This window comes from Chlorobium sp. (assembly GCF_049593655.1).
GTDB lineage: Bacteria > Bacteroidota > Chlorobiia > Chlorobiales > Chlorobiaceae > Chlorobium.
This window is the reverse complement of record NZ_JBAWHG010000023.1, coordinates 1-54091: the sequence shown is the minus strand read 5'-3', so window position 1 is coordinate 54091 and position 54091 is coordinate 1. Positions and strand designations below refer to the sequence as shown.

Sequence of the window (54091 nt, the reverse complement as noted above, 5' to 3'; positions counted from 1 at the left end):
TCCTCCGGATTGGCTTCGAGCGCAATTTCAATGCCGGGAGCGAAGGTGCAGAGTGAAGCCGCAAGTTCGAGCCATCCGGCAACCAGATGCACCGGCACAAGCGAAGGGGTTCCTCCGCCGAAATGTATCGACTTGACGGTGCGGTCACGAAGCAGCGGGCCGGCTGCGCGAGTTTCGACGGCAAGCGCCCGAAAAAAAGCCTCGATGTGATCGAGGCGGGTGACAAGAAAAAAATCGCAGTAGCTGCACCGTGCGCTGCAGAAAGGAACGTGAATATAGAGACTGAGCGGCCGCTCTTCATCCTGCCGAAGTTCCCCGGCGGCGGGAGGATCAGGAGGCAAGGATATGACCGGTTACGGCCCGGTAGAGGTCATCGGCGACAAATTCAGGCCTGATGCCCCTCTCCAGGCAGAGGCGCTCCTCGTTATGACCGGTCCGCACCAGTATCGGACGCAGCCCGGCGCGAAGTCCGCATTCGACATCGACGGTTTTGTCGCCGATGAAGAACGAGGCGCTCCGGTCTACGGCAAGCCCTTCGGCAAGAAAGTCCGCGATGGCCCGCTCCACCATCCCTGTAGCGGGCTTGCGGCACTCCTCGAAACGGTCGTAGCCTGGATCGGGATAGTCCGGGTGGGAAGGGCAGTAGTAACAGCGGTCGTAGGCCGTATTCCAGCGGGCGAGCAGTTCGTTCAGATAGCGGTTGATATCCTCGACCTGCTCGATGGTGGTGATGCCCCGGGCAATTCCTGCCTGGTTGGTGACGACGACAATCCGGTATCCTGCCGCCCTGGCAAGTGAAACCGCCTCGCCGGAGCCGGCTATAAGCCGGAACTGCTCCCGTGAGGTGATGTATGAACCGGCATCCTCGTTGATCGTACCGTCGCGATCGAGAAAAAGCACCCTGATGGTTTCAGCCATGCCCTTTACTCTCCAAGCAGTTTGCGGTAAAGCTGATCGTACTCCTCGGCGGAACTCTTCCAGGCGAAATCCCGGCCCATGGCTTCCAGGACAAGCGGTTGCCAGCGTTCGTCATCGTCAAAGCAGGCGACAGCCTCCAGAAGTTTGCCGATAAACGCATCGGCACTGTAGTCGCGGAAAAGAAAGCCCGAACCGCTCTCGCCTGAAACCTCGTCGATGGTTTCAACTATGCCGCCTCCGGCATAGGCAACCGGAATCGTTCCATAGCTCATGGCAAACAGCTGCAGCATGCCGCACGCTTCGATCCGCCCCGGCATCAGAAGAATGTCCAGACCCGCGATCATCAGATGCAGGAGAGTATCGGCGTAATCGGTAAGCACCGCAACATGGTCGGGATGAGCGGCGGCGAACTCCTGAAAATACTTTTCATACTCCCTGTCGCCCGAACCGCAGATAATGAGCTGCAGATCGAGTTCGACAAGACGCTCGAGACTCTCCCTGATCAGTTCGGCGCCCTGGAAGCGGTCGAATCCCATGATGACTCCCACAAGCGGGCGTCCTTCATTGAACGGCAGTCCCGCCTCTTCGAGCAGCGCCTTCTTGTTGTCCAGCTTGCCGTCCATCCTGTCGCTGCCATACCGCTTCTTGATCAGCTTGTCGGTCGAAGGGTTCCACTGACGGGTATCGATGCCGTTGAGAATCCCGTGGAACGTCTCCTTGCGATCCTCGACAACGCGTCCCAGCCCGTAGGCCTCCTCTCCGTTCCTGACAATCTCGTCGGCGTAACTCCTGGAGGTCGTTGTCAGCAGATCGGCGTTCTCTACCCCCGTGTAGAGCATGTTCACATCGTCTCCGCTGCGGTGCAGCGCACTGCTGACCTCTTCGGGCAGAAGCTTCTGAAACACCTTGAACGGCAGAACCCCCTGACGATAGACATTGTGAATGGTGAGCACGGTTTTTATATCGCTGAAAAAACCGTTCGACGCATACACCGTCTTCAGAAGAAGAGGAATCATGCAGGCGTACCAGTCGTGACAGTGAATGATGTCCGGTTTCCAGCCCAGGCGCTGCAGGGTCTCGAGCACACCGACATTGAAAAAAATGACTTTTTCGGTATTGCTCTTCTGGTCACCGCCATTCTGCATATCGGTGAAAAGACCGTTGCGCTTGAAATACTTCTCGTTATAGAGAAAGTAGGTCTGGATCTTGCTTGAAGGCAGAGCCGTAACCTTGACATGCAACAGTTCGGTTTTATCTCTCAGGTTCACCTCGATATCAGACAGCCGCAGCACATCATGCAACCGGAATTTCCGGTCGTTGATGGTGCCGTATTTCGGCATCATGATACGGGCCTCAAAACCTTCCTCTTCAAGTGCCTGGGGGAACGATGCCATGAAGTCAGCGAGTGCGCTGATTCTTACAAAAGGGGAAACTTCACCAGAGACATAAAGAACCTTGAAATTTCTTCTGGCCATCTATATATCAATCGATCTATAATTTTTCATCAAAAACTTTCATAGAACTACATTAGTTTTTAATTTACGAATTTTTAAAGACAGATACAATCCGGGCAAAGGCAACCGGCTAAGGGAGAAAAACACTGAAACGCAGCAAGTACTACATAACCCTTTTTCTGGCGCTGCTGTTGTGGGGCGTCGCAGGTGGCTGCGCATCCGACCGTCCGCCCTCCGGAGGCCCTGCAGACAACACTCCGCTCCGGATACTCTCCTCGGAAACCCGGCATTCGAAGTCAGGACTGCCTGCGTGCACCGTCCATGTCACCTTCAGCCACCCCGTCAGCGGACGCGAACTGCTCAAATCTCTGGTTTTTGCTCCGGCAATCGGCAATTACGATGTATCCGTCACGGGCAGAACCGCGGAAATCAGAATATATGAACCCCTGAAACCGGCCGTCACCTACAGGGTCATCCTCAACAAGTACATGCGCGACGGCAGAGGCAGAAACCTCGACAATACCGGTTCGATAGCCTTCTCGACCGGTACGGTACTCGATCAGGGGGTGATTGCCGGAACGGTGTACCACCACAATCTGACGCCTGCTCCTGAAGCTCTGCTGCTGGCATATGCAACGAGCCGGGGAACCGAACCCGACTATCTGGTTCAGGCTGGAGCTGACGGTTCTTTCAGACTCGAAAATCTCGCCGAAGGACGCTACCTCGTTTATGCCGTCAACGACCTGAACCAGAACCTGCGCTTCGACCGGGCCTCGGAATCCGTCGCCTTGGCCGACAGGCAGGAAGTCGCCGTCGGCACCACATCGCTCATGCTCCGTTTTGCTCCCGGCGAAACAACCGCGCCCGTTCCGGCGGCGCCGGCTGAAAAAACGGAACAGGAACAGACGGGAACCCTTTCGGGCAGCTGCAGGGCCAATGCGAAGGCGCTCACCGTCGAGGCCCGTCGCCACAAGGACAATGCCTCGTTCCTGACGGCAGCTATCGGCGCAGCAAAAGGGGTGTTCCGTTACAACTTCTCCGCTCTGCCTCCGGGAACCTACACCGTCAGCGCCTCCATACCCACGGTTCCGACAAAGCGAAACCGGGAGCCGCAGGCATGGAAACCCGGAAGCCTCGACCCCTTCACCCCGTCGGAAGCTTTCGGTGTCTATCCGGATACCGTGAGAATCCGCCCCGGCTGGGTTACCGACGCCATCGATTTCAACCTCAGGCCATGACCGCTGCAAGCCTGCCCTCTTTCATTCCTCTCTTCAGCCGGAAAGCGATCGACTGAAGAGAAACAACCGATATAACTCCCGAACATGAACGCTCCGTCGAAAATAGGCCCCAATTCCATCATACAAACCGTAGCCGCCCTTGAAGAGAGTTTCGGAAAAAGCGAAGCCGAAACCATACTCCGCCGCATAGGACAGGGGCACTGGATCGGCAATCTGCCGAGTGAAATGACCGAGGAATCGAAATTTCACAGCCTGGTGAGTGCTGTCGAAAAAGAGATCGGCGAAAGAAAAACCTCGGCAATCCTCGAGGAAGCGGGCCGCAGAACCGCCGCCTACCTGCTCAGGGTGCGCATTCCGGGACTTTTCCAGAAAATCCTCAAACCGCTCCCTCCGGGACTCGCATTCAGACTCTTTCTTTTCGCCATCAGCAAGAACGCCTGGACCTTCGCCGGCAGCGGCGAGTTCAGCTACACCACCGGCAAAAACCCGGAGATCAGGGTGCGGGTGACGCACCCGAGCAAACCCGTTGTGGGCAACTTCTACCTCGGAACCTTCGAAGCCCTGCTCGAAGAGCTGGTGAACCCGAACACCAGAATCAAGGCCACGATCAAAGAGCAGAACAAAAGCATACTCTGCAGCTACAGCTGCATGATCTGAGAGCACCCCGTTCAAGGGACTTATGGGACTTATGGGACTTATGGGACTTATGGGACTTATGGGACTTATGGGACTTATGGAATGAATTAAGACAGTGTTTTCGGGAATTGCAAAAACTATTCGTCCCGTTTGTCGCATTCGTCCCGTAGAACCCACACTCCGCTCTTTCCATAAACGCAAAAGCGGGCATTTTTCGCCCGCTTTTGTACTGTTGAAATCCGACAGAGCGGCGTCTTACTGCCAGCCGCCTACCATGCTGAATATCTCGCGGTCGCCGATCGGTACGGGAACGGTTGCCTGCGGATTTTCCTGCATGAGGAAATCGGCGATTTCGTTGTAAGGCACAAGGCAGTCGTCCTTTCCCGGCTGATCTTCCATGGCGAAAAGGGTTTTTCCGGCAAACCGGCTCTTGCGGATCAGTTCGTGATAGGGCACTTTGGCCAGCAGACGGGTGCCTACTTTTTCGGCAAACTGATCGAGCATATTGGTGCCTCCTCCGGTGGTGTAATCGACCCTGTTGGCTACAATGCCGGCAAGCTTGACCTTGTAGCGGACGCTTTTCTGCTGGATGGCCATGCAGAGGCGGTTCGCGGCGAAAATGCTGTCGAAGTCGTTGGTCGCGATGATGATGGCGTAGTCGGCATAGTTCAGCGGCGCGCTGAAACCGCCGCAGACCACGTCGCCGAGCACGTCGAAAAGAATGACGTCGTACTTGTCGTAGAGGCCGAGCTCCTGCAGAAGGGTAACCGATTCGCCGACAACGTAACCACCGCAGCCGCTTCCCGCCGGCGGACCGCCGGCTTCGAGACCGTCGATACCGGCAAAACCGGTTTCGATGACATCCTCAGCCGTCAGCTCCTCGTGATGAAAATCAACCTCTTCAAGAGCTTCGATAACGGTTTTCTGCAGCTTCCCCGTGATGGGAAAGGTGCTGTCGTGCTTGGGATCGCAGCCGATCTGCAGGACTTTGGCGCCCTTCAGGGCCAGAGCTGCCGAAATGTTGGCGCTTGTGGTGCTTTTTCCGATGCCGCCCTTGCCGTATACCGCTAAGACTAGACTCATAATGAAAGAGGAAAAAATGTGGTTGAATAAAATCCTTATCCGCCAAGCGACTCTTTCGCCTGCCTGAAAACATCCGCCGTAACAGAGACCTCGCCCTGCTCGCGGGCAAAGTTTTCGGTGTTCTTTCTCACCTTTTTGCGCACGAAGAACGGAACCTTTTTCAGCATGTTCTCAGCCTCGTCGGTCCAGATCATGCCATCCCCTTCCGTCGCGGCATGCGCCGGAGACGACGGGGCGGAACTTCCTGCTGCAGCGCTGTCGCGACCGTTCGAAGCGTGCGGCGCACCTTCGGACGAGGAAGCTTCGTCCTCATATTCAAGACCGGCATCGCCGAAAAAGTCGATAAGATGTTTTTCAAGACCGAGTTTGCATGAAAGGTAAACCCTGTCGGCAATGACATCGGCGCCGTCAAACCCGAAAAAGGGGTAGTAGCCGAGCAGATGGTTTTCGATATGGGTCGGCGGACAGATAACCATGCAGGGCACGTCGAGCTTGCGGCAGCTGTGGCGCTCCATCTGGGTGCCGCAGACGAGGTCCGGCATTTCATCCTCGATGACTTTCGAAACGTCCTGAAACTTGTCGGTAACCATAAGCTCACCGGGAAGATATCCTTCGAGCTCCTTGCGAACCGAGTCCGCATGGCGGTGCATGTAGGTTCCGGCTCCGATAATCTTCATGCCGAGTTCGTCGCGAAGAAACTTCACGATGCTGATGGTGTGGGTGGCGTCACCGAATACGAAGGCCCGTTTGTTGCTGAAGCTCTCCATATCGGCGGTTCTGGCAAACCAGGGCACGCCGCTTGGCGCGCTCATGCCGTCAAGCGAAAAGGCGTTGAGCTTCGGCATGCTGACTGGGGGAACACCCCGTTCAGCACCGACGGCATTGATCTGTTCGATGACGGAACGAAGCCATGCAAGGGTGGGCTCCACGCCTATCGGAGCTTCATAGATTGCCGGCATGCCGAACGTTTCGCCGAGGTATCCGGCGGCTGTCGCCCCGATCTCCCGGTAGGGAGCGATATTGAGCCAGGCGGCCGGCAGTTTCCGAAGATCCTCGATGCCTGCGCCCCAGGGAGCGACGACATTGACGGAAATTCCGAGCGTCTGCAGCATGCGCCGCAGGCTTGTAAGGTTGGCGCGAAGATGAAAACCCAGAGAGGTGAAACCGAGAAGGTTTACCGAAGGGCCGGACGTTTTTTCCTGTGCGACGGCAAACCGCTTCACCAGTTCGACGAAAAGGCCGTCGGCAGCCTCATTTTCCGACACCCTGAAAGGGTTGAGCGCATAGACCAGGAGCTTCTCTTCCGGAACGCCGGAATGGGCGGCAAGCTGATGAAGGTCTTCCTGAAGCAGCGCAGTGCTGCAGCTCGGAGCGATAACGGTAAGATCCGGGCTGTAGTGGTGGGCAACCTGCTGCAGGGTTCCGGGAAGCCTCGATACGCCCTGCGCAAGGTCTCTTCCCCGAACCACGCTGATGGAGAGGCCTGGAAAATCGGGAGTTCGTTCAAGCATGCTGTAGGTCGCCGTAATGTAATCGTCGCCCTGCGGGGCATGATAGACGGTGTGAACCCCTTTCATGCTGTTGGTGATTCGGCTGATACCATGAAGGGCTGTGCCTTCATAGAGCCAGAAAGCTAAGCGCATACTCTAATGACGTTTGTTATTGCATTTCTTTTCAGAGAATTACTCAGCGCTCGGCATGACCCCTTCAAGCCATACCTCCTTGTCGAACGCAGGCAGGTTGCTGCGGCGCTGGAGCGGTGAAACAAACAGATTGGCCAGAGATATTATTCCCGACCAGCTGTGGATGGGCACAAGCATGAACTCCATGCTCCACTTGACGATAAAGCCGTGACCGGCAAACGGATTGGCCGTCATCAGGGAGGTAACGATCAGATCCGGCTGTATGCGCTCGACATCCTCGAGCTGGCGGTGGAAATTGGGCTGCTCGACGACGCGCACGCCGGCAAGAGCCTCGAGTTCGCGCCCGAGAAATTTCTTGTTGATATAGGCGCTGCTGCATTCAACCACATCGGCTCCGGCGCTTTTGAGAAAACGTGCGAGAGGCAGTTCCATCATGGTATCGGCAGTCAGAAAAACCTTTTTGCCGCCAAGCAGCTCCGTCTGCTTCCTGATCTTCTCCCATGCGGCTTTTTCGCGGTCGCGAAGATCGACGGTAATGCCGAATTCCCTGGCAAGATCTTCCCAGAACACTCTGGTGCCGTCGGGACCGAAGGGAAAGAGTGAGTGCAGCGTGCGGGCTCCCCGTTCACGCTCCAGCTTGACGGCAACCCTTGAAAGATAGGGCTGGATAGGAGCGAGCACGGTATCGGGACCGATTGCGGGCATCCTGTCGAAACGGGATTCGGGAAGGAAACCGCCTACCGGTATGCCGAGCGCTTCCGCCTCCGCCCTGAGGTCGTCGGCCGTGGAATCGTTAACCGATCCGAGAAAAACCACGTTTTTCAGGCCGGCGGGAGCTTCGGGGCAGAAAGGCACCAGTGCGTGCAGCACCGAGTCCTCTGCCTGCGTGAAATTATAGACCAGACCGCTTGCCGGCACGAAAAGCACCGGGACGTCCGGAGTGCTGAGATGGTGGGAAAGGCCCTTGAAATCGACCTTCATGACCTCGGGTGTACATGAAGAGAGAAGAAAGATCACCGAGGGATTGTGATCGGCCTTGATTTCACGGATAATCTCTTCGAGAGTCGGCTCCTGCTTTGCAAGATCGCCCTCCTCGATCAGGGCGATGCCGAAACGGGGTTTGGCAAAAATCATCATGCCGAGCGCGTTCTGCAGGAAATGCGCGCAGGTATGGGTACCGAGAATCAGAAAAAAGCTGTCCTTGATTTTCTGATACATCCAGCCGACACAGGCAAGGCCGCAAAAACTGTGCGTAACGTTATCTTCCTTGATTATCGGAAATTCGCCGGGAACCTGCATCATGAAGTTTTTCCTCCTGAAATCGTTACCGACCGCTCCCGCTCCCAGAGGGGAACGACGCGAAAACTGCGCCTGATACGGTCAAACTTTTAGAAACTGAAGATAAAATATTTTTCGTTAATCCTGTACTCTCAGGAGTCGGCTATTTTCGTCTGAACCGAGGCGATCTTGTCGCCGAGATGCACCTGCCGGTCACGCCGGTCGTCGATTTTCATGACCGTATAGACCCGCTCCGCTCCCGTCCCGAATGCCTGCTCGTGCAGGCGTGCGGCAAGCGCAAAAAGTTCGGAGACAGGCCCCTCTACCGTGGTGCCCATGTCGTTCAGCCGGTAGCTGCAGCCGCTGCCGGCAAGCAGTTCCTGAAGGCTGGCGACAAAGGAGCTGAAACCGGAAATCCTGCCGTCGAGAGGAATTACGGTGATGTCGAGAAGTGCCATTACGGTAGCCGGAAACCCTTAACGGAAAACCGTCTCTTCGCGGCCCGGCCCGACTGAAACGAAGGTGACCGGAACATCGAGAGCGTCCTCGAGGAAGGAGACATAGTTCCGCGCCTCCGGATGCATCTCCCCGAAAGTCCTGGCATGAGCGTTCGAAGACATCCACCCTTTCAGTGTCTTGTAGACGGGCGTCACCCTGGAGAGGGTTTCGTGATCGGTCGGAAAATCGTGAATCTCCCTGCCGTCGAGCAGGTAGGAGGTGCAGACCTTTACCTCTTCGAAGGTATCGAGCACGTCGAGTTTGGTCAGCGCAATTTCGGTGACGCCGTTCAGCGTCAGTGAGTAGCGGAGCGCCACGAGATCGATCCAGCCGCAGCGGCGTTTCCGGCCTGTGGTTGCGCCGTATTCATGACCGATCCGGCCGAGACGCTCACCGGTTTCATCGAGCAGTTCCGAAGGAAATGCGCCGTTGCCGACACGGGTCATGTAGGCCTTGACGACACCGATCACCTTGCCGACATAGTTCGGTGCGATACCCGATCCCGTACAGGCTCCGCCGGATGTGGGATTTGACGAGGTCACATAGGGATAGGTGCCGTGATCGACGTCGAGCAGGCAGCCCTGGGCGCCTTCGAGCAGAACGGTTTTTCCCGCCTTGAGCTGGCGGTTGAGATAGAGCTGGGTATTGGTGATGTAGGGATCGATGATCTTGTCGAATTCGGAGTGTTCGCGCACCATATCCTCGACGTCGAACTCCTCTTTTTCGTAGATGCTTTTGAACAGCTTGTTCTTGGCGGCCAGATTCTCCCTGAGCTTCTCCTGAAGCACTTCGGGATTCAGGAGATCGACAACCCGGATGCCTTTGCGGGCAAACTTGTCTTCATAGCTCGGACCGATGCCTCTGCCTGTCGTACCGATTTTATTATCTCCCTGTGCATCTTCATGCAGCGAATCGAGCCGTTTGTGGTAAGGCATGATGAGGTGGGCGTTATGGCTGATGAACAGCCGCCCCTTTACGTCGTAGCCAAGCTCCTCTACCTTCTTGATCTCTTCGAGCAGGGCGACGGGGTCGATGACGACACCATTGCCGATAACGCAGACGCAACCCTCGTGAAAAATACCGGAAGGAATGAGATGGAGCACGACCGATTTGTTGTCGAAACAGATGGTATGGCCGGCATTGGCGCCACCCTGATACCGGACAACAATGTCATATTTTTCGGAAAGGTAGTCAACAAGCTTTCCCTTTCCTTCATCGCCGAACTGTGTTCCGACAATGACGGTAGCATTACGAGCCGGCTTAGTGAATGTTTTTGATTCCACGTCGTTTATTTTATACCGATATAGTGTTCGAAATGAGCAAGAAGCTCGTTTTTCCCCTTCCCGGAAAAAGATGAATAATTTACAATAAATTCGGCTTTAGCCGAGAAACTTTCCACAGCTCTTCTTGCCAGATGGCGTTCTTTCTGGGACAGCTTGTCGTCCTTGGTCATGATGATGCCGTATGTCCTCTGGTGGTAGTCGAGAAAGTCCATCATCTCGCGGTCGGAAGGCATGGCGGGATGACGCGCATCGACCAGCAGCAGCACGAGCGCCACCGAACGGCGTCTTTCGATGTAGGCCGAGAGCAGCTTTCCCCAGTGGGCTTTCTCCTCGTGGCCTACAGCCGCATAGCCGTAGCCGGGCAGATCGACGAAATGGATCCGGTCGTTGATCGTGAAAAAATTGATCAGTCTGGTTTTGCCGGGAGTCGAGCTGGTTTTGGCAAGCCCTTTGACTCCGGTAAGGGAGTTCAGAAGTGATGATTTTCCGACATTGGAGCGTCCGACAAAAACGATTTCCGGAAACGTCTCCTCCGGAAGACCGGAGGGTTCTGCAATACTTTTATAAAAAACCGCGCTTGTAATGTTCATGCAATGATAGGACAAAAACGATCAGTCACAGCCTTTCCCCGGCCTGAAAGGCTGCATAAAAAAGGAAGCTAAAAAACCTTGCGTTAAAAACCCAAATGTTTAACTTTCGTGAGGTTTTCCGGAAACATCAGCATATCACTTGAGGGCCGCCAATGGCATTACAGATATACAACTCTCTCTCCCGGCAGAAGGAAACGTTTGTGCCGGTTCATCCTGGAATGGCAGGCATGTATGTTTGTGGCCCGACAGTTTACGGACACGCCCATCTCGGCCATGCCAAAAGCTACGTCTCGTTCGATGTCGTGGCCCGCTGGCTTCGCCACAGCGGATACCGGGTACGGTATGTGCAGAACATTACCGATGTCGGTCACCTCACTGACGATGCCGATCAGGGAGAGGATAAAATCGCACGCCAGGCGCTCCTCGAGAAAACCGACCCGATGGAGATAGCTCAGTACTATACCCGAAGCTTTTACGACGACATGGACCGTCTTGGAGTAGAGCGGCCCAATATAGCACCCACAGCTACCGGACATATTCCCGAACAGATCGCCCTGATCGAGCGGCTGGTTGCATCGGGCCATGCCTACGAGGTGCAGGGGAACGTCTATTTCTCGGTTCACTCTTTTCCCGAATATGGCCGTCTTTCCGGCAGAACCGACCAGGATGCCCTGCAGTCGGGAACAAGGGTCGAAGTGCGAAGCGAAAAACGACACCCTTCCGATTTCGCTCTCTGGAAAAAGGCGGGTGATGAGCATCTCATGAAATGGCAATCGCCATGGGGAACGGGCTTTCCCGGCTGGCATGTGGAGTGCTCCGCCATGTCGATGAAATACCTTGGGGAAACCGTCGATATCCACGGCGGCGGCATGGAAAACAAGTTCCCCCACCACGACTGTGAAATTGCCCAGTCGGAAGCCGTCACCGGCAAGCCTTATGTGCGCTACTGGATGCACAACAACATGGTGACCGTCGGCGGTATCAAAATGGGGAAGTCCCTGAAGAACTCGGTCAACCTGAAGGATCTGTTCCGGGAAACCCCGCCGATGGTTATCCGCTTTTTCATCCTGCAGTCGCACTACCGTTCGCCTCTCGATTTTTCCGAAACGGCAATCAGGGCCTCCTCTTCAGGACTCGAAAAACTCCAGGATACCCGGAAAAGGCTGCTTGAAACCGCACCGGGAAGCGGAAGCCTCGATATTGCCGCATTCGCCGGAAGGTTTACCGAGGCCATGGACGACGATTTCAACACCCCCCTGGCGATTGCGGTGCTTTTTGATTTTTCGAAAACCATCAATGCAGCACTCGACAGGCCCGAGGGACTCTCAGCGGCAGCGATAGCCGATGCGACGGCTTTTCTGGACACCTTTGCAGGCACTGTTCTGGGCATCATGGATTCCGGCGCCGAAAAGGGCTCTCCGGCATCGGAAGAGAGCCGGCTGGCGCTTGAAAAAACGGTTGCCATTCTGCTCGACATGCGGCTCGAAGCCAGAAAAAACAAGGATTTCGCTCTGAGCGACCGTATCAGGGACCAGCTGCTCGAAGCCGGCATCGAGGTGAAAGACACCAGGGAAGGCTCCTCCTGGCTGCTTAAATCCTGAGGGAAGGTCTGTCTTCCCTACAGATACTCCTCGCCGTTCTCCCTTCTCAGCCGGTCGACAGCCGGGGGAACCTTGTGCGACTCCCCTTTGGCGCAGATCAGAAGGGCATCGCCGGTATCGACGACGATCAGGTCGCTGACTCCTATCAGGCAAACCGCTTTTCCCTTCGGCGCTCTGAGAAACACTCCGGAGCTCTCCCCGCGCACCACGTCAAGCTCGCAGGCATCCCTGACGCTCTCGATGCCGGAAGCGACCTTCGCCACCTCGTCCCAGTTTACGAGATCCGTCCATCCGAAATCTCCGGGAATCATGAAAACCGGATCGGCTTTTTCCATAATCCCGTAATCGATCGAGACGGGATGAACCCAGCTGTAGACATCCTCGATAACCTCGTTCTCGCTGGCGGAGCCCAGTGCGCCATAAATGGCGAGCAGGTCCCTGTAGAGCTCGGGCATCGAGCGCCGGAACTCCCGGCAGATCGCATCGATATGCCAGATGAAAATCCCGCTGTTCCAGAAAAAGTCCCTGCTTTCAAGAAAGCGGACGGCTGTGGGATAATCGGGTTTTTCCGCAAAGGTTTTCACCCGGAAAAGCGTGATGCCGGAACTTCCCCCGGCACAGTCGTCAGCATCAAGGCGCTCGGCAGTCTGAATGTAGCCGTAATCGGTTTCCGGAGAGGCGGGAACCACACCAATGGTGACAAGCCCCGTTTTCAAGGCGGCCACGCGGATGGCCGCACAGAGAATACGCGAAAAAGCCCCGGCATCCCCCACATGATGGTCAGACGGAAGCACCACGATTACCGCATCGGGGTCCCTCTTTTTGATATGTGCCGTAGCCAGCGCGATACAGAGTGCCGTATTGCGGGCGGATGGCTCGGCAATGATGTTGTCCGGACTGATTTCAAGGCCGGAGGCGACAAGGCACTCCCTGCCCTCCCTGCCGGTAACAATCAGGGTTCGTTCGGGAGGGACAATCCCGGCTATCCTCTCGAGGGTACTGGCGATCATGCTTCCCTCACCGAACAGATCAAGGCATGCTGCAGGTTTTTTCCGTCTGAAAGCCGGCCAGAGCGCCTTGGCCGGTCCTCCGGCCATGATAACGGCGTAAACGGAGTTGCTGGATGCAATGTTCATGGCTGTAAGACTCAGGGTATCGGAAGTATGGTTCCCTTTTTACCGATAACGCCCGGCGAGACCTTCATCGTTCAGCCTCCGGCTGAATTGCATGGAGGGGCAACGGGTATTTGTCATTGAGCTTAAAAAGTCTTTTTTTCCAGTTACCAATCCCGGTAATCAATAAACCGTTACGATGAAACGTCACCCGGAGGAACTCGATGCGCTGAAGGAACTCTGCCATCAGGAGAAGATGGAGTTAAGCGACCTGCAGTACGAACTGCTTGCGGGCTATGCTGTGCTTCTCGAGCAGTGGAACAAAAAAATCAACCTTATCAGCCGGAAGGAGGACGCTCCGGTTGTCGTCAAGCATATTTTTCACTCCCTGCTTATGGGGCTTTTTCATCCCTTCGGTGCGGGTGAAAAGGTACTCGATCTGGGCACGGGCGGTGGATTGCCGGGAATTCCCCTGGCCATCGCATGGCCTGAAACCCGGTTTCTGCTCGTCGACTCCACAGGAAAAAAAATAGCCGCATGCCAGGCCATGCTCAAAGAGCTCGGCATCAGCAACGCGGTAGCCGTACATTCGAGGGTGGAGGAGCTGAAAGGACTTTCTTTCGATACGGTGCTCAGCCGTCAGGTTGCGCAACTGGAACAGCTTTGCGCCTATGCCTGCCGTTTTCTGAAGCCCGATGGTGTGCTGATATGCCTGAAAGGAGGAAACCTCGAGGAGGAAATACGGACAGCACTCGAAGCCAGGCTTGTCCATCATGGATTTCCTGCCCGTATCGAACACTTCCCGATAAGCGGGTTCAGCCCGTTTTTTGCTGAAAAAGAGATAGTCATTGCCCGGAGGTAAGAAAACCGTCCGGGCAATGACTATCAACTTTTCTATTGAGCGAAAGACCTGGGTCTCCCGATTACTCTCCGGCTGAGGCCGTTGCTGCCGCTGCTTCGGTTTTCTTCGAACCCTTGACGCGCTTTGCACGGTCCTGCTTGCCCGACTGCGGCTGCTTCGAAGGAGCTTCGGCATAATCCACCAGCTCGATAACCGCCATCTTGGCAGCATCGCCGAAACGCGGAGCGAGTTTGATGATACGGGTATATCCGCCGTTGCGGTCACCGATCTTGGAAACGATCTCTTCGAAAAGCATTTTCACGGCGTCCTTGTCGCGGATGCTTTTGAAAATCTCCCGCTGTGCATGAACGGTTCCCTTGCGGGCTTTCGTGATAATCTTCTCTATGACCTTTCTGGTCTCCTTGGCTTTCGCTTCCGTTGTTTCGATACGTTTGTAAACCAGCAGCTGGGTAGACAGATTGGACAGGGTTGCCTTTCTATGAGCTGCGGTTCTTCCGAGTTTTCTTGCCGGCTTGACTTTACGCATGACTGATTCCTGATCTCAAAAATTCAAAAATAATCCAGTTAATTAGTTACCCTTTCATCTGATACTTGGTAATATCCATACCAAATTTCAGATCGAACTTCTCGAGCTGCTCCTTGAGCTCCGTCAGAGACTTCTTGCCGAAGTTCTTGTAGTTGAGCAGTTCATCCTCCTTGCGGGAGACAAGGTCACCGATGGTATCGATCTCGGCAAGACGGAGGCAGTTGTGCGAACGTACCGAAAGATCGAGATCCTCGATCTTGGTGTTGAGCAGCTTGCGCATGTTCTCGAACTCGTCGTCCTGCTGCTTGTATTCCTCTTCGGTGAATTCCTCCTCGGTCGGCGAGAAGTTGGCGAAAAAGGTGACATGTTCGTTGATGATCTTGCCGGCAAGACTGATGGAGTCGTCAGGCGTGATCGACCCGTCGGTTTCGACATCGAGAATCATCTTCTCGTAATCGGTACGCTGACCGACGCGGGTATTCTCTACCGTGAACTTCACGTTCCTGATAGGAGTGAAAATGGCATCAATGGCAATAAAGCCTATAGGCATGCCGTCGGGGCGGTTCTCTTCGGAAGGAAGATAACCCCGGCCTCTGCCGACGAAAATATCTATTTTCAGGGTCGAACCCTCATTGACGGTGGCAATATGGAGGTCCTTGTTGAGTACCTCGAATTCACCCTCCTGGGCAACAATGTCTCCGGCAGTAAACTCTCTGGGGCCGACAAGCACAAGCGATGTCTTGCAGTTCCTCTTGCAGCTTGAGCGAAACCTTACTTTTTTCAGATTCAGCACGATCTCCGGAACATCCTCCCTGACACCATCTATGGTAGAGAACTCGTGAAAAACACCATCCACCTTCAGACCCGTAATTGCAGTTCCGGGAAGAGAAGCAAGCAACACCCGACGCATCACGTTACCAAGCGTCACCCCGTATCCTCTCTCGAGAGGCTGCGCAATGAACCGTCCGTAGCTGTCCGTATGTGTAGCTTCGTCAACCTCTATTTTAGCAGGCATCTGCATCTGGTATATCATAGTCATTTATACCTTGGGGTTCATTAAAATCACTTGGAGTATAACTCAACAACAAGCTGCTCGTTAAACGGCTCCTGAATATCTTCACGTTCGGGAACACTCAGAAAAACGGCTTTCTGGTTAGCCTTGTCCACCTGGACCCACGAAGGAAAACGCGATTCCGGAGCCTTGCTCAGGGAATCGGTAACCGCACCCATATTGCGGCTTTTCTGGCGGAATTCGATCAGATCGCCAGGAGCGACCAGATAGGAAGGAATATTGACTTTCTTCCCGTTGATGAGCAGATGACCATGGGAAACAAGCTGACGTGCAGCTGCTCGTGAGGCGGCAAAACCGGAACGGTAAACCACATTATCGAAACGTCTTTCAAGAAGCTTGACAAGGTTGTCGCCGGTAACGCCTCTCTGGGCTACAGCTTTCTTGTAGTAGTTTCTGAACTGCTTCTCGAGAATACCGTAGAGATACTTCATCTTCTGCTTTTCTCTGAGCTGCAGCGCATACTCCGAAACCTTTCCTTTTCTGGACTGTCCGTGCTGACCCGGAGCGAAAGGCCTTCTTTCAAGATATTTTTCAGCTTTCGGCGAAAGCGCAATACCTAACCTGCGGGATACTTTTGTTATTGAGCCTCTAAATCTTGCCATATCAATTGCTTCATTGAAATTCTATGAATAAATAAAATCAGACCCTTCTGCGTTTTGGAGGTCTGCAGCCGTTGTGAGGCAACGGAGTGATATCCTTGATGGAACGGACCTCGAGGCCTGCTCCCTGCAGCGCCCTGATTGCCGCATCTCTTCCGGCGCCCGGCCCCTTGATGAAGACCTGGACATTTCTCATGCCGAGATCGAATGCCTCTTTTGCAGCGGCTTCGGAGGTCACCTGGGACGCGTAGGGGGTATTCTTTTTAGAACCCCTGAAACCGTTCTTGCCGGCGCTTGACCAGGAGACCGTATTGCCCAGCACGTCTGTAATCGTCACCATGATATTGTTGAACGATGCCTTGATATGGACGACGCCTTCCGGGGTAACCTTTACTTTTTTCTTTTTCCTGCTTACTGTTGCCATGAGCTTACACTCTTATAGTATCAATGTTGATGTATTGCTGCTACTACTTCTTCGTCGCCTTCTTCTTGCCTGCGACAGTCTTGCGCTTGCCTTTTCTGGTTCTGGCATTGGTCTGCGTCCGCTGTCCGCGAACGGGAAGCGATCTCCGGTGGCGAAGCCCCCTGTAGCAGCCGATGTCCATCAACCGCTTGATGGCAAGCTGCTGCTCGCCTCGGGCCTGACCCTCAACCTTGTAATCCTCGGCAATAATCTCTCTTATTGCATGCGCCTCTTCGTCGTTCAGCTCGGAAATCTTCCTTTCGGGAGCAATACCCGCCCTCTGCAGAATACTTTCGGCAGAAGTTCTTCCGATACCATAAACATGCGTTAAAGCAATGACCGCGTGTTTGTTCAGCGGCAAATTTACCCCAGCTATCCTCATATGCTCTTTGTAGTTCTATTGATTATTTCTGAAGATCAACCCTGGCGCTGCTTGTGGCTCGGATTAACTTTGCAGATCACGAAACGCTTTCCTTTACGTTTGATGATACGGCAGTGCTCACAACGCTTTTTGATGGAAGAATATATTTTCATATTTGACCCCGCATGCAATAATTAACTCGTCTGTCTATCGAAAAATCTGAAAGGCTTGTAATGTAAAAAAAATAGTCCAAAGTATCAACAGATGATTGTTGATTTTTCATCAGTTATTTGTACCGGTAGGTAATGCGGCCTTTGGAGATGTCGTAGGGTGATATCTGTACTTTGACCTTGTCGCCCGGCAGGATCCTGATGTAGTGCATCCTTATCTTTCCCGATACATGCGCAAGCACCTCAAGCCCGTTTTCAAGCTTTACCTTGAACTGGGCATTGGGCAGCGCATCCACGATCACGCCTTCAATCTCGATTGCTTCTTCTTTGGCCAACAGTATACTCCTTTGAATTCAATGATTTGTTCGAGAACCGTCAGGACAGTTTCTTTTCAAGTAACGAGCGTGTCAGCACTTCTGCTTTCCCCGCCCTGACGATGACCGTATGCTCGAAATGCGCCGACGGTTTCCCGTCCTCGGTGACGGCAACCCATCCGCCTCGCTTGCTGACCGCCCTGCGGGAACGCCCCATGGCGATCATCGGTTCGATGGCAAGCGCCATTCCCGTTCTCAGCCTCACTCCGGTATTGCGTTTTCCGTAATTGGGAACGGCCGGGTCCTCATGAAGTTCGCTGCCGATTCCATGGCCGACCATATTTTCGATGACGCTGAAACCGAAAGAACGGGCATGCGTCTCAACTGCCGCCGAAATATCGTGCAGTCTGTTTCCTTCTATGGCCTGCGCTATGCCCAGTTCGAGAGACTCCCGGGTAACATCGACAAGAAGCTGCACTTTTTCGTCAATGGCGCCGAGCACGAATGTCCTGGCCGCGTCGCCGTGATAACCTCCCTTGTACACACCGCAATCCACCGAAACGATGTCCCCTTCGCGAACGATGCGTTTTGCGCTCGGTACGCCGTGCACAACCTCTTCATTGATGGAAACGCAGAGCGTTGCCGGATAGGGCGTGACATCGGGGTCCCCCTCCGGGGCATAATTCAGAAAACTCGGTACTGCCTGATGATCCCTTATGAACTCTTCGGCCATGCGGTCGAGCTGCATGGTCGTCATGCCCGGTCTGATCTCCTGTTCGAGCAGATCGAGAACCATTGCCGTCAGGGACCCGGACTCCCGCATAAGCTCGATTTCACGCTCGCTTTTTATGGTGATCATAAGGCGTGTCCCTTAGGGCCTCTGACGGCCCCTTGTTTTACCCGACTTCATGAATCCGTCGTAGTGCCGCATGAGCAGGTGACTTTCGACCTGCTGGAGGGTATCGAGCCCTACACCGACAATGATAAGCAGGCTGGTACCGCCGAAAAACTGCGCAAAACCCGGTGTCACATTGGCGAACTTGGTAAGAAAAGTCGGCAGTACGGCGATGATCGCCAGCGAAATGGCCCCCGGAAGGGTTATGCGTGTAAGAATATTGTCGATGAAATCCGCCGTGCTTTTGCCTGGGCGCACACCGGGTATGAACCCGCCCTGGCGTCGCATGGTATCGGCAACCTCTTTGGGATTGAACGCGATAGCGGTATAGAAATAGGTGAAGAAAACGATCATGGTGCCGAATATCAGCGCATGCAGCCATGAGTCATACGACAGTGCCTTGGCAACACCCTGCATCACCTCGTTTTCAGGAAAAAAGGAGAGAAATGTTCCGGGAAGGAACATGATGGACTGCGCGAAAATGATGGGCATGACGCCTGCGGTGTTGATGCGCATGGGTATGTACTGGGTGCTTCCGCCATACACTTTCCTGCCGACGACACGCTTGGCATGCTGAACGGGAATCCTGCGGGTACCGACGGTCAGGACAACCACAAAGGCCACAATGGCTGCCATCATGGCAAGGATGATGATCTCGACGATCCAGTTCTTGCTGCCCAGCGAAACCGAACGGAACTCGGCCACCAGCGCCTGGGGAAAGCGGGCGAGAATACCGATCATGATGATAAGCGAAATGCCGTTGCCTATGCCTCTTTCGGTAATGCGCTCACCGAGCCACATGACGAACACCGTCGAAGCGGTAAGCATGACAACCGCAGTAAAGGTGAAAAACCACCCGGGATCGGGAACGACAGCCGTCCCGAACGAAGCCGGACTGGACAGGCTCACGCTCACCCCCCATGCCTGAAGAGCGGCGATAAGCACGGTTCCATACCTGGTCATCTGGTTGATCCGCTGACGTCCCTCCTCACCCTCTTTCTGCAGCTTCTGCACATAGGGCGTGACGGCACCGAGGAGCTGAACGATGATGGAGGCGGAAATGTAGGGCATGATGCCGAGAGAGAAAATCGAAGCCCTTGCAAATGCACCGCCGACAAACAGATCGAAAAGCCCGAAAAGGTCATTGGAGTGAGCCGGAGATGCGCCCGCTACGGCAGACGCATCGACACCCGGTATCGTAATGTGGGAACCAAGCCTGTAGATAAACAGGAGAAGTAGGGTATAGAGTATCCGCTGCCGAAGCTCAGGGATTTTATTGATGTTGCGTATACTTTCGGTAAGCTTCATAACGGCTCAGGCGATATTCAGGACTTTGCTGATTTCTTGACTCTCTTGACAAGCGGAGCTTTCTGTTTCAGGAGAGCTTCCTCAACCGTGAGATCCACAATTTTCGAAGCCTCTTCAAGGGTGCGGTATGCTTTGGTAACCGAGCCGCCGGCCTTGACGATCTTTTCCTCTGCGCTCTTGCTGAAGAAGTGCGCGGTTATCTTGACCGGCCTGGTAAGCTCGCCATTGCCGAGAATCTTGAAATAATCAGCATAACTCGCATTGCACAGGGCCTTCAGATCCAGTACGGAGATTTCCGTCCCGTCAATCAGACCTTCCTCGATCCACGCTTCGATCTGGGAGACATTGAGCGTCCTGACCGATTTTCTGTCCGGCGGCGTAAAGCCGAACTTCGGAAGTCTGCGGTAAACCGGAATCTGACCGCCTTCGTTGATCGGCCTCTGGTAGCCGCTTCTCGCCTGCTGGCCTTTGTTACCCTTGCCGGCAGTGGTACCGTTACCGGAACCCTGTCCGCGACCAACACGTTTTCTGTTTTTTACCGCGCCTTTTGCAGGACGGAGTGAACTTAAATCCATGATCTCAATTCCCTACTTGCTATTAGTAAAATCTTAAAGCTCTTCGACCTTGACAAGATGCTGTACAACCCTGATCTGACCGCGCAGGCAAGGATTGTCCTGCCGTTCAACGGTGTAGTTCGGACGGCCGAGACCGAGCGCCTTGATCGTCTCTTTCTGTTTTTTCGTACACCCGATCACGCTGCGAACCTGGGTTATCCGTAATGTTTTATCACTCATGTCTCTACTTTCTTCTTTTTAGCTTTCAAAAACCTCTTTAAGGCTCTTCGACCTTCTTTCGGCTACATCCATGGCATCCGACATGCTCTGCAAACCCTTGATCGCGGCTTTGACGACATTGTGCGGATTCGAAGAACCGAGCGACTTGGTAAGCACGTCGTGAACGCCGGCCATCTCGAGTACCGCTCTTACGGCGCCACCTGCAATCAGCCCGGTACCGGGAGTTGCGGGCTTCATCAGCACTTTTGCCGAACCGTATTTGGCAATCACCTGATGCGGAATGGTCCCCTTGATGATCGGAACCTTGATGACGTTTTTCTTGCCGTCCTCGACACCCTTGGCTATAGCGTCCTGAACCTCGTTGGCCTTGCCGAGACCGTAGCCGACATGGCCTTCCTTGTCTCCGACAACGACGATCGCGTTGAACCCGAACCGTTTACCGCCTTTTACAACCTTTGCCGTCCTGTTGATGTGAACCAGCTTTTCCTTCAGATTCAATTCTCCGGGCCTGATATTCTTATTAGCAGATATTTTCGACATGTAACTTTCTCTATTGAAAGGTTTTTAAAAGACCAGACCAGCTTCCCGCGCACCATCGGCCAAAGCCTTGACCCTGCCGTGGTAGCGGAATCCGTTTCTGTCGAAGACGACGTTCGTTATCCCCTTGGCCCCTGCCTTTTCGCCAATCTGCATTCCAACAAGACGGCAAACCTCGGTTTTTGTGCCTTCAAGAGCCTTGTTTTCCTTTGACATGCTCGATACGGACAAAATGGTCTTGCCGTTATCGTCGTCAATCAGCTGCGCATAGACCTGCGACAGGCTGCGGTAAACGCAAAGTCTCGGTTTCGACTCGGTGCCATGGACCTGCGCCCTGCTTCTGTCCTTGATTTTCTGCCTGCGAGAGGCCTTATCGATTTGACTCATTCTCTTCAACCCTAAAAATGTTATTGCCTGACTGTTATAGCTTTCTTTCCGGCTATTACTTACCGGCCGCCTTGCCTTCCTTGCGGCGGATTACCTCACCTTCGTATTTGATGCCTTTTCCACGGTACGGTTCAGGCTTCCTGAACGAACGGATCTTGGCGGCGACCTGTCCGACAAGAGCCTTGTCTATGCCGCTGATAAGAATGGTCGTCTGATCGGGAACCTCGATCTGGATACCTTCGGGAGCCTTGAAATAGATCATGTGCGAATAGCCGAGCGTAAGGGCCAGCAGATCGTTTTTCAGCTCGGCGCGGTAACCGACACCGGCAATTTCGAGTTTTCTGGTAAATCCTTTCGTGACGCCCTCGACCATGTTGCTGATAAGCATGCGGTAAAGGCCGTGCATCGCCCTTGATTTTTTGGTGTCATCGACTCTCTGCACCGTAACAACGCCGTTCTCTTCCTGCACGTTGACCTGCGGAGTCAGTTCCTGCTCAAGCGCGCCTTTGGGTCCGGTCACCTTGATGTTGGCATCACTGATCTCTATCCTGGCCTGACCAGCCAGGGGAATCGGCATTTTTCCTATTCTTGACATGATATTCTTGTACGCTTTGGCTTATGAATTAATAGATGCGGAAGAGGATTTCACCGCCTACGCCCTTCTCACGGGCCTCTTTATCGGTAATGATACCCTTCGACGACGAAAGGATATAGAGTCCGAGGCCGCCAAGGTATTTCCTGATATCCTTTCCCTGATACACCCTTCTTCCCGGCTTGCTTACCCTGGTGATCTCACGGATAGCCGGCTCGCCTGCCGTCGAATATTTCAGCTCGACGCGAATAAACGGAAACTGCTCGGTAGTGATGACCGTAAAGTTTTTTATATATCCTTTTTCCACAAGCAGTTGAGAGATATTCTCCCTGAGCTTGGAATACGGAATATCGGTAGTCTTGTTTTTTGCTCTCCCCGCGTTTCTGATGCGGGTGATATAATCTGCAATAGAATCCGTTACAGGCATAGCTAACGTTGGTTACTTTCAAAAATGAACAAATCTCTCTCTCTTGTCTGTAATACTGAACAACTTACCAGCTTGCCTTCCTGACTCCCGGAATCTTCCCTTCAAGGGCAAGCTTGCGGAACATCTGGCGGCAAAGCCCGAATTTCTCATAAACACCTCTTCCACGGCCTGTAAGGACACAGCGGGTTCTCACCCTTGTTGCAGAACTGTCTCTCGGCAGCTTGCGGAGCGCTTCGTAATCACCGGCTTTAAGCAGCTCCTCACGCTTGGCAGCATATTTCTCTACAAGCTTTTTCCTTTTTTCATTCCGTGCAATAACGCTTTTCTTGGCCATCTCGGGTTTCCTGAATAAGTTAGTTGTTCTTCTTTTTGAACGGCATACCAAGCTCGGAAAGCAGTACATACGCCTCTTCGTCGGTTGCTGCCGACGTCACGAACGTGACGTCCATACCTGAAATCCTCGGTACCTTGTCGATATCGATTTCCGGGAAAATGATCTGCTCCCTGATACCGGTGGTATAGTTGCCGCGTCCATCAAAACTGGTATCGTTCAGTCCGCGGAAGTCACGGATTCTCGGAACGGCAAGACTGACAAAACGGTCTAAAAACTCGTACATGGTCTTTCTGCGGAGCGTCACCCGGCAACCGATGGCCTGGTTCTCGCGCAGTTTGAAGTTCGAAATGGCTTTTCTCGACTTGCGGATCTGCGGCCTCTGACCGGTGATCTGGGCAAGTTCCGCCATGGCGGTCTCGAGCAGCTTCGGCTCGGCTGCAGCCTCTCCGATACCGATATTGATGGCGATCTTCTGCAGCTTCGGCACCATCATGATATTCTTGTACTGGAACCGCTCCATGAGCTTGGGAACAACATTTTCCCTGTAGAAGGTTTCAAGGCGGGCTTCGACGGTTTCGACGGGTGCGTTTTCTTTGTTTTTCGTCATTATTTTCTTTCAGTTACCGGGATGGTCTTGGTCATCCTTTCTTATAAAATACAGATACTTTCTAGCTCTTCTTCACATTGGAAGCATGAATCGGGAATTCTCTCTCGATAATCGAACCCTGCGGGTGGCTCTGGGTCGGCTTCATGTGGCGTTTTCTGATGTTGACGCCCTCCACGATCACCCTGCATTTCTGCGGATACACCTTCAGTATCTTTCCAGCCTTGCCCTTATCGTTCCCGCTGATGACAACGACGTTGTCGTCTTTCCTGACATGCAGCTTGACGTTATGCAGCTTTGCCTTTTTATTAATCCCTGTTTTCATTTTTCACTGATATGATAGTATTCATAAAATCCTGAGCGGGAGACGAGACTCGAACTCGCGACCAACAGCTTGGAAGGCTGTGACTCTACCAACTGAGTTACTCCCGCTTGAAGCTTTCACAGAACTTCAGGCGCCAAAGATACGATTTTCATATATTTTCTGTCGCGCAATTCTCTGGCAACGGGTCCGAAAATTCGGGTACCTCTTGGTTCCCCCTGCGCGTTGAGCAGTACGACTGCGTTTTCGTCGAACCTGATGTAGGATCCGTCCTTTCTTCTCTGTTCTTTCACGCAGCGGACAACAACCGCTTTGCAGACATCTTTCTTCTTGACAACTCCGCCCGGCACAGCCGCTTTCACCGATACGATGACCTGGTCACCCAGTCCGGCATAACGCCTTCCGGTACCGCCGAACACATGGATACAGCGAACTTTCTTCGCTCCGCTGTTATCTGCAACAACCAGATTAGTTTCTTTCTGGATCATCCTGTTTCAAACTTTTTAATGTATAAAGAATCCCTTCTTACCTGGCCTTCTCAATGATTTCGACGAGACGGCAGCTTTTCCTTTTGCTCAGCGGCCTGCATTCGACAACTTTAACCAGATCACCGATACCTGCTTCATTGTTCTCGTCATGCGCCATAAGCCTGGTCGTCTTCTTGAAGTACTTCTTGTAGACCGGGTGCTGAACCCTGCGCTCAACAGCAACGACGATCGCCTTGTCCATCTTGTCGCTGATAACCTTTCCCTGCCAGCTCTTCTTTCGTCCCCTTGCTGCAGCATGCTGTTCCATTGCGGCAGCGCCTGTTTTGTTTTCTTCCATTGATATCGTAAACCGTTTGTTGTTGCCTTGTTCAGTTCTGCCCGGATTCTGCAGCGTTGAGTTTATGGAGCTGTGTTTTCATGCGGGCGATATCACGCCGTGAATTCCGGAACACCATCGGGTTCTGCGGCAGCTCTATCACCTTGAAGAAATTGATATCGGCAAGCCTGTCCTCAAGCTGACGGATCCTGTCGATGAGCTCCTGCCGGCTCAGTGCCGCGACTTCATATTTTTTCATAGTTATAATCCTCTTCTGGAATTTGTTGTTCGGTTATCCCTCGTAATCAGGACGGACAATAAACTTCGTCTTGATCGGCAGCTTCTGCGCTGCGAGCCTGAAGGCTTCGGTCGCAATCTCTTTCGACACGCCTTCGGCCTCGAACATGACTCTTCCCGGCTTGACGACGGCTACCCAGAATTCGGGAGAACCTTTACCGGAACCCATGCGGGTTTCGGCAGCCTTCTTCGTTACCGGTTTGTCGGGAAATATCCTGATCCAGATCTTGCCATCTCTTTTCATGTACCTGTTCATGGCCACACGCGCCGCTTCGATCTGGCGGCTGGTGATCCACGCAGGCTCAAGAGCCTTCAAACCGAAAGAACCGAAAGACACCATCGTTCCACGTCCGGCATTGCCTTTCATGCGGCCACGCTGCGTCTTTCTATACTTAACTCTCTTTGGCATTAACATACCGACAACTCCATTCTGTTTCTGATTATAATGTATATGTCATTATGCGCGCTTGGTGCGGCGACGGCGTTTGCTGCGAGGGTCGCGAGGCCTGGATTTCGAATCCTGCCGGCGATCCTTCATACGCTTCATCTCGTCCTCTTCGATGGCGTCGATACGCTGAACGAGCACTTCACCCTTGTACACCCATACCTTGATACCGATCGTGCCGGCGATGGTATGCGCGGTAACGCTTGCATAGTCGACGTTGGCGCGGATGGTGTGAAGAGGAATCTTGCCCTCCTTGTACTGCTCCGCCCTTGCAATTTCTGCGCCACCGAGACGGCCGGCGCATCTGATCCTGACGCCTTCGGCTCCGGCACGCATCGCCTGCTGGATAGCCTGCTTCATGGCTCTTCTGAAAGAGACGCGATTCTCGAGCTGGTAGGCAATGTTGTCGCCGATCAGCTGAGCCTCGATTTCCGGCTTCACCACTTCGACCACGTCGATCTTCACCTCTTTGCCGGTAATGCGGGTAAGCTCCTGGGAGAGATTGTTGATCTCTTCACCTTTTCTGCCTACAACGGCACCCGGACGGGCGGCGTATATATTGATCTTGATGTGCTTGGTCGTTCTTTCGATAACGATACGGGCAATACCGGCTTTCTCTCTTTTCAGCCTTGCCAGCACATAGTTGCGGATCACATGATCCTGCTTGATCTTTTCCGAAATAACCGGGCTGTCGTCGTACCAGCGAGAAGTCCAGTCCTTGATAATTCCAAGCCTGAATCCAGTAGGATTAACTTTCTGACCCAATGTTCTCTCCTTGTTTAATTTATTTACTGGATTGCTTAACCTTATCGACGATGACAGTCAGGTGATTCGAACGCTTGCGAACCCTGTATGCGCGTCCCATCGGAGCAGGAAGCATTCTTTTTAGTGTGGTGCCCTGATCAACGAACACTGCCTTGACGACAAGCTCCTGATCGCTGACGCGCTCATCCGGATTCAGCTGCGCATAGTTCGCTACAGCAGACTTCAGGGTCATCATGACGTTTCTTGAAGCGCTTTTGGTAGAGTTCAGAAGAATAGCCTTTGCCTGATCGACCTGTTTGCCACGAACGAGGCCTGCCACAAGACGCATTTTTCTCGGCGATGTTGGCGTATGACGTAATATTGCTTTAGCTTGCATGGTAATCTTACCCTTTCGCGTTATTCAGTTATTTTTTCCTTGGTGCTGAGCCGCCTTTTTCAGCCTTTCCGCCGGCATGACCGCGAAACGTCCTTGTAGGGGCGAACTCTCCAAGCTTGTGGCCAACCATATTGTCACTGACATACACCGGAACATGGGTCTTGCCGTTATGTACGGCAACGGTGTGCCCTACAAAATCAGGTGAAATCATTGAACTTCTGGACCAGGTTTTGACAACCTTCTTTTCACCCTTGGTGTTTAAATCAAGAATCCGTCTTTCCAGCTTGAAATCAATGAACGGCCCCTTCTTAAGTGATCTTGGCATACTTTCTCTGCTTGTTATAATTAAGCGCTACAGTTACTTGGCATTCCTGCCGCGGACGATGAGCTTTGACGATGCTTTCTTTTTGTTTCTCGTTTTCAGACCCTTGGCAAGCTGTCCCCACGGTGACTTCGGATGCCTTCTTCCACCGCCGGACTTCGATTTGCCTTCACCACCACCCATCGGATGATCGACCGGGTTCATGGCCATACCTCTTGTCTGCGGGCGGATTCCAAGCCAGCGGCTTCTTCCCGCTTTGCCAAGCACGATGTTCTCGTGATCGGAATTGCCTACGACACCGATAGTTGCACGACACTCGACCCTGACCTTGCGGATCTCTCCGGAAGGAAGTCTCAGGGTTGCGTAATCTCCTTCACGGGCTGCAAGAACAGCGAAAGCGCCTGCCGAACGTACGATCTGTCCACCCTTACCGGCCTTCATTTCCACATTGTGGATATCGGTTCCCAGAGGGATGTTCTTCAGCGGCATGGTGTTGCCGGTCTTGATCTCGACCTTCTCGCCGCTTTCAACCCTGTCGCCAACATTCAAACCTTTCGGGGCGAGAATATAACGTTTTTCTCCGTCATTGTAATGCAATAATGCAATTCTTGATGAACGGTTCGGATCATATTCGATGGAAGCAACCTTGGCGGGAATGCCGTCCTTGTTCCGCTTGAAGTCAACGATGCGGTAATGCCTCTTGTGGCCGCCGCCTCTGTGCCTCGATGTTTTTCTTCCCGCGCTGTTGCGGCCGCCGCTTTTCTTGAGCGGTACGAGAAGACTTTTTTCCGGCTCACTTTTTGTGATCTCGTCAAATCCAGGGTATGACATGAACCGTGACCCTGGTGTTATCGGCGCTAATTTCCTGATTGCCATTGCAATTATAATCTATCCTTGTTGTGTATTCTATCCTTCGCCCTTCTGTGCAGAACCGGAGTAATAGTCGATCGACTGTCCATCTGCAAGAGTGACGATCGCTTTTTTCCAGTCACTCTTCTTTCCGGCTATCAACCCTTTCCGGGTATACTGCCGCTTCGCCTTGCCAAGGCAGTTCACGGTACGAACTGAAGTAACAGTCACGCCGAACTTGTTCTGGACAGCGTTCCTGATATCGATTTTATCTGCATCCGGCTTGACGACAAACACATACTGACCTTTCTTTTCGGTCAGGCCTGTGCTTTTTTCCGTTAACCACGGCCGTAACAACGGGTTTTTCATCTCATTCACTCCTGTTTACTGGAAACCTGCAATTACCCTAAAGTATCCTCTATTTTTTTCAATGCGCCCTTCTGGAAGACAATCGCCTGACTGTCAAGAATATCGTAGGTCGACGCCTTTTCAGCCGTCATGATATTGAGTACCTCGATATTTTTTCCCGAACGGGCCATGACCATATCGTACTCGGGAGTCAGCATGAGGGTTTTCTTCTCTGCGAGACCGAGATTTTTCAGAATATCGGCAACCGGCTTCGTCTTTATCTGTTCGAGCCTGAAATCCTCCACAACAAGAATCTGGCCGGCAAGCGCCTTGGCGCTGAGCGCCGAACGGCGGGCAAGCTGCTTGACCTTCTTGTTGACCTTCTGTTCGTAGCTGCGCGGCTGGGGACCGAAAATGGTTCCGCCTCCGCTCATCAGCGGCGAACGGGTAGAACCCTGACGGGCGTTACCAGTGCCTTTCTGGCGATAGGGCTTTCTTCCGCCTCCACGCACTTCAGCACGGGTTTTGGCTTTATGCGTTCCCTGCCTTCTGTTTGCAAGTATCGCCTTGACATCGAGATACATTGCATGTTCAGATATTTCAGCGCCGAAAATTTCATCACTGAGCGTAACAACTTCCCCTGTTTCAGTGCCGCCGGTATTTAAGACTTTAAGTTCCATAACTTCGTGCAATCAGCGTTTACTTTTTTGTAGAAACAATCTTTACGTAGGAGTTCTTTGCGCCCGGTACTGCACCTTTAACTACCAGCAGATTGGATTCCGGCATGATCTTGACAATGACAAGATTTCTTATCGTGACGTTGCATCCGCCCATACGCCCGGCCATTCTGGTGCCTCTGAAGGTTCTCGAGGGATCCGATGATCCTCCTACCGAACCAGGGGCACGGAGCCTGTCGGACTGACCGTGGGTTCTCGAACCGCCGCCGAAGTTGTGACGTTTGACGACACCGGCAAAACCCTTGCCCTTGGTGACACCAAGCACATTGACAACCTCGCCTTCACTGAAAGACTCCACACTGACAGGATTACCTGCTTCCAGCTCCTCGGTGAAATCGTCTTTCCTGAATTCCGCCATCATAAAGCCTGGTGTGACTCCGGCCTTTCTGTAATGACCCTGCAGAGGTTTATTGACCTTTTTCTCATCCCTTTCCCCGATACCTACCTGATACGCGTCATAGCCGTCCTTGTCCGCATTTTTCACCTGCGTGACAAAGCATGGGCCTGCCTGGATAACAGTACAGGATATCGCCTCGCGTTTATCATTGTATAAACGGGTCATGCCGATTTTCTTTCCAAGAATCGCACCCATATATGATTAGCTTTTCTAATTCGTTAAGACTTGATTTCAACATCCACACCGCTCGGAAGCTCAAGCTTCATCAGCATATCGATGGTCCTGGCAGTTGGATTGACGATCTCGATCAACCGCTTGTGCGATGAAAACGAGAACTGCTCGCGGGACTTTTTATCGACATGCGGAGAACGGTTCACCGTATACACATGTGCTTTTGTCGGAAGCGGTATGGGACCGAAGATGATGGCGTCCGTCTGCTTCACCACATCAATAATCCTTAAAGCCCATTTATCAACCAGGCTATGGTCGTATGACTTGAGCTTGATTCTTATCTTTTGCTGTACAGCCACTTGTCAACCCTGTTTCTTTGTTAGCAATAAAAAAGGGGCGGGGGGTTATAAGCCCCGCCCCGGGACGCGCTTCGCCCTGGATTACTCGTTGATCTTGGTTACGGAACCAGCACCGACGGTACGGCCGCCTTCGCGGATAGCGAAACGGAGGCCTTCGTCCATAGCGATAGGAACGATCAGCTCGACTTCAACGGAGAGGTTGTCGCCAGGCATGACCATTTCAACACCTTCGGGAAGCGTTACGGAACCGGTAACGTCAGTGGTTCTGAAATAGAACTGCGGACGGTAGCCGTTGAAGAACGGGGTGTGACGGCCGCCTTCCTCTTTTCTGAGAATGTAGACCTCAGCCTTGAACTTGGTGTGCGGCTTGATACTGCCGGGCTTGGCAATAACCATGCCGCGCTCGAGTTCGGTCTTGTCCACACCTCTGAGAAGAAGACCTGCGTTGTCACCGGCCTGACCTTCGTCAAGAAGTTTCTGGAACATTTCGATACCGGTGACTACCGACTTGCGGGTAGGCTTGATACCGACGATTTCAACCTCTTCGTTGATCTTGATACGGCCTCTCTCGATTCTGCCGGTACCGACGGTACCACGGCCTGAAATCGAGAAAACGTCCTCGACAGGCATCAGGAACGGCTTGTCTACGTCGCGGACCGGTTCGGGAATGAACTCGTCAACCGCGTCCATAAGCTCCATGATGGCTTTTTCGCCTTCCGGATCGCCATCGAGGGCTTTCAGTGCGGAGCCTTTGATGATCGGAATATCGTCGCCGGGGAAGTTGTACTCGGTCAGAAGCTCTCTGAGTTCGAGCTCGACAAGTTCGAGAAGCTCGGGATCGGCAATATCGACCTTGTTGAGGAACACGACCAGAGCCGGAACGTTCACCTGACGGGCAAGCAGAATGTGCTCGCGGGTCTGAGGCATGGGACCGTCGGTACCTGCAACAACGAGGATCGCGCCGTCCATCTGGGCTGCACCGGTGATCATGTTCTTGATGTAGTCAGCGTGGCCGGGACAGTCGATGTGTGCGTAGTGACGTTTTTTGGTCTGGTACTCGACGTGTGCGGTCGAAATGGTGATACCGCGCTCTCTCTCTTCGGGAGCCTTGTCGATGCTGCCGAAATCACGCTGAAGGGCAAGGCCCTGTTTTGCAAGAACCGAAGTGATTGCTGCAGTCAGGGTTGTTTTACCATGGTCAACGTGGCCAATGGTACCGATATTGACATGAGGTTTATCCCTTTTGTAGGACTCTTTTGCCATAACTTATCTCCGTGTCGGTTATATGTTATTATTTAGTAATAGTTAAAACTGATACAGGCACTGCCTGATTATTCCGAATCCCCGCCTGCCCTCTTCTCCTGCATAGCCTCGGCGACACTGCGAGGAACCTCGCGATAACAGTCGAATTCCATCGAATAGTTTGCGCGGCCCTGGCTCATCGAACGAAGATCGGTCGAATAGCCGAACATCGCCGAAAGCGGCACCTTGGAATTAACAAACTGGGCTCCTGCCCTTTGTCCCATACCTTCGATATGACCGCGACGGCTCGACAAGTCACCCATCACATCACCAAGATACTCTTCAGGCGTTACCACTTCCACCTTCATGATCGGCTCGAGCAGAACCGGATCGGCTTTTTTGGCCGCACCCTTGAACCCTATGGAACCGGCAATCTTGAAGGCCATCTCCGAAGAGTCAACCTCGTGATACTTGCCGTCCAGAAGAGTGACCTTGATATCCTGCATCGGAAATCCGGCAACAACACCGCTTTTCATGGCCTGCTGTACACCTGCATTGACGGCAGGAATATACTCTTTCGGAATCACGCCGCCCTTGATCGCATCCACAAATTCGTATCCCTTGCCCTCTTCAAGAGGCTCAACCCTGAGAACAACCAGACCGAACTGGCCCTTGCCGCCCGACTGACGGACAAACTTCCCTTCAAATTCAACGGATTTCCTGATGGTTTCACGGTAGGCGACCTGAGGCTGACCAACATTGGCCTCGACCTTGAACTCCCGCTTGAGCCGATCGACAAGAATTTCAAGATGCAGCTCACCCATACCGGCAATCAGCGTCTGACCGGTTTCGTCATCGGTCTTTACCTTGAAGGTAGGATCCTCTTCGGCAAGCTTTGCAAGCGACATGCCGAGCTTGTCGTTATCAGCTTTTGTTTTGGGCTCGATGGCGATCTGGATAACCGGCTCGGGGAACACCATTTTTTCGAGCACCACCGGATTGGCTTCATCACAGATCGTATCGCCTGTCCTGACGTCCTTCAGACCGACAGCTGCCGCGATATCGCCGGCATAGACACAATCAATATCCTCTCTCTTGTTCGAGTGCATCTGAAGGATGCGACCGATACGCTCCTTCTTGCCCGTCATGGTGTTCAGCACATAACTGCCCGCCTTGAGAATTCCGGAGTAGACCCTGAAAAAGGTAAGCTTCCCGACAAAGGGATCGGTCGCGATCTTGAAGGCAAGACCGGCAAACGGCTCTTCATCCTTCGGTGCTCTTGATACCGGCTCCTCCGTACGGGGATGGTGACCCTCGACAGCGCCGACATCAACCGGAGAGGCAAGATACTCGACAACCGCGTCCAGCATGAACTGAACACCCTTGTTCTTGAACGATGAACCGCAAAGAACCGGAATGATGGTGACGTTGAGCGTAGCCTTGCGAAGCACTGCCCTCACCTCCTGCTCGGTAATCTCCTCACCGTTCAGATACTTCTCAAGCAGCGTATCATCAACCTCGGAAACCGCCTCAAGCATATTGATCCGCCATGTCCTCGCTTCGTTCTGCAGGTCATGGGGAATCTCGACTTCGTTATAGGTACTGCCGTCATCCTTGTTATAGATAATCCCCTTCATTCTGATCAGATCGACAAAACCGGCAAAGATCTCGCCTTCACCGATAGGGATCTGCAGCGGAACGGGGTTTGCACCAAGCCTCTCCCTGATAGCCTTGACGGTATCAAAGAAGTTTGCCCCTGTCCTGTCCATCTTGTTGACATAGGCAATTCTCGGCACACCATACTTGTTGGCCTGGCGCCAGACTGTTTCGGACTGGGGCTCAACGCCTCCGACCGCACAGAACAGCGCAACCGCGCCGTCGAGAACCCTCAGCGAACGCTCCACCTCGACGGTGAAATCCACGTGGCCGGGAGTATCGATAATATTGATCCTGTGGTTGATACCGGAATAGTTACCGAACTTCGGAATCCAGAAACAGGTTGTCGCCGCAGAGGTGATCGTAATACCGCGCTCCTTCTCCTGCTCCATCCAGTCCATGGTGGCTCCGCCATCATGCACCTCGCCCATCCGGTGCAGACGCCCGGTATAGTAGAGAATCCTCTCAGTCGTTGTCGTCTTGCCGGCATCGATGTGCGCCATGATGCCGATATTGCGTACCTTATCTAAATCAACCAGCCTTGTCATAATACCCTTTTTGGCTTTTTACCTGCAGTTATCACTACTACCTCAGAAACGGAAATGAGCGAAGGCCTTGTTGGCATCAGCCATCCGGTGCACTTCGTCACGCTTTTTCACCGATGCACCCTGCTCGTTGGCAGCATCCATCAGTTCGGCTGCGAACTTCTCAGCCATCGAACGGCCGCCGCGCTTCGCCGAGTACTGCTTCAGCCAGCGGAAAGCCAGAGCGCCTCTCCTGGAAGGCTTTACTTCCATAGGAATCTGATAGGTGGCGCCGCCGACCCTCTTGCTGCGAACCTCGACAACAGGAGCGATATTCGACATCGCCTTGCGATACACTTCAAGAGGATCCTCCCCGGTCATCTTCTCGGCAATAATATCAAAGGCATCGTAAACGATCTTTGCCGCAACTTCCTTTTTACCGTCGAGCATGACCGCGTTGATAAAACGGGCTACACTTTCATCCCCGTAACGGAAATCAACACCGACACTCTTGTAGCTACCTTTTTTCGACATATTCGTTCTTCCGGATTAAAAATTCAATTTATCTTTTGCCTTTTGCCGGAGCAGCCGCGCCAGCCTTGGGCTGTTTCGCACCATACTTCGAGCGACTCTGCTTGCGGTCGGCCACGCCGGACGTATCCAGCGAACCCCTCACGATATGATAGCGCACACCGGGAAGATCCTTGACCCTGCCGCCACGGATCAGCACAATCGAGTGCTCCTGCAGGTTATGACCTTCGCCCGGGATATATGCTGTAACCTCAATCTTGTTCGAAAGCCGCACACGCGCAACTTTCCGTAACGCGGAGTTCGGTTTTTTCGGCGTGGTTGTATAGACTCGCGTGCAAACACCCCTTTTCTGCGGGCATTTCTCAAGCGCCGGAGACGCTGTTTTAGACGCCTTTACACTTCTTCCGCTCCTGATAAGCTGCTGGATCGTCGGCATACTGAAAATCTTTTTCTTTTAAAACGTCTGATTTTACACGATGTAAATCATAAAAATCCATAAGGACAACCAATGTAATTCAATCGGAATAAAAAACAAAATCCGGAAAGCCATTTTTCTGCTTTTCAGGATAAAAAAGCCATGGACACCGTTTCCGGGCGGCAGAGGCCTGCACATGCGGCCTCCGACGGGCCGCCGCGCTGCATTTCAATGCATTCGGAAGAGGGGAATTCGCCTCGCGGCCGCAGCGCATCCGGTCATACCGGAAGCAGATAGGCCAGGGTTTTCGACAGGTCGCCCAGCACCTGCGAAGCGGACAGCTTCTCCTGCATGCCTCCATATGGAGGCCGCTCCGGGGAGTTGCGTATCGACTCGAATGCACTGCCGAGAAGCTGAGCGATACCGTCGGCGCTCTCCAGAGGGGCCCAGAAGCCGCCGGCCTCGACGGCAAGCCGGGCTGTCGGCCCTTCGGGACCGACGACAAAAAAAGGTTTTCTCATACAGAGCGCATCGACCGCCAGCTCCGGAACCGTAAACGGAGCGTGCCCGTCACTGCAGGCCACCACGCCGAACAGGTCGCACTGCCTGATGCGTTCAAGCTCATCCTGACCGGAGAGCCTCCGGACAACGGAAACGGAAGCTTCCGGAGTATATTTACGGATGTATTTCATGATCTCCTTTTCGTCGCCTCCGAGAACCTGGAGCGATGGCTGCATGGAAAACGATCCGGCATGCTTCATATAGCGCCCCAGCGCCGAGAAAAACAGCTTCAGTTCCTTTCCCGATGCCTGCTCCACAAGAACCGTCACTCCGGGAGCGCCTGCAGAGGCCTGCCTTCGTGAGGCCGAGGGAGAGAAGGAATCCGTACAGAAATCCGGTATGATCGTAATATCGTCGTGTGTGGCCTTTCCGAAGTATTTCTTCAGAAAGTACTCCTTGAGCGCACGGGTAGGCGTTATGACTGCATGGCCGGAAGTGATCACCCTCTCCTCGATCTGTGCGGCATCGCTCTGGCGTGAACCTGAAACTGACGACGTGTCGAGCGGAGCGACCAGATCGAAAAGCACCGGCAAACCGTGTTTTTTTGAGAGTTCGAGTGCAAGCAGAAGCGGAGCAGCAGGAGGTCCCTGGGCGTAGATGGCATCGACCGGATCATGGCGGCTGATGATGCCCTCGGCAACCGAAGCAGCCTGCTTTTCCCAGCCGGCAACAAGATTCACTCCGGGAAGCAGGCCTGAAATCATCCGCAGCGGCGAACCGGTGGGGGCTGTTGCGCTCATACCCTGCACCAGCTGCGCCGTTCGTTCAGGCCCGAAGGTCTCGGCCTCCACAAGCTCCCCTGTACGGTAGATGCCGGTAAATTCGGCACTCTCGCCGAGTGCACGGTTTTTGCCGTCCTCATTCCATGCGATATCGGCAGGGGCAACCACAAGAGGCGCCCAGCCCAGTTCAGGGAGACTGGCAACAAGCCTTGACGCCCTCAATGAGCCCGTCGTAAGCATCGGGGGGTAGTTGATCGACAGAAACAGTATCTTTTTCATCAAAAAAGGGAAAAAACTTGTAATCAGTTACCTGCCGGCAACATGCCGGCAGTTTCAATAAAACGCAGCTGTTGACAAAAAAAACCGCTTCTCAGCGGCTTTTTTCCTTTCCGGATATTCCGTCAAAGAGGCTTGTAATTTAAAAATTTTTTGCAAAAGGACGCACACGCGCGCGCCCTCTATCTCTCTCTGAACATGCCGCGGCGGCCCGCTCAGTATTTCCTGACATACCGGGACTTCGGATCGCCAAGAACATTCAGCCACGACCCGTAGGTAGGATTCGGCAGCATGAACCACTTTCTGCCCCAGTTGTTCTTGTATTCGCCGACCAGCCGGTCACGCTCCTCGGGAGTGATACTGCTTTTCACATCCGCCAGAAAATCACCGAGATCGTCTCCGAAAAGCATCACGATCCGGTATTGTTTCGAAATCTCTTCACGCCGGCTTTTCTTTTCGGAAGTCCATCCGTCCCGCTCACCCGCAAGCAGTACGTTTTCAGGCAGCACACCTGCGACACCGACTTTCGAAAGGTTCTCTATCGTATCGGCTTCCTGCGAACATCCCGACCCCGGCTTGCCGCCTTTCCGGCACTCCCTGTTGGAGATGAAAACAACCCGGACATGTTTGTCTTTCATGGCGTTGATGAACTCGACCGCTCCGGGAACGGCCGTCGCATCTTTCAAGGCAAGCCACTCATCCCATGTCGCCTGGCTCCACTCGCCACCGTCAAGCACCATCTTTCCCATATACCTGGAGTTGTCGAGCACGGTCTCGTCGATATCCATCACCACGGCAGGAGGCAAAGACGAAAACTCTCCGGTCTGTTCTTTGGCAGCCGTCCACTTGCGATCGCGGAGTGCTGCGTCTATATTTTTCAATGCCATATTGTAAGCCTGGGTCGTATTGGCCCTGTATTCCGCCGACGACTGCATCCACAGAAGACTGTTGAAATTGTTGTTTGCGGTCGACGCACATCCGGCCGACAGCAGCACTGACAGGGCGGCACAAATCGATCTGAAAAAGTTCTTCATGGCGGAGACCTCCGGGGAGTATGGGGTTGGTTCACCTGACACGGTACGACAGCCCTGAAAGTTATGAAAAAAGCAGGTGACACACCAGACGGCGCCTGTACTTTTGCCCGGATATACAGGGCTCTGCCATGACGAATGAACGGCGTCCTCCCGAATGCGACCGGTTATATGCTCTGTATGTTCTATATATCTATAGTGGAGACTGAACAATTAGCCTGCTGCTGCGGTTCAGTGAAAAACAGGAAAAACAAACAGCGAACCATCATGAACAAACAGAAAGTACTGGTAGCAGGTGCGTCGGGTTATCTCGGCAGGTATGTGGTGAAAGAATTCGCCGAGCGGGGCTATGCTGTCCGCGCTCTGGTGAGAAACCCGGAAAAGCTTGCGTCCGAAGGCCCCAATCTCGAACCTGCGGTCTCTTCGCTGATCGACGAGGTGGTCAGGGGAGACGCCACGGAACGGGAATCTCTGAAAGACGCCTGCAAGGGCGTCGATATCGTCTTTTCCTGCATGGGCCTTACCAAACCGCAGGACGGCGTCACCAGCGAAGAGATCGATCATCTGGGCAACAGGGCCCTGCTCGAGGACGCGCTGTCGCACGGCGTGAAAAAGTTCATCTACATTTCGGTTTTCAACGCGCAGAAAATGATGGACGTCGATGTCGTCAAAGCCCACGAACATTTCGTTCGCGACCTGCAGTCGGCCCCGATACCCGGCACCGTCATCCGTCCCACGGGCTTCTTTTCCGACATGGGCATGTTTCTCGCGTCAGCTCGATCAGGCCACATGTTCATGCTCGGCGACGGCAGAAACCACGTAAACCCCATCCATGGAGCGGACCTCGCGAAGGTGTGCGTCGATGCGGTGGAAAGCAGCGAAAAAGAGATCAGTGTGGGAGGACCCGCCACCTACAGCTTCAACGAAACCGTCGACATGGCGTTCGAGGCCGTCGGCAAAAATCCCTGGATCACGCACATCCCCTTGTGGGTTGGAGACGCGGCGCTCTTCGTCACCGGCATCGTCAACAAGCCGCTGGCAGGCATCCTTGCTTTCGCGGTATCGGTCAGCGGACTCGACAACGTCGCCCCGGCGACCGGCACGCGCCATCTCGAGGATTTTTACCGCGAACTCGCTGCAAGGGAGGGAGCTAAAGCGTGACCCTTTTTCCCGGAACAGATGTTTTGCCAAAAATCGCTACTATGCCGCCACGAAATTTTGCCTGAACATCTCAAAAAAAGAAGCATCATGAGCGATCTGCCGAACTGCCCCAAATGCAACTCGGAATACACCTACGAGGTTGGTCACCTCCTGACCTGCCCTGAATGCGCCCACGAATGGAGCGGGCCGGAACACGCTCCGGCGGAAGAGAACCGCGTGTGGAAGGATGCGAACGGAAACATCCTGCAGAACGGCGATACCGTGACGGTAATCAAGGATCTCAAGGTCAAAGGTTCGTCATCGTCCGTAAAAGGAGGCACGAAGGTGAAGAACATCCGCCTCATCGAGGGGGATCACGACATCGACTGCAGGATCGACGGCTTCGGAGCGATGCAGCTGAAGTCTGAATTCGTCAGGAAAGCCTGATACGCGCCAAAACGCCGCAGAAACGGTCTTCTTTCTGCGGCGTCACGATGGTTATTGCCGGGACCTCCCGCTGTCGGTTCGCCTCCGGGCTATTTCGAGGGCATACACGACTTTCCGATAAAGATCCTTGTAGCGTCGTCGTTGAAGGTGGTGCCCGTCTGCAGCCGTTTCCATAATTCGGCACAGAACTGATCGCCGGTTTTTGTGATGGTGACCGAGTAGTGAGCCTTTTTCTCGAACGGTCCCAGTTCGCCCAATGTCATCCATTCGGAGCCCTCTGCCACTTGCAGGAAGATCACGTTCTTTCCGGCAGGCACGTCCTTGAATCCGGAGGAACAGCCGTCCCCGCAATGATCAAGATTCTCGGTAAACCCGACGGTATTTACCCTGACCTTTTTCAGCAGCATTCCCGATTTGTTCGTCACCTGGCTGCTTGGCGCACAGCCCGCCGTGACCATAAAAAAAACAAGCGCCGCAGCGGATAACAGAGTCGGTATTTTCATAGCGAGACCTCCAGAGTTTTTAACAGTCTGTTGACGGGGATTGCAAACTGATTGCCGGCGAACCACGGTCCTCCCTGTAAAGATAACATGCAAAACAATCCCGGCCCAACGCAATGAACTCCGGCACCGCTATGGCCGATGGTTGTCCCATCGTTTCATATCCTTCCTGGCCATCTTGACGAAGCGGCCGAATGCCCGGTCCTTTTTCCGTTTGCCGAGGTACGACAGCTCGTGAAACTCCGACTCTTTCCTGAGTTTCAGATAACCGGCATAGCGATCCCGGCTCAACTCGCCGCATGCAATTGCGGCAAGTACTGCACAGCCCGATTCCCCGGTATGACTGCAATCGGCATAGCGGCAGGCCGTGGAGAGTCCGGTAATATCTTCAAACCCTTTGTTTACCCCTTCAGTGGCGCCCAGAAGGCCCAGTTCCCGCATGCCCGGCGTATCGATGAACATGACGCCATCGTCAAGAACGAGAAGCTGGCGGCGCGTCGTGGTGTGCGTGCCCTCTCCCGTACTGCTGACAGCTTTCGTGTCGAGGTCATCCCGTCCGGTGAGACGATTGATCAGGGTACTCTTGCCGACTCCGGAGGAACCGAGCAGGCAATGGATCAGGCCCGGCTGCACTGCCTGTCGGAATTCGTCGAATCCGGAGCCGGTCAGGTTGCTGAGTGCAATCACCCTGGCTGTGATGCCTGCCGCTCTGATGGCCGCAATCTTCCCCTGCAGCTCATCGCCGGAAATCAGGTCGGTTTTGGCAAGAATGACAATCGGCTCCACATGGCCGTCGGCAGCCATGACCAGATACCGGTTCAGTCTCGGCAGGTTGAAGTCGAAGTGGCACGACTGGACGATGAATGCGATATCGATGTTGGCTGCTATCATCTGGTAATCCACTTCCGTTCCGGCACACTTCCGGCGCAAATACGTCTTTCGGGGGAAGAGTCCGTGGATGATTGCCGAAGCGCCGTCATTGTGATACTGCACGGCAACCCGGTCGCCGACACACGGCAAATCGACCGGCGACCCGACATTGAACAGGAACTTCCCCGAAAGTTCGGCAGGAATTTCCCCCTGTTCATTTCTGATCATGCAGGAGTTCCGATCGACTGCAGACACCCGTGCGATGTCTTGGCCCTCGCCGGGAGTGGCGGCGGCATGCGCTTCAAACCAGTGTTCAAAACCAGGATCACTCAATTGCGTCATAGGATGTCACCAGACAGTGTATGGACCGATCGGCCCTGGACAATAAAAGAGAACGATTCCTTTCCGGCAAGGAAAATCCGGAAACTGTTCCGGCAAACAGGTCGGGCGAACCCTCAGGGTTGGGTCCTCGCGGCCCGGATTGCCAGAACGGCGATCGCCGCCCCCACAGAGGCATAGAAAGGCTGCAGCCATGAGATGTACCCCACAAGAAGCACCTGTACAAGGATCCAGACGAGCAGCGCGATGCCTGCGAGGGCGCTACAGGGAATGGAGCATGTCGAGCGAAGGGCGAACCCCAGCAGAGAGACCAGCGATCCGATTCCGAGGCCAAAGAACAGGAAAAGACCGGGAAGGAAAAAGTCATGAAAGGGCGTGCCGGTCAGGATAGCTTTGGACATCTGCAGTCTCCGGCCCCCGGGATCAGCCATGAGCGAGTACCCTCCGTACAACGCGGACACGCCAAGAAACATGAGCAGAAACGCGAGAAGCCGGATTTGGCGGAACGGATATCCGGTGTGCCGAAATGTCATTGATGGACTCCTGAAGTCTGGCTTGAGAAAAGCGCACGGCTCACTGCCGATACACGGCCCCGGTCGGAACCCTCATCGAATATTCCGTCCGCGCCGCCCAGCTAACGGGTCCAGCCGGCAATTGCCGCGACATCCTCTGTCGTCAGCACCCCCGCAGCCTCTTTCAGCCTGATCACGTTAAGGACAAAGAGATACCTGGATTTTGAAAGATTGCGTTTGCTGTCGTACAGGTTTTTCAGAGCGCTCAGTACATCGACATTGCTCCTGAAGCCGGCACCGAACCCCTTTCTTGTGCCGGTCAGGGCAATTTCGTTCGCCTTAACCGCCTGTTCATAGGCCCTGATCTGGGCGATACTGCTGATAATGCCGGTATAATACTTGCGGACATCGAGAGCAAGATTCCTCTCCCGAAGGGAGAGCTGCTCATACGCTCCCCGAAGCTGCCCCGAAGCCTGACGGACCGATGAGCTGACAAAACCTCCCGAATAAAGGGGGATGCTCATCTGCATGCTTATGGCGTAGGTGTCGTATCGGGTCCCGATCGAATAGTTGTTGTCGCTTTCAGAAAACGTTTTCGATGCGACGAGTTCCACTACCGGATAGCGCGCTGCACGACTCTTGTCGATCTGTTTGCGGAAATACGATACATCCTGTGCGGCGGCTTCACGGAGAGGATTGTTTTCGTGGGCAAGCCGTATCCACTGCCCGACGTCGTGCGGCGCCGGAACGGCAAGCACCATTTTTTCGGGAACGAACTCCTGCAATGAATCGGGGTAGACGCCGGTCATGCTCTCAAGCGCCCTGCGATTGACCTCGAGGGTGTTGTTGAACTCCAGCCCTTCGGCAAGAGCCATATCGTAACCCGCCTGGGCCTCACTGACTTCGGTAATGGTACCGAAGCCTGCGGCAAGCCGCCGTTTTGCCTGTGCGAGCTGTTCTTTTGCCGTTTGGACATGCGCACGACTGAATTCCAGATTGTCCCTGGCGTACAGCACATTGATATAGGCTTCGAGCGTCCTGACAAGAAGACTCGATAACTCGCTTTCCAGAACGGCATCGCTTTTGGCGACAACGGCTTTTGCCTGTCCGTAAGACTCGAAATCGGAAAGGTTGAAAACGGACTGCCTGAGCTGGATACTGTAGTTACGGGTATTGTAGGACTGCTCTTTCGAGAGATCGTTCACCAGAGATGTGCTCTCGGTAGTGCTCCTGCCGCTCGCCGCATTAATGCGCAGACTCGGCCTGAAACGCGAGCGGGCCTTGGCGGTCTCCTCTTTCTGCACGGCATGTTCGGCTTCGGCTGCCCGATACCGGGCATCATACTCCAGAGCCCTCTGGCACGCCTCCGAAAGGCCCAGGGCGCCTGCATGCAAAGGCGAAACGCAGAGCAGCATAAAGGCAAGAAGGAACAGGAATGGCTGTCTCGTCATGATTAACCGGCTTTTCTGATAATTTTGCAATCCAAAAAAAACGCACCGCCGCACCCTCACTCCTCCTTCATCGACACCGCGATCCGCCTGATCAGCGGATTGAGCAGATAGGTCAGGAAGGTTCTCTCTCCGGTCTTGATGACCGCCTGAACCGGCATGCCCGGCTGCAGCTGACGGTTCCCCAGCGCCTTCAGTCCGTCGGCGGTGATCGAAACCAGAACGAGATAGTACGATGCTCCGGGCTGAACGGGATTGAGCCTTGGATCGGTAACCAGATCCCTGGAAACGGACTCTACCTTGCCCTCGACGACAAGCTGCGGCGAATGGGCAAACGAATTGAAACGAACGTCTGCTATCAGACCCGAATAGACGCGGTCGACAAGATGCGGGGGAATCCGGACCTCGACCAGCATGGCCTCATCGAGCGGCACGATATCCATCAGCTTTTCGCCGGGCTGAATGACCGCGCCCACAGTCTGAACCCTGAGGCCAATAACCTGGCCGGAAGCCGGAGCCCTGATCTCCGTCATGGCAAGTTCCCCGGCAAGCGCGGCAGACTTCTCGGCGTCGGCCTGCACCTCCCGCTGCACCTGAGCCATCTCGCTCTGCTGGCCGGCTTTTATTTCCGCAAGCTTCATTTCGAGTTCGCGCTGCTGGTTGAGGGGGGCATATCCTTCACGAACGAGATCCCTGATTCCGGTGATCTGTTCCTGCAAAAGCCTCACGATTCGCTCTCTGGAAAGAAACAGCTGCTGCTCGTTCTGCATGAGACGCTGCACCAGAGGCCTGTCCGGATCATCGAGAAGATCCCGGTGAAAACTTATCCTCCCCGAACCGCGCTGTTCGGCAAGCAACCGGCTCTCGGCCGCACGGACGCCAAGATAGTGCTGATGCACCTCCTCGTACCGGGCTTTCGATGTCTGGCTGTCGAGGGTAAAAAGCCTGTCTCCCTCCTTGACCATCTGCCCTTCCCGGACATGCACCGCCTGAACGAGCCCTCCGTGCAGGTGCTGAACGATCTTCGATTTGGTTGCAATGCTCACAATCCCGTCGCAGGGCACGCCCTCATCGAGCGGGGCGAATCCGGCCCAGAGAAGAAAGCCCCCGAATCCGATGATGAGCACGACAATCCCAATCCGAACGGAGCTGAAGCGCTCTCCTGCCGGTCTTTTGCTGTCGGCACTGACCGTTTCGGGACCTGCCGTGCCGATATTGCTCTTTGCTCCAGGAAATGCCATGGTTACACTGTTCTTGTCTCGGTTAAAAAATCAGACTGCGCCTGCAGGCAAGGGGCGAGGTTGTGAGGCCTGAGCGACGGCAACCGCATCGGGCGGCCCGAACAGGGCGATACGTCCGTTTTCCAGCACCAGCAGCAGGTCTGCGGCACCCAGAATGTTTACCCTGTGGGTAACGAGCACAACCGTCTTTCCTGCGGCTTTCAGATTCCGAACGGTCTGGAGGAGCGAGCGCTCTCCGCCGTCGTCGAGATTCGCGTTCGGCTCGTCGAGCACCAGAAAGGCAGGATCGCCATAGAGCGCCCGCGCAAGAGCGATTCGCTGGCGCTGACCACCAGAAAGCACCCCTCCGGCCTCTCCGATTTCGGTATCGTAACCCCTGGGAAAACGAAGGATCATCTCGTGAATGCCCGTCTTGCGGGCGGCCTCGATAACCTTGCGGGCATCAACTTCGGCAAACCGGGCTATATTTTCCGCAATCGTACCGTCAAACAGCTCCACATCCTGCGGAAGATAGCCGATATGCGGGCCAAGCTGCATCCTGTCCCAGCTCTGCAGCGGTTCGTTATCCAGCAGCACGTTGCCCTGCACTTCGGGCCAGACCCCGACAAGACAGCGGGCAAGCGTTGATTTGCCTGAACCGGAAGGACCAAGAACCGCAACAACGGTACCCGCAGGAATGTCGAGCGTCACGTCCTGCAGAATCGGCGCCGGACGACCCGCTGCCGTTGCCGAAAGCCCTTCGAGCCTGAGGGCTCCCCGAGGGTCGCCATGAACTGCCCCACGGGTGCGCCGGGGATATTCGTCAAGCAGCCTGTCGAGCTGCCTCATGGACATCCGGGCCTGAATAAAGAGCTGCCAGGTGGCGATGATCTGATCGAGAGGCTGCAAAGCGCGGGCCATCAGCACATTGCCCGCGATCATGGCTCCCGGCGTCAGTTTGCCGTCGATTACCAGCAGCGCGCCAGCGCCGAGGGTGAACGACTGCATGCAGTAACGGACAAACTTCGAAAACGACTGCTGGCGGTGCAACCGCTGCCGGGAATCTTCGTTTTGCGCGAGCGAGGCTTCGTGACACTCAACCCATCGGTCCCGCATATGAGGAACCATCCCCATGGCGTGAACCGCTTCGATGTTGCGCAGCTTGCTCTGCACAAAGGTGTTGCTGCTTGCTGCCGAGTTTGTTTCATCCTCGATCCCCTTGACCGCCACACGGTTTGCCGTATAGGTAACAACAAGCTGAACGCAGGCAAAAAGCAACGAAAGCCAGCCCAGATAAGGATGAAGCAGAAACGTTATGAGGATGTAAACGGGAATCCAGGGAAGATCAAAAAAAGAGATGATGCCGTTCCCGGTAAAAAACTGACGAACCGTCACGAGATCCGAAAGCGGATTGAGCGACTTCTGGGCGGCATTGCGCAGATAGGATTCGAAGCTCGAGTGAAAAACCTGAGCACTCAGCTCTTCATCGAGCCTGACTCCGATACGGACAAGCAGCCTCGAACGCAGCCATTCGGCATAAGCCATGGCTGCATAAAACAGGATCAGCACCAGGGTGATAACGAGCAGCGTAAGCTCGTTCCGGCTGACAAGAACGCGGTCGTAGACCTGCAGCATGTACATCGTGGGCGTCAGAAGCAGCAGGTTGGCAATCAGGCTGAAAATACCGGCCAGGATAAATTCCTTCCTGAAAGCGGCAATGCTTTTTCCGAGAGCGCCGCCCTGCATCCCCTTCCTTTTCATGCCGCTCCTCCCGCAAACTGCACCGGTGCGACTGCGCCATTGACGGCAGTTTCAGGCTGCAGTGCGGCAAGAACCTCTTCGCACCTGCCCGATTTCTGAATCCTGCCGTCGGCAAGTACGAGCATATACTCGACAGCCGAGAGAATATTCCTGCGGTGAGTGATCACAATCACGGTGCTGCCGTGAGCCTTGAGCGCACCGATGGTATGCAGAAGCGCTGCGTCTCCCGCCTGGTCGAGGCTTGCATCCGGTTCATCGAGAACGACGAATTTCGGCATTCCGTAAACCGCCCTCGCCAGAGCCACCCGCTGGCGTTCACCGCCGGAAAGAAAGGCCCCGCCATCACCCACCAGCGTATCGATGCCTTCGGGCAACGAGTCGATAAAGGACTCAAGCCCAACCATCCGGCAGGCAAGCAAAACCTTCTGCGTATCGGGAGCGCCGAATCGCCGGATATTCTCGGCAATCGAACCTTCGAACAGTTCACTATTCTGAGGCAGATAGCCGATATTCGGGCCAAGCTCGTCCTTGTTCCAAGCATGGACGTCACTCCCATCAAGCCTGACCTTGCCGCTCATGGCTGGCCATATGCCTACGAGAAGACGCGCAAGCGTTGTCTTCCCTGAAGCCGAAGGACCTGCTATGGCCAGCGTCCCGCCTGGAGCAACCCGAAAACTGATCCCCTTGAGAATCTGCACCCCGCTTTTCGGCGGCCCGGCAATAACCCCTTCAACCGAAAGCGCGCCGGCAGGAGCCGGCAGGGACATCGTTTTTTCGGGTAACGGAAAATCCCGAAAAAGGGCATCGAGGCGCACAAAGGCCTCGCGAAAGGCTTCCACCTGCTTCCAGCCGGCAATAACCTGCACAAGAGGTGAAAGCACCCTGCCGCCGAGAATTGAAGCGACAATCATTCCCGAGCCGCCCAGTTCCCCGCGAATTGCAAGAAAACCGCCGAACCCGAGCAACAGTGAGCTCACGAGCCCCTGGGCCATTTTTGAAAGGGAGGCGTTGTTTCCCGCATAATCCGAAGCCTGCGCCTGATGATGAAGAAAACCGTTCTGCCTTATCTGCCAGCGTTCGTAGATATGATCGAGCATCCCCATCGATTCGATAACCTGCGCATTGCGGATCACGCCATTGGCATAGGCCTGAGATGCCATCGCATGGCGACCGGCAAGTTCGAGCGGTTCACGGACTCGCCGTTCGTTGATAAAACCGATCAGGAACTGAACGAGGGCTCCTCCCAGGGAAAACCAGCCAAGAAAAGGGTTCATCAGAAAAATGAGGATGAGCACGAGCAGGGCGAAAGGCACGTCAACAAAGGAGAGGAAGGCCTGAGAAGAGAGGAACTCCCGCAACGTTTTCAGATCCTTCAGGTACTGAACTCCGACGGCTGCGTTATTCTGAAGCCGGGATGCGAACGTGGCATGAAAAACATGCCCCTGCAAATATCTGTCGAGCTGGAGACCCGCATCGTGCATGACCTGACGCCGCACCCATTCGAGCACCTCGAGCAGCAGGTACAAGGCCGCCACAAGCAGGGTCAGCATCAAGAGGGTCCTGTGGTTGCGGCTGTTCACCACCCGGTCGTAAACCTCGAGCATATAACCGCTCGGCGCCAGCACGAGGAGGTTGGTGAAAAAACTGAAAAAAGCAACCTGTTTTATCGACGGAACGAGCAAACGCAGGGCTTCATGAAGAGGCCCGTGGGCGAACGGTCGTTTTCCAGACGGGCCTGGCTTCATGGTCAAACGGTAAACTGCTGTAATTACATACGTTCAGCCTCCGGCAACAAGAGTATCCGAGGGGCCGTACGATTCCAATCTTATGCGGATCAAAATAACAACCGTTTGTTCTGCTGCACTCCAGTTCACAAAAGAGTAACAGAAGGCGCGCCCTGGCGCCTTCAGGCACACGATGCTTTTCCGGAAAAGATGAGGGGTTCCTGAGGAAAAAGGCGGGGAACAGCGGCAACATGCCGCTGCGCAGGCTGCGGAAAACCGCTCACGGCATAACCTGCAGGTTCGCGTGCGCGACCCAGCGCCACCCTTCGGGCGTCTCCTGGAACACGGAAAGCCTGCGGGCCGGCTTTCCGGGAAGGCGCTTGCCTCCGACGGTCTCCTCCGCGCTTGCCGTATAGGTCACGACGAGGACGCTCCCGCTGCGACTTTCAACGAAGTCACCCAGCACCGGGGAGGCCATACCGAGCCCCTTGATCAGTTCGATCTGCTGGTCGCAGTTGCGGGCGCCATCCTGATGGACGGACTGGAATTCGGGCGAGATGATCTTCCGGATCGCCGGGATGTCAGCGGACTTCATGTCGGCGAAAAGCTGCCTGACAAGCTTTTCGCCGGTTTGCCGGACGGGTTCTGCTGCGCGAAGCGGCATGGCGCAAAAAAGCGAAAAAACAAGGGCGAAAAGGATTCCCGGTGCAGACATGAGGACCTCCTGCGATGGTTGTTGGGGAAAAAGGTACCGATACTCAGTCCATGATGGTGATGCAATCCGAATTTTTTGGCGGAGCTTCCGGGTACGGTTCCGCCGGCCAGCCGAAAACGGCTGCCGCGTAGGGTTGGTGACCATCCGGAAATGCGACGCCGAGTTCCCGGAAGATGGCCTTGCCTTTTTCGGTGGCGTGGAACATCATGACGGCATGCGTCCAGCAGCTTCCGATACCGAGCGAGGCAGCGGCAAGCATCATGTTCTCCATGGCGAGGGTGCAGTCGTACTGCGCGGCGATAGCACCGGGATTGCCGGAGATGATGACCATCAGCGGAGCATGGTAGAAAACACAGAATCCCTCCTGTTTTGCAACCTCCCTCAGGGCTTCGACATTCGACTGGAGAAAGGCGCTTTTGCAGTTTTCCTCGAGCTTCCGAAGCAGTTCGGGGTTCCGGATAGCCGTGAAGTGCCACGGCTGCTGATTCATTGCGCTGGGGGCATAACGGGCGGCTTCGAGCATCTCTGCGAGTTCGGCCTGACCGACCGCATCGGGCCTATAGATGCGCACGCTTCTCCGCCTGAGTATCGTCGATATGGTCTCGTTCATGGTTTCCCTGATTTTGTTTCGCGATTGCTCCTGTTCCGTAAAGGACTGACTTACCCGCCTTCTTTCGTTCTCATCCTGTACCCCAACCCTGAAAACGAAGCGATCAGCGTACCGTCTTCATCTTTTATTTCCACTTTATACCCGCATATCTTTTTCTGCCGGCTCTCCGCTTTCGCTTCCGCCCTGATAGCTGTTCCTTTTGGGGCATTGAAATAGGAGATCGAGGCGTTTATTCCTACCGTAGTACTTCCGTCGGCATTACACGCCGCAGCAAACGCATAATCGGCGAGCGTAAATATCACACCGCCCTGAACAAGACCTATCCCGTTTTTATGCTTCTCCTCTATTGCCAGTTCAACCAGCGCATATCCCGGATATACCTCAACGATCTCAATTCCCAACAGTTGTGCAAACCTGTCGTTTTTCACATTTCTAATGTATTCGTCGTTCATCTGCATCCCTGATTAAAAGTTACTGCCTGCGCGACGGAGCCGTTCCTGCAGAAAACAGGCGGATACGTCCAAAACCGGATTTCCTGAAAGATAACCATTGACAAGATAAGCCGCCATTGCCGCAATCAGTACCGGAAATACCCTTGCGGGCGCTTGCTGCCGCTCAAACGCCCGCCCGATCCTGACCGCCGCCAGGAAAGACGGTATTGCTTCCGGCACACTGGCAAGTTCCTTCGCCGATACTGGCGGATGAGCGTGTCAGTTATGGTGCGATGCTTTCATCCTGAACGACCGGGCCATCTTCTCAAAAACAGGGATATACGCCTGTTTCTCTTTCGAATGGACAAGCCCCTGAATCACGCAGTATCCCGAACCGTCAAACAGAAGAACCTGATAGATGGTCAGAGGGGTTGCTGCAGCCTCCCCCTCTCCAACGGCAATGGTCTCAATTCCCGGCATACCGTCAATGGTGACAGGCTTGCTCGAACTGACGGAAATGTTCCTCAGCCCGGCGGAGGCTCTTATACGATCCTCCGCGAAAATTTTCTTGTCAGCTATAGCCATGCCTTTCGAGAACGACGGGGCGAAAACCATCAGCGGAACGGTCTCCTCTTTTACGGGAAACACGCCTTCAGGCGTCAGAAGCATGACCTGACCGATGACACTCGCCACCTTGAAGGGAGGAACCGGCGCTGCGGTATAGTCAAGCGCCTCAGCCGGATCGCCAGCCTTCACGATTCTGGCGGACAGAAGCGCCTGTTTAAGCTGTTTGCCCTGCATCGCCGACGTCTCCGGATACGAGGCGACAATAACCGTTGTGGCTCCGGAATGGTCGACTGCGACGATCCACTTCCTGAACAACGTTCCGTAGACATGCTGTTCAGCTTCAAGCAAAATTCCCGGATGACCGTCAATCTTGAGCGGCTGCCTGCTCAGAATCATCATATTTTGTGTCTTCATCCGCTGCTTGTCGGCAAATCCTGACGTAGCAGCTTCAAATGGCCCCGGAATTTCGGTAACCATGATGGAGGAACCCGAGGCTTCGTTGGTGAAACCCGGAAAGCGGTCGGCAGCGACATAACCGGCCGGAGGACGCATGCTCACCGAGGTGCCGGGGATCTGGTACGCCATCGCGTTTGTGGCCATGAACATTGAAACGAAAAAACACGTTGCGAACCACCGAACAATCACGTCCTTTTGCACCATAAAAAAAATGGTTTGATTAACCGAAAACGCTGATGAACTGAAACAGATCGGTCATCCCTCAGAGTCCACCGGTTCAGCCGTTTATTTAATCGGCAACCGACATTTCAGCCACAAAACTCTCCTGGATTTTCTGCATTTCCGGAGCGATCCTTTCGGTCATTTTTTGCATATCCTGCATGGTTTTCTGCATCAGCACCGGCATTTTGTAAATAACGGCCTGTCCGGCAGGCGTTTCGTAAAAGGAAAGCATGCCGGCAACTTCCTCCTCGGTAAACGATTCCCGGAAAAGGCGGATATACATTGGTTCGAGCTTTTCCCACTCCAGTTCCCGGTGCATGAGAGCAACCGTTCTGCTTTTCATCTTCCCTATAGCTTTCTGCTGTCTGGCCGTTGGAGTCTTTCCCGCCAAAACCTGCCGCATCGTATTGTTCATCAGCGAATCAAGCTGAACGCCAATGCCGTCAACCAGCTTTTTCGTTTGCGTGACCGCAAGCAACTGCTTTATCGAACTTTCACTTGCAGGTGCCGCCATCGCGCTCGTTGAACAAAACAGAAAAACTATCAGGATATTGCCAAAAACCCTCATGTAATCGCCCTTGATTATGGTTTGAGATAAACGACCGGCGCACGGAAACGGCAAAAAAAGCGGAAACCTGCCGGGTAGGAAAAAATAGGAAAAACGGGGAAAGTCCGCAACTCCGTAAACTTACGGTTCACACCGTTTCACGATCCGGTCTCCCGCCGGGCAGCCTTACCGGCACCAGTTATTCCTGTTTCCCGGATCTGTCGGATCACAGTCCAGGGACATGTCGTCCAGATAGAACCTTCGCTGCAGGGAAAGCTTCTCCCACGATACGTTCGGCTTCGAATCCGAAAAGGCGTTCAATTCTGTCGTGATCTTTTTCCTTTCTGTAAGGTAGTTTATGCTGAAGTCGGACTGTTCGCCGCTGCTTCTGGAAAACTCCGAGCGGTCGTAACCGATCAGGCGGAATCGCGCCCCTTCAGGACGAAACGTGAACGTTTCATGCGTCACCCCATAGCTGCCGCAGCTCAGCCACGTATGCAGTTCGATCACCAGATTCCCCCGTTTTATCGAGACCCCGCCGCCATCGAGACGGTCGGCCAGGCACGGGACCTCTTCGTCATGTTCGCTCGGCAGCAGGTCATCCCTGCCGAAAATTTTTCTGAACCCGCCGGGCGTTCCGAACAGAATGATGAGACGGCGCGGATTCAGATTGAGCACGGATGCACCGGGAGATTCCCTGTTTTGCCTGTACTTGGCAGGGTCTGTCCGTTCGGCGACAAGCGCCACATCCTCAAGTCCGTCCCTGTTCAAATCTCCCGATGTGTGCGCAATGAGCTTCCAGCCTTCGGGTATCCACTCGGCAAAAGGATGCGTATCTCCTGCGAAGGCAGGCGCAGTCAGGAAAAACAGAAGCAAAATCAGCGGGGTTTTCATATCCGTATCCGGCAAAAAGGGTTATCGATGGAAGCCATGAACACCGAGGTTAACGATATCGTTGCAATATATGAAGCGGCACTTTTTCATACATTATCAAGGGTGAGGGTAACAAAAACTTGTCGAACAACTGATATCGTACTCCTCTCATGAAATGCAGGATTCTCTTCTTAGCCTTATTGCTTCCGCTCTGGCTGCCAATGTATGGCTGCAGCACCATGCAGCCGGCAGCCGACGTCACATTGCAGCCACCCGCTGCGGGCATAAGCGGAATGGCGCAGATCGACGGCAATTCCTGGCTCGTCGTTCACGATGCGCTGTCGTTTGAAAAGGGCCCAAGAATGTCGATCATCACGCTGTCGGCAGACGCAGCCCCGGTTCTCCATCCTGTCACTGTTGACTCCTGGCAGGACGCCGACGGCAGGGCGAGCGATCTCGAGGCGCTGTGTCCGGTTCCCTCGCGACCGGGCGAATACCTTATGGCTGAATCGGGAACATGGCAGGGAAAGAACGGGCGACTATTTCATCTTCGCCTCGACGCATCGACAAAACAGGCGGTAATTCTTGGCGTCATGAAGCTGCCGGTATTGGCCGACAACAAACCTCATCAGGTTGGCGATCAGTATGAAGGCCTTGCCTGTAGTAAAGGCACTGACGGCCGATTATTGCTGCTGCTTGGCGAAAGAGGCGGATCGCAACGATTTCCGGATGGCGTTATTCGATGGGGCGTTCTTGATCTCGATCGCCATGAGCTGCAGTTCACCGGAAAGGGGCTTGAGGGCGTAAAAATCAACGCTCCCGGCAAATGGAAAAACAGACTCACGAACCGCGATATCAGCGACATGTATATCTCGCCTGAAGGTAAAATCTGGCTATCGGCCGCAGAGGACAACGGCGATAACGGACCGTTCACGTCGGTGATCTACTCTCCGGGCAGGATTTCCGGAAATTTCAGCCTTCCTGTTATTGCCGACCGGCATCCTGAAGTCTGGCGGACTGTCGCTTCTGTAAAGATCGAGGCGCTGAGCGGACCTGCCGAATCCGTCGCAGGAAGCCGGATGAGCATCGGCAGCGACGACGAGAATTATGGCAGCATATGGCGGCCTGTGGAATAATCGGTCGAAACAGCATGGCTTTGCAGGTTACGGAGCAGCGACCCGAAGTCCGCCATTCCTGTTTTCCTGTTTGACTTCACGGCAAACACCGTGGGAACAACCTTACTGAAAACGGGGAATGGAGAATTTTTCAAGTACCATCATTGTAATAGTTCGATAGAAATAATTATCTTTACCCTTATACCTCATCCGGACAAGAACTGACTCAACTCCATGAGTATTGGCTCCGCTGTTCAGTAGTTCCTACCGTTTCTTTTTGTAGTACAGAAGTGACCGACAAGAACTTGTTTTGCTTTTCATTTGCTTTAACCACAAACAATGGAGGTTGAAATGAACAGCTTTGAAGGGTATCTGTTTTCAAAACTTGCAAATATCGGCACTAAATCGGAAGGTCCGGTCTATTTTCTCCAGCAGTTCGATGAAAAAGAACTTCATGTCATCAAACAGGCAAATCTCTGGCAGGAAGACAGCAAGCTGCACCCGTTCCTGAATAAAAAAGTCAAGATCGAAGGGGAAATGAGTCCAGAGGGCATTGCGTATACATCAATCAGTGCATGGCAATAAACAGCGCCAATCGATGAGTTTCCTGAAGGAGTCTGCATGTAAATCCCGCAAATGATATCATCTGTCGTGCCATGAGAGCCCTGCTCATGGCACACAGTAATCACATAGAATCAGGGGACGACATGCACTTCTATCACTTTCCACCCCACCTAACACAGATTTTCGACTACTTCCAGCGCCAGCAACCCCGACAGACCTGACCCTCGCCGCAAGGACTTCACCACCCATCTTTCCCCATAAGTACTCAAAACAAGCACCTTCCCCTACCTCCCCACCGTTATTGTTGTCAAATCCTACAGCTTTGTTGTCAACAAGCATCATTTATATTGTCAACATATAATCATATATTGTTGTCATCAAGACAATATGAATACGACATGGCGGGCAAATGAGAGAACGAACAACTGAAATAAGAAACTACATGCTGACAGCTTGCAGGGACAGGTCGCTCAATGTCGCCGCGGAGACTGCAAGGCATTTCAAAATCTCACGACAGGCGGCTTCACGGCACCTGCATGCACTCGAAGAAGCCGGACTCGTCAGATCGGAGGGGACGAAAAACGTCAAAAAATCGACACTTATCCCTCTTAAGCAAACATCCTGGACATTCCGGTTGGCTGGCCTGAAAGAGGATGTGGTATGGCTTGAATCGATAGCTCCCCTGATTGCAGATTTGCCGGGGAATGTCCGCGAAATATGGCAATACGGTGCGACAGAAATGATCAACAACGCTCTTGATCACTCAGAGGGACTTAACCTGTCAATTTACTTTTCAAGAAACGCAATAGACTGCGAACTGACGATTACTGACGATGGCGAGGGCATCTTCCACCGTATTCAACGATTGACCGGCCTGTATGATGCACGGGAATCAATCCTTGAGCTTGCCAAGGGCAAGCTGACAACCGACCCGCAGAACCATTCCGGCGAAGGTATATTTTTTACATCGAGGGCATTCGACAGCTTCGCTATCATCTCAAGAAATCTGTACTTCACCCACCAGACAGAAAAAGATGACTGGCTGATCGATATCGACTCTGATACACCGGGCACGAGCATTTATCTCAGATTGAGCAACACCTGCCCACGAACCATGAAGGAACTCTATGACGAGTATGCAGAGCCGGACGAGTATTCCTTCAACAAAACAAGGGTTCCGGTAAAGCTGGCCCGATATGAGGGAGAAAAGCTCGTATCCCGATCGCAGGCAAAGAGGCTCGTGTCGCGCTTCGAGAAGTTCTCAACCGTAATCCTTGATTTTGAAGACGTTGAAGAAATCG

At 53.9% G+C, this 54091-nt stretch carries 68 protein-coding genes and 1 tRNA gene (1 of these 69 cut by a window edge); 9 read left to right on the top strand and 60 right to left on the bottom strand.

Annotated features, from left to right (window positions below):
• The 3 genes in view from hemW to WBP50_RS03800 are tightly spaced (at most 5 nt apart) and all read right to left on the bottom strand, a layout consistent with a single transcriptional unit that may run on beyond the window.
• A protein-coding gene (gene hemW / locus WBP50_RS03810; protein WP_423931778.1) for a radical SAM family heme chaperone HemW crosses the window boundary here: on the bottom strand, positions 1–341 show its start. Its footprint begins 835 nt before the window's first position; only the first 341 of its 1176 coding nucleotides appear in the window; the start codon lies at positions 339–341; its stop codon lies off the left edge, out of view.
• Positions 331–918 (bottom strand): D-glycero-alpha-D-manno-heptose-1,7-bisphosphate 7-phosphatase, encoded by a 588-nt coding sequence (locus tag WBP50_RS03805; protein ID WP_423931776.1) that lies wholly within the window; start codon positions 916–918, stop codon positions 331–333. The genes hemW and WBP50_RS03805 overlap by 11 nt, the downstream gene beginning before the upstream one ends.
• Positions 919–923: 5 nt before the next feature.
• On the bottom strand, positions 924–2393 hold the full coding sequence (locus tag WBP50_RS03800) for a starch synthase (RefSeq protein ID WP_423931775.1): 1470 nt from the start codon (positions 2391–2393) through the stop codon (positions 924–926).
• A 170-nt stretch (positions 2394–2563) separates the two neighbouring features.
• On the opposite strand from WBP50_RS03800, the gene WBP50_RS03795 reads away from it, so the two are divergent.
• On the top strand, positions 2564–3610 hold the full coding sequence (locus WBP50_RS03795) for an Ig-like domain-containing protein (RefSeq protein WP_423931774.1): 1047 nt from the start codon (positions 2564–2566) through the stop codon (positions 3608–3610).
• 84 nt (positions 3611–3694) lie between these two features.
• Positions 3695–4267, top strand: a complete 573-nt coding sequence (gene bchJ, locus WBP50_RS03790; protein WP_423931773.1) for a bacteriochlorophyll 4-vinyl reductase — start codon at positions 3695–3697, stop codon at positions 4265–4267.
• A gap of 234 nt (positions 4268–4501) precedes the next feature.
• Here the strand turns inward: bchJ and bchL are convergent, their stop codons facing one another.
• The 6 genes from bchL to yihA form a co-directional block, all read right to left on the bottom strand.
• A complete protein-coding gene (bchL, locus tag WBP50_RS03785; RefSeq protein WP_423931771.1) occupies positions 4502–5329 on the bottom strand; it encodes a ferredoxin:protochlorophyllide reductase (ATP-dependent) iron-sulfur ATP-binding protein in 828 nt (275 codons plus the stop codon).
• Positions 5330–5364: 35 nt separating this feature from the next.
• Positions 5365–6972, bottom strand: coding sequence for a ferredoxin:protochlorophyllide reductase (ATP-dependent) subunit B (locus tag WBP50_RS03780; protein WP_423931770.1), 1608 nt, complete (start codon positions 6970–6972; stop codon positions 5365–5367).
• A gap of 39 nt (positions 6973–7011) precedes the next feature.
• Positions 7012–8274 (bottom strand): ferredoxin:protochlorophyllide reductase (ATP-dependent) subunit N, encoded by a 1263-nt coding sequence (bchN, locus tag WBP50_RS03775; RefSeq protein ID WP_423931768.1) that lies wholly within the window; start codon positions 8272–8274, stop codon positions 7012–7014.
• 128 nt (positions 8275–8402) lie between these two features.
• The gene (locus tag WBP50_RS03770; RefSeq protein ID WP_423931766.1) at positions 8403–8708 is read right to left on the bottom strand and encodes an MTH1187 family thiamine-binding protein; all 306 of its coding nucleotides are present in this window, start codon (positions 8706–8708) and stop codon (positions 8403–8405) included.
• 18 nt (positions 8709–8726) lie between these two features.
• Complete coding sequence (locus WBP50_RS03765) at positions 8727–10031, bottom strand: adenylosuccinate synthase (RefSeq protein ID WP_423931765.1); 1305 nt, start codon at positions 10029–10031, stop codon at positions 8727–8729.
• A gap of 5 nt (positions 10032–10036) precedes the next feature.
• A complete protein-coding gene (gene yihA / locus WBP50_RS03760) occupies positions 10037–10621 on the bottom strand; it encodes a ribosome biogenesis GTP-binding protein YihA/YsxC (RefSeq protein WP_423931764.1) in 585 nt (194 codons plus the stop codon).
• A 152-nt stretch (positions 10622–10773) separates the two neighbouring features.
• Here yihA and cysS point away from each other — a divergent pair, with 152 nt between their 5' ends.
• Positions 10774–12222, top strand: coding sequence for a cysteine--tRNA ligase (gene cysS / locus WBP50_RS03755; protein ID WP_423931763.1), 1449 nt, complete (start codon positions 10774–10776; stop codon positions 12220–12222).
• 17 nt (positions 12223–12239) lie between these two features.
• On the opposite strand, the gene WBP50_RS03750 is transcribed toward cysS, so the two are convergent.
• Positions 12240–13358, bottom strand: a complete 1119-nt coding sequence (locus tag WBP50_RS03750) for a mannose-1-phosphate guanylyltransferase (RefSeq protein ID WP_423931762.1) — start codon at positions 13356–13358, stop codon at positions 12240–12242.
• Positions 13359–13533: 175 nt separating this feature from the next.
• On the opposite strand from WBP50_RS03750, the gene rsmG reads away from it, so the two are divergent.
• The gene (gene rsmG / locus WBP50_RS03745) at positions 13534–14196 is read left to right on the top strand and encodes a 16S rRNA (guanine(527)-N(7))-methyltransferase RsmG (protein ID WP_423931761.1); all 663 of its coding nucleotides are present in this window, start codon (positions 13534–13536) and stop codon (positions 14194–14196) included.
• A 61-nt stretch (positions 14197–14257) separates the two neighbouring features.
• Here rsmG and rplQ read toward each other — a convergent pair whose 3' ends face one another.
• From rplQ to WBP50_RS03560, 37 genes are all read right to left on the bottom strand, one after another.
• On the bottom strand, positions 14258–14722 hold the full coding sequence (gene rplQ / locus WBP50_RS03740) for a 50S ribosomal protein L17 (protein WP_423931759.1): 465 nt from the start codon (positions 14720–14722) through the stop codon (positions 14258–14260).
• Positions 14723–14768: 46 nt separating this feature from the next.
• A complete protein-coding gene (locus WBP50_RS03735) occupies positions 14769–15755 on the bottom strand; it encodes a DNA-directed RNA polymerase subunit alpha (RefSeq protein WP_423931808.1) in 987 nt (328 codons plus the stop codon).
• Between the two features lie 29 nt (positions 15756–15784).
• Entirely contained in the window at positions 15785–16396 is a 612-nt protein-coding gene (gene rpsD, locus WBP50_RS03730) for a 30S ribosomal protein S4 (RefSeq protein ID WP_423931757.1), read from the bottom strand.
• Between the two features lie 37 nt (positions 16397–16433).
• On the bottom strand, positions 16434–16817 hold the full coding sequence (gene rpsK / locus WBP50_RS03725; RefSeq protein WP_292004075.1) for a 30S ribosomal protein S11: 384 nt from the start codon (positions 16815–16817) through the stop codon (positions 16434–16436).
• A 43-nt stretch (positions 16818–16860) separates the two neighbouring features.
• Positions 16861–17238 (bottom strand): 30S ribosomal protein S13, encoded by a 378-nt coding sequence (gene rpsM / locus WBP50_RS03720; RefSeq protein ID WP_423931756.1) that lies wholly within the window; start codon positions 17236–17238, stop codon positions 16861–16863.
• A gap of 35 nt (positions 17239–17273) precedes the next feature.
• Positions 17274–17390, bottom strand: a complete 117-nt coding sequence (gene rpmJ, locus WBP50_RS03715) for a 50S ribosomal protein L36 (RefSeq protein ID WP_010933819.1) — start codon at positions 17388–17390, stop codon at positions 17274–17276.
• Positions 17391–17503: 113 nt separating this feature from the next.
• Complete coding sequence (infA, locus tag WBP50_RS03710; protein WP_292001689.1) at positions 17504–17722, bottom strand: translation initiation factor IF-1; 219 nt, start codon at positions 17720–17722, stop codon at positions 17504–17506.
• A 40-nt stretch (positions 17723–17762) separates the two neighbouring features.
• Positions 17763–18560, bottom strand: a complete 798-nt coding sequence (gene map, locus WBP50_RS03705; RefSeq protein ID WP_423931755.1) for a type I methionyl aminopeptidase — start codon at positions 18558–18560, stop codon at positions 17763–17765.
• 12 nt (positions 18561–18572) lie between these two features.
• Complete coding sequence (secY, locus tag WBP50_RS03700) at positions 18573–19904, bottom strand: preprotein translocase subunit SecY (RefSeq protein WP_423931753.1); 1332 nt, start codon at positions 19902–19904, stop codon at positions 18573–18575.
• Between the two features lie 17 nt (positions 19905–19921).
• Positions 19922–20479, bottom strand: coding sequence for a 50S ribosomal protein L15 (rplO, locus tag WBP50_RS03695; protein WP_423931751.1), 558 nt, complete (start codon positions 20477–20479; stop codon positions 19922–19924).
• Positions 20480–20512: 33 nt separating this feature from the next.
• Entirely contained in the window at positions 20513–20698 is a 186-nt protein-coding gene (gene rpmD, locus WBP50_RS03690; protein ID WP_423931749.1) for a 50S ribosomal protein L30, read from the bottom strand.
• A gap of 18 nt (positions 20699–20716) precedes the next feature.
• Entirely contained in the window at positions 20717–21238 is a 522-nt protein-coding gene (gene rpsE, locus WBP50_RS03685) for a 30S ribosomal protein S5 (RefSeq protein ID WP_423931748.1), read from the bottom strand.
• A 24-nt stretch (positions 21239–21262) separates the two neighbouring features.
• Positions 21263–21622 carry a 50S ribosomal protein L18 gene (gene rplR, locus WBP50_RS03680; protein ID WP_423931747.1) on the bottom strand — a complete coding sequence of 120 codons (360 nt, stop codon included), beginning with the start codon at positions 21620–21622 and terminating at the stop codon, positions 21263–21265.
• A 55-nt stretch (positions 21623–21677) separates the two neighbouring features.
• Positions 21678–22217 (bottom strand): 50S ribosomal protein L6, encoded by a 540-nt coding sequence (rplF, locus tag WBP50_RS03675; RefSeq protein WP_423931746.1) that lies wholly within the window; start codon positions 22215–22217, stop codon positions 21678–21680.
• A gap of 28 nt (positions 22218–22245) precedes the next feature.
• The gene (rpsH, locus tag WBP50_RS03670; RefSeq protein ID WP_423931745.1) at positions 22246–22641 is read right to left on the bottom strand and encodes a 30S ribosomal protein S8; all 396 of its coding nucleotides are present in this window, start codon (positions 22639–22641) and stop codon (positions 22246–22248) included.
• A gap of 64 nt (positions 22642–22705) precedes the next feature.
• Positions 22706–22975: a 30S ribosomal protein S14 gene (rpsN, locus tag WBP50_RS03665; RefSeq protein ID WP_423931743.1), complete on the bottom strand. Its 270-nt coding sequence runs from the start codon at positions 22973–22975 to the stop codon at positions 22706–22708.
• Between the two features lie 19 nt (positions 22976–22994).
• Positions 22995–23582, bottom strand: a complete 588-nt coding sequence (gene rplE, locus WBP50_RS03660) for a 50S ribosomal protein L5 (RefSeq protein WP_423931741.1) — start codon at positions 23580–23582, stop codon at positions 22995–22997.
• A 61-nt stretch (positions 23583–23643) separates the two neighbouring features.
• Positions 23644–23904, bottom strand: a complete 261-nt coding sequence (rplX, locus tag WBP50_RS03655; RefSeq protein ID WP_423931739.1) for a 50S ribosomal protein L24 — start codon at positions 23902–23904, stop codon at positions 23644–23646.
• A gap of 34 nt (positions 23905–23938) precedes the next feature.
• Positions 23939–24011: transfer RNA gene (locus WBP50_RS03650), tRNA-Gly, on the bottom strand.
• A gap of 9 nt (positions 24012–24020) precedes the next feature.
• A complete protein-coding gene (rplN, locus tag WBP50_RS03645) occupies positions 24021–24389 on the bottom strand; it encodes a 50S ribosomal protein L14 (protein ID WP_292001678.1) in 369 nt (122 codons plus the stop codon).
• Positions 24390–24426: 37 nt separating this feature from the next.
• Positions 24427–24726, bottom strand: coding sequence for a 30S ribosomal protein S17 (gene rpsQ / locus WBP50_RS03640; protein ID WP_423931738.1), 300 nt, complete (start codon positions 24724–24726; stop codon positions 24427–24429).
• A 31-nt stretch (positions 24727–24757) separates the two neighbouring features.
• On the bottom strand, positions 24758–24964 hold the full coding sequence (gene rpmC / locus WBP50_RS03635; protein ID WP_423931736.1) for a 50S ribosomal protein L29: 207 nt from the start codon (positions 24962–24964) through the stop codon (positions 24758–24760).
• 33 nt (positions 24965–24997) lie between these two features.
• The gene (gene rplP / locus WBP50_RS03630) at positions 24998–25417 is read right to left on the bottom strand and encodes a 50S ribosomal protein L16 (RefSeq protein WP_292004089.1); all 420 of its coding nucleotides are present in this window, start codon (positions 25415–25417) and stop codon (positions 24998–25000) included.
• A gap of 42 nt (positions 25418–25459) precedes the next feature.
• On the bottom strand, positions 25460–26212 hold the full coding sequence (gene rpsC, locus WBP50_RS03625; RefSeq protein WP_292004090.1) for a 30S ribosomal protein S3: 753 nt from the start codon (positions 26210–26212) through the stop codon (positions 25460–25462).
• A 19-nt stretch (positions 26213–26231) separates the two neighbouring features.
• Positions 26232–26588, bottom strand: a complete 357-nt coding sequence (gene rplV, locus WBP50_RS03620) for a 50S ribosomal protein L22 (RefSeq protein WP_292004091.1) — start codon at positions 26586–26588, stop codon at positions 26232–26234.
• Between the two features lie 28 nt (positions 26589–26616).
• Entirely contained in the window at positions 26617–26913 is a 297-nt protein-coding gene (gene rpsS, locus WBP50_RS03615; RefSeq protein WP_423931734.1) for a 30S ribosomal protein S19, read from the bottom strand.
• Between the two features lie 33 nt (positions 26914–26946).
• The gene (gene rplB, locus WBP50_RS03610; protein WP_423931733.1) at positions 26947–27786 is read right to left on the bottom strand and encodes a 50S ribosomal protein L2; all 840 of its coding nucleotides are present in this window, start codon (positions 27784–27786) and stop codon (positions 26947–26949) included.
• Between the two features lie 30 nt (positions 27787–27816).
• Positions 27817–28128: a 50S ribosomal protein L23 gene (rplW, locus tag WBP50_RS03605; protein WP_423931731.1), complete on the bottom strand. Its 312-nt coding sequence runs from the start codon at positions 28126–28128 to the stop codon at positions 27817–27819.
• 32 nt (positions 28129–28160) lie between these two features.
• Positions 28161–28787 (bottom strand): 50S ribosomal protein L4, encoded by a 627-nt coding sequence (gene rplD, locus WBP50_RS03600; RefSeq protein WP_423931729.1) that lies wholly within the window; start codon positions 28785–28787, stop codon positions 28161–28163.
• A 19-nt stretch (positions 28788–28806) separates the two neighbouring features.
• Positions 28807–29436 carry a 50S ribosomal protein L3 gene (gene rplC, locus WBP50_RS03595; protein ID WP_423931728.1) on the bottom strand — a complete coding sequence of 210 codons (630 nt, stop codon included), beginning with the start codon at positions 29434–29436 and terminating at the stop codon, positions 28807–28809.
• Between the two features lie 23 nt (positions 29437–29459).
• Positions 29460–29771 (bottom strand): 30S ribosomal protein S10, encoded by a 312-nt coding sequence (gene rpsJ / locus WBP50_RS03590; protein ID WP_423931726.1) that lies wholly within the window; start codon positions 29769–29771, stop codon positions 29460–29462.
• A gap of 81 nt (positions 29772–29852) precedes the next feature.
• Complete coding sequence (gene tuf, locus WBP50_RS03585) at positions 29853–31034, bottom strand: elongation factor Tu (protein ID WP_423931725.1); 1182 nt, start codon at positions 31032–31034, stop codon at positions 29853–29855.
• A 68-nt stretch (positions 31035–31102) separates the two neighbouring features.
• Positions 31103–33217, bottom strand: a complete 2115-nt coding sequence (gene fusA / locus WBP50_RS03580; protein ID WP_423931724.1) for an elongation factor G — start codon at positions 33215–33217, stop codon at positions 31103–31105.
• A gap of 42 nt (positions 33218–33259) precedes the next feature.
• Positions 33260–33727, bottom strand: coding sequence for a 30S ribosomal protein S7 (gene rpsG, locus WBP50_RS03575; protein ID WP_423931723.1), 468 nt, complete (start codon positions 33725–33727; stop codon positions 33260–33262).
• Between the two features lie 28 nt (positions 33728–33755).
• Complete coding sequence (gene rpsL / locus WBP50_RS03570) at positions 33756–34160, bottom strand: 30S ribosomal protein S12 (RefSeq protein WP_292004099.1); 405 nt, start codon at positions 34158–34160, stop codon at positions 33756–33758.
• A 257-nt stretch (positions 34161–34417) separates the two neighbouring features.
• Positions 34418–35701 carry a glycosyltransferase gene (locus WBP50_RS03565; RefSeq protein WP_423931721.1) on the bottom strand — a complete coding sequence of 428 codons (1284 nt, stop codon included), beginning with the start codon at positions 35699–35701 and terminating at the stop codon, positions 34418–34420.
• Between the two features lie 212 nt (positions 35702–35913).
• Positions 35914–36774: a 5'-nucleotidase, lipoprotein e(P4) family gene (locus tag WBP50_RS03560; protein WP_423931719.1), complete on the bottom strand. Its 861-nt coding sequence runs from the start codon at positions 36772–36774 to the stop codon at positions 35914–35916.
• A gap of 222 nt (positions 36775–36996) precedes the next feature.
• On the opposite strand from WBP50_RS03560, the gene WBP50_RS03555 reads away from it, so the two are divergent.
• Complete coding sequence (locus tag WBP50_RS03555) at positions 36997–37890, top strand: SDR family oxidoreductase (protein WP_423931717.1); 894 nt, start codon at positions 36997–36999, stop codon at positions 37888–37890.
• Positions 37891–37977: 87 nt separating this feature from the next.
• Positions 37978–38316, top strand: a complete 339-nt coding sequence (locus tag WBP50_RS03550) for a zinc ribbon domain-containing protein YjdM (protein ID WP_423931716.1) — start codon at positions 37978–37980, stop codon at positions 38314–38316.
• An 89-nt stretch (positions 38317–38405) separates the two neighbouring features.
• Here WBP50_RS03550 and WBP50_RS03545 read toward each other — a convergent pair whose 3' ends face one another.
• The 13 genes from WBP50_RS03545 to WBP50_RS03485 all read right to left on the bottom strand — a co-directional run bounded on the left by WBP50_RS03545 (position 38406) and on the right by WBP50_RS03485 (position 51132).
• Positions 38406–38819, bottom strand: coding sequence for a hypothetical protein (locus WBP50_RS03545; protein WP_423931715.1), 414 nt, complete (start codon positions 38817–38819; stop codon positions 38406–38408).
• A 129-nt stretch (positions 38820–38948) separates the two neighbouring features.
• Entirely contained in the window at positions 38949–40028 is a 1080-nt protein-coding gene (rsgA, locus tag WBP50_RS03540; RefSeq protein WP_423931713.1) for a ribosome small subunit-dependent GTPase A, read from the bottom strand.
• Positions 40029–40141: 113 nt separating this feature from the next.
• Positions 40142–40558, bottom strand: coding sequence for a hypothetical protein (locus WBP50_RS03535; protein WP_423931712.1), 417 nt, complete (start codon positions 40556–40558; stop codon positions 40142–40144).
• A 101-nt stretch (positions 40559–40659) separates the two neighbouring features.
• Complete coding sequence (locus WBP50_RS03530) at positions 40660–41988, bottom strand: TolC family outer membrane protein (protein WP_423931711.1); 1329 nt, start codon at positions 41986–41988, stop codon at positions 40660–40662.
• Between the two features lie 56 nt (positions 41989–42044).
• Positions 42045–43226: an HlyD family efflux transporter periplasmic adaptor subunit gene (locus tag WBP50_RS03525; protein WP_423931709.1), complete on the bottom strand. Its 1182-nt coding sequence runs from the start codon at positions 43224–43226 to the stop codon at positions 42045–42047.
• Between the two features lie 30 nt (positions 43227–43256).
• Positions 43257–44966 (bottom strand): type I secretion system permease/ATPase, encoded by a 1710-nt coding sequence (locus tag WBP50_RS03520; RefSeq protein ID WP_423931708.1) that lies wholly within the window; start codon positions 44964–44966, stop codon positions 43257–43259.
• On the bottom strand, positions 44963–46711 hold the full coding sequence (locus WBP50_RS03515) for a type I secretion system permease/ATPase (RefSeq protein WP_423931706.1): 1749 nt from the start codon (positions 46709–46711) through the stop codon (positions 44963–44965). The genes WBP50_RS03520 and WBP50_RS03515 overlap by 4 nt, the downstream gene beginning before the upstream one ends.
• Before the next feature lie 259 nt (positions 46712–46970).
• On the bottom strand, positions 46971–47405 hold the full coding sequence (locus WBP50_RS03510) for a nuclear transport factor 2 family protein (protein ID WP_423931704.1): 435 nt from the start codon (positions 47403–47405) through the stop codon (positions 46971–46973).
• A gap of 43 nt (positions 47406–47448) precedes the next feature.
• The gene (locus WBP50_RS03505) at positions 47449–48015 is read right to left on the bottom strand and encodes a nitroreductase family protein (protein ID WP_423931703.1); all 567 of its coding nucleotides are present in this window, start codon (positions 48013–48015) and stop codon (positions 47449–47451) included.
• Positions 48016–48065: 50 nt separating this feature from the next.
• Positions 48066–48467 (bottom strand): PaaI family thioesterase, encoded by a 402-nt coding sequence (locus WBP50_RS03500; protein WP_423931702.1) that lies wholly within the window; start codon positions 48465–48467, stop codon positions 48066–48068.
• Between the two features lie 258 nt (positions 48468–48725).
• Positions 48726–49613 carry a hypothetical protein gene (locus WBP50_RS03495; RefSeq protein WP_423931701.1) on the bottom strand — a complete coding sequence of 296 codons (888 nt, stop codon included), beginning with the start codon at positions 49611–49613 and terminating at the stop codon, positions 48726–48728.
• Positions 49614–49758: 145 nt separating this feature from the next.
• Entirely contained in the window at positions 49759–50205 is a 447-nt protein-coding gene (locus tag WBP50_RS03490; RefSeq protein WP_423931699.1) for a DUF2059 domain-containing protein, read from the bottom strand.
• Positions 50206–50424: 219 nt separating this feature from the next.
• Positions 50425–51132, bottom strand: a complete 708-nt coding sequence (locus WBP50_RS03485) for a hypothetical protein (RefSeq protein WP_423931698.1) — start codon at positions 51130–51132, stop codon at positions 50425–50427.
• A 149-nt stretch (positions 51133–51281) separates the two neighbouring features.
• Between WBP50_RS03485 and WBP50_RS03480 the strand changes: the two genes are divergently transcribed.
• The 3 genes from WBP50_RS03480 to WBP50_RS03470 form a co-directional block, all read left to right on the top strand.
• Positions 51282–52247 (top strand): hypothetical protein, encoded by a 966-nt coding sequence (locus WBP50_RS03480; RefSeq protein ID WP_423931697.1) that lies wholly within the window; start codon positions 51282–51284, stop codon positions 52245–52247.
• A 330-nt stretch (positions 52248–52577) separates the two neighbouring features.
• Entirely contained in the window at positions 52578–52811 is a 234-nt protein-coding gene (locus tag WBP50_RS03475) for a hypothetical protein (protein ID WP_423931695.1), read from the top strand.
• A gap of 388 nt (positions 52812–53199) precedes the next feature.
• Positions 53200–54091: helix-turn-helix domain-containing protein (locus WBP50_RS03470; RefSeq protein ID WP_423931694.1), on the top strand; the 892-nt coding region annotated here is incomplete at its 3' end.

Excerpts from the sequence above, each read along its gene's own strand:
- WBP50_RS03805 (WP_423931776.1), bottom strand. The coding sequence starts at position 918 with ATGGCTGAAACCATCAGGGTGCTTTTTCTCGATCGCGACGGTACGATC.
- WBP50_RS03800 (WP_423931775.1), bottom strand. The coding sequence starts at position 2,393 with ATGGCCAGAAGAAATTTCAAGGTTCTTTATGTCTCTGGTGAAGTTTCC.
- bchJ (WP_423931773.1), top strand. The coding sequence starts at position 3,695 with ATGAACGCTCCGTCGAAAATAGGCCCCAATTCCATCATACAAACCGTA.
- bchL (WP_423931771.1), bottom strand. The coding sequence starts at position 5,329 with ATGAGTCTAGTCTTAGCGGTATACGGCAAGGGCGGCATCGGAAAAAGC.
- WBP50_RS03780 (WP_423931770.1), bottom strand. The coding sequence starts at position 6,972 with ATGCGCTTAGCTTTCTGGCTCTATGAAGGCACAGCCCTTCATGGTATC.
- bchN (WP_423931768.1), bottom strand. The coding sequence starts at position 8,274 with ATGATGCAGGTTCCCGGCGAATTTCCGATAATCAAGGAAGATAACGTT.
- WBP50_RS03770 (WP_423931766.1), bottom strand. The coding sequence starts at position 8,708 with ATGGCACTTCTCGACATCACCGTAATTCCTCTCGACGGCAGGATTTCC.
- yihA (WP_423931764.1), bottom strand. The coding sequence starts at position 10,621 with ATGAACATTACAAGCGCGGTTTTTTATAAAAGTATTGCAGAACCCTCC.
- cysS (WP_423931763.1), top strand. The coding sequence starts at position 10,774 with ATGGCATTACAGATATACAACTCTCTCTCCCGGCAGAAGGAAACGTTT.
- WBP50_RS03750 (WP_423931762.1), bottom strand. The coding sequence starts at position 13,358 with ATGAACATTGCATCCAGCAACTCCGTTTACGCCGTTATCATGGCCGGA.
- rsmG (WP_423931761.1), top strand. The coding sequence starts at position 13,534 with ATGAAACGTCACCCGGAGGAACTCGATGCGCTGAAGGAACTCTGCCAT.
- rplQ (WP_423931759.1), bottom strand. The coding sequence starts at position 14,722 with ATGCGTAAAGTCAAGCCGGCAAGAAAACTCGGAAGAACCGCAGCTCAT.
- WBP50_RS03735 (WP_423931808.1), bottom strand. The coding sequence starts at position 15,755 with ATGATATACCAGATGCAGATGCCTGCTAAAATAGAGGTTGACGAAGCT.
- rpsD (WP_423931757.1), bottom strand. The coding sequence starts at position 16,396 with ATGGCAAGATTTAGAGGCTCAATAACAAAAGTATCCCGCAGGTTAGGT.
- rpsK (WP_292004075.1), bottom strand. The coding sequence starts at position 16,817 with ATGGCAACAGTAAGCAGGAAAAAGAAAAAAGTAAAGGTTACCCCGGAA.
- rpsM (WP_423931756.1), bottom strand. The coding sequence starts at position 17,238 with ATGAGGATAGCTGGGGTAAATTTGCCGCTGAACAAACACGCGGTCATT.
- rpmJ (WP_010933819.1), bottom strand. The coding sequence starts at position 17,390 with ATGAAAATATATTCTTCCATCAAAAAGCGTTGTGAGCACTGCCGTATC.
- map (WP_423931755.1), bottom strand. The coding sequence starts at position 18,560 with ATGATCACCATAAAAAGCGAGCGTGAAATCGAGCTTATGCGGGAGTCC.
- secY (WP_423931753.1), bottom strand. The coding sequence starts at position 19,904 with ATGAAGCTTACCGAAAGTATACGCAACATCAATAAAATCCCTGAGCTT.
- rplO (WP_423931751.1), bottom strand. The coding sequence starts at position 20,479 with ATGGATTTAAGTTCACTCCGTCCTGCAAAAGGCGCGGTAAAAAACAGA.
- rpmD (WP_423931749.1), bottom strand. The coding sequence starts at position 20,698 with ATGAGTGATAAAACATTACGGATAACCCAGGTTCGCAGCGTGATCGGG.
- rpsE (WP_423931748.1), bottom strand. The coding sequence starts at position 21,238 with ATGTCGAAAATATCTGCTAATAAGAATATCAGGCCCGGAGAATTGAAT.
- rplR (WP_423931747.1), bottom strand. The coding sequence starts at position 21,622 with ATGAGTCAAATCGATAAGGCCTCTCGCAGGCAGAAAATCAAGGACAGA.
- rplF (WP_423931746.1), bottom strand. The coding sequence starts at position 22,217 with ATGTCAAGAATAGGAAAAATGCCGATTCCCCTGGCTGGTCAGGCCAGG.
- rpsH (WP_423931745.1), bottom strand. The coding sequence starts at position 22,641 with ATGCCTGTAACGGATTCTATTGCAGATTATATCACCCGCATCAGAAAC.
- rpsN (WP_423931743.1), bottom strand. The coding sequence starts at position 22,975 with ATGGCCAAGAAAAGCGTTATTGCACGGAATGAAAAAAGGAAAAAGCTT.
- rplE (WP_423931741.1), bottom strand. The coding sequence starts at position 23,582 with ATGACGAAAAACAAAGAAAACGCACCCGTCGAAACCGTCGAAGCCCGC.
- rplX (WP_423931739.1), bottom strand. The coding sequence starts at position 23,904 with ATGAAAACAGGGATTAATAAAAAGGCAAAGCTGCATAACGTCAAGCTG.
- rplN (WP_292001678.1), bottom strand. The coding sequence starts at position 24,389 with ATGATCCAGAAAGAAACTAATCTGGTTGTTGCAGATAACAGCGGAGCG.
- rpsQ (WP_423931738.1), bottom strand. The coding sequence starts at position 24,726 with ATGGAAGAAAACAAAACAGGCGCTGCCGCAATGGAACAGCATGCTGCA.
- rpmC (WP_423931736.1), bottom strand. The coding sequence starts at position 24,964 with ATGAAAAAATATGAAGTCGCGGCACTGAGCCGGCAGGAGCTCATCGAC.
- rplP (WP_292004089.1), bottom strand. The coding sequence starts at position 25,417 with ATGTTAATGCCAAAGAGAGTTAAGTATAGAAAGACGCAGCGTGGCCGC.
- rplV (WP_292004091.1), bottom strand. The coding sequence starts at position 26,588 with ATGCAAGCTAAAGCAATATTACGTCATACGCCAACATCGCCGAGAAAA.
- rpsS (WP_423931734.1), bottom strand. The coding sequence starts at position 26,913 with ATGCCAAGATCACTTAAGAAGGGGCCGTTCATTGATTTCAAGCTGGAA.
- rplB (WP_423931733.1), bottom strand. The coding sequence starts at position 27,786 with ATGGCAATCAGGAAATTAGCGCCGATAACACCAGGGTCACGGTTCATG.
- rplW (WP_423931731.1), bottom strand. The coding sequence starts at position 28,128 with ATGAAAAACCCGTTGTTACGGCCGTGGTTAACGGAAAAAAGCACAGGC.
- rplD (WP_423931729.1), bottom strand. The coding sequence starts at position 28,787 with ATGGAACTTAAAGTCTTAAATACCGGCGGCACTGAAACAGGGGAAGTT.
- rplC (WP_423931728.1), bottom strand. The coding sequence starts at position 29,436 with ATGGGTGCGATTCTTGGAAAGAAAATCGGCATGACCCGTTTATACAAT.
- tuf (WP_423931725.1), bottom strand. The coding sequence starts at position 31,034 with ATGGCAAAAGAGTCCTACAAAAGGGATAAACCTCATGTCAATATCGGT.
- fusA (WP_423931724.1), bottom strand. The coding sequence starts at position 33,217 with ATGACAAGGCTGGTTGATTTAGATAAGGTACGCAATATCGGCATCATG.
- rpsG (WP_423931723.1), bottom strand. The coding sequence starts at position 33,727 with ATGTCGAAAAAAGGTAGCTACAAGAGTGTCGGTGTTGATTTCCGTTAC.
- rpsL (WP_292004099.1), bottom strand. The coding sequence starts at position 34,160 with ATGCCGACGATCCAGCAGCTTATCAGGAGCGGAAGAAGTGTAAAGGCG.
- WBP50_RS03565 (WP_423931721.1), bottom strand. The coding sequence starts at position 35,701 with ATGAAAAAGATACTGTTTCTGTCGATCAACTACCCCCCGATGCTTACG.
- WBP50_RS03555 (WP_423931717.1), top strand. The coding sequence starts at position 36,997 with ATGAACAAACAGAAAGTACTGGTAGCAGGTGCGTCGGGTTATCTCGGC.
- WBP50_RS03550 (WP_423931716.1), top strand. The coding sequence starts at position 37,978 with ATGAGCGATCTGCCGAACTGCCCCAAATGCAACTCGGAATACACCTAC.
- WBP50_RS03545 (WP_423931715.1), bottom strand. The coding sequence starts at position 38,819 with ATGAAAATACCGACTCTGTTATCCGCTGCGGCGCTTGTTTTTTTTATG.
- rsgA (WP_423931713.1), bottom strand. The coding sequence starts at position 40,028 with ATGACGCAATTGAGTGATCCTGGTTTTGAACACTGGTTTGAAGCGCAT.
- WBP50_RS03535 (WP_423931712.1), bottom strand. The coding sequence starts at position 40,558 with ATGACATTTCGGCACACCGGATATCCGTTCCGCCAAATCCGGCTTCTC.
- WBP50_RS03530 (WP_423931711.1), bottom strand. The coding sequence starts at position 41,988 with ATGACGAGACAGCCATTCCTGTTCCTTCTTGCCTTTATGCTGCTCTGC.
- WBP50_RS03525 (WP_423931709.1), bottom strand. The coding sequence starts at position 43,226 with ATGGCATTTCCTGGAGCAAAGAGCAATATCGGCACGGCAGGTCCCGAA.
- WBP50_RS03520 (WP_423931708.1), bottom strand. The coding sequence starts at position 44,966 with ATGAAAAGGAAGGGGATGCAGGGCGGCGCTCTCGGAAAAAGCATTGCC.
- WBP50_RS03515 (WP_423931706.1), bottom strand. The coding sequence starts at position 46,711 with ATGAAGCCAGGCCCGTCTGGAAAACGACCGTTCGCCCACGGGCCTCTT.
- WBP50_RS03510 (WP_423931704.1), bottom strand. The coding sequence starts at position 47,405 with ATGTCTGCACCGGGAATCCTTTTCGCCCTTGTTTTTTCGCTTTTTTGC.
- WBP50_RS03505 (WP_423931703.1), bottom strand. The coding sequence starts at position 48,015 with ATGAACGAGACCATATCGACGATACTCAGGCGGAGAAGCGTGCGCATC.
- WBP50_RS03500 (WP_423931702.1), bottom strand. The coding sequence starts at position 48,467 with ATGAACGACGAATACATTAGAAATGTGAAAAACGACAGGTTTGCACAA.
- WBP50_RS03495 (WP_423931701.1), bottom strand. The coding sequence starts at position 49,613 with ATGGCCACAAACGCGATGGCGTACCAGATCCCCGGCACCTCGGTGAGC.
- WBP50_RS03490 (WP_423931699.1), bottom strand. The coding sequence starts at position 50,205 with ATGGCGGCACCTGCAAGTGAAAGTTCGATAAAGCAGTTGCTTGCGGTC.
- WBP50_RS03485 (WP_423931698.1), bottom strand. The coding sequence starts at position 51,132 with ATGAAAACCCCGCTGATTTTGCTTCTGTTTTTCCTGACTGCGCCTGCC.
- WBP50_RS03480 (WP_423931697.1), top strand. The coding sequence starts at position 51,282 with ATGAAATGCAGGATTCTCTTCTTAGCCTTATTGCTTCCGCTCTGGCTG.
- WBP50_RS03475 (WP_423931695.1), top strand. The coding sequence starts at position 52,578 with ATGAACAGCTTTGAAGGGTATCTGTTTTCAAAACTTGCAAATATCGGC.